Genomic DNA, 46843 nt, shown 5'->3' on the forward strand with positions numbered 1-46843 from the left:
GCAGCGAGGCTGGCAGCAGCATGAGCTGGTCGGGCGCGTAGGGGCGGTAGCTGGTGGCCATCAAGTCAAAGCGCGGGTCGTGCCTTCGATTGTCCGCGACCCCGTTCTGCCGCCCACGCTCCTAGGCTGACGCCGTTTCCCGCTCAACCATTCCGGCCATGACGCTCCAGCCCCTTGCCCGCCACGCCCTGATCGCCCTTGCCGCCGCCGGACTCGCCCTGCCCTGGTATTTCAACCTTGCCTTCTTCGCCTCGGGCGGCAGCGTGGCGCCGGGGGAGTTCTTCGGCGCCGCCTTCGCCAACGCTCTCACCACGGCCATCACACTCGACGTGTACCTGGCGGCATTCGCTTTCAGCGTGGGCGTCGCGGCGGACGCGTCGGGCGGCAGGCCGAGATGGCTCGCGGTCCCGCTGTGCTTCGGCATCGGCCTGGCGTTCGCGCTGCCGATGTACCTGTGGTGGCGCTCGCGCCCCTCGGCAGGCGTCAGGCCGGCAACCGGCCTTGCGCGGCGGCCGGGATGAGCGCCGGGCCTGCCGAGCGCAGCGCCCGCCCCGAGGCCAGCGGCCACCAGGGCGACTGCGCATGCGCATCGGCCAGCAGCGTGCGCAACGGCACGCCGGCCATCCTGCGCAGGTCCCGGGCGAAGTGCGACTGGTCGTAGTAACCCGCCTCCAGCGCCAGCACCGCGCCCGCGGGCCCGCCGGCCAGCGCCTGGCCGAGCGTCCTGTGCATCCGGACGAGGCCGTGGAACGCCTTGGGCGACAGCCCGAGCGCGGCCTTGAAGCGGCGTTCCAGCTGCCGCGGCCCGAGGTGCAGCGGTCCGGACGCCCCCGCGCCATGCGACGCCACGGCGGCGCAGAGCAGCGACACCCGCTCAGCCTCGGCCGAATGGACGGCGCGGTGCAGCACCCGGCGGAAGCTGCCCAGCAGGGCGTCCAGTGCCAGGGCTTGCGATGTGGCGGGCAGCGCCTGCTCCAGCAGGCGCGCCGCCTCCGCCTCGCCGGCCACCTCGGCCCAGGGCAGGACCTGGTCGATCAGCACGCCCGTCGAGGCGCCCAGCAGGCAGGCGCTCGCCTCGGCACGCACCAGGAGGCCCAGGGCATGGACGGCGCCGTGGTGCCGGAACAGCGCGGGGCCGGTGCTCAGCGTGTGGAAGGTCGCGGGCGGGAGCGGGCCTTCCGGACTGCGTGCCGAGCCGACCTGACCGCAGAGCCGGAGCGTGAGCATGGCGTGGGGCAAGGCGGGAAAGCGGGAGCAGGCCAGCCCGGCGTGGGTCCGCACCGTCACGACGCCTTCGACCCATGGCCGCAGGTCGTCGGGCGGCGGGATCACTTGCAGCATGGCGGCGATTCTGCCGACCCACGGCGCCGCGGCCTTCTTCCCTGCCGCATAAGGATCTACCTCTTCCTTCGTTCCCCGTCCCGGTCCGGCTCCCTGGCATCGAAACCATCGACACCGCTTCACGCCGTTGCGCGTGCATCGGCACGCCTCGAAGCGCCTGTCATGAGCGCCATTGCACCAACATCCCCGCTGCCCGACCCATGAAACGACGATCCCTCCTGCCATGCGCCGCGGCCCCTCGCCGCGGGCATGACGAGGGAATAGGAGTGAGCCCGGTACACCAGGCCGGGGCCTGAAGCCATTTCCCGCCCTTACACCTGCGCCTATGTTTTCCGTCAAGCAATCCGCGTTGCGCCTCCGTTAAACACTCGACATTTCCGGTGCTCGCCGAGTTTCGCGGCATGACTGCAAAACCGACCCGGAATGTTTGAAGAAACCAAGGAGGAACAACTCACATGCGCCAGATTTCCCTGATCGGCGGCGGCCAGGCCGGCCTGCTGCTGGGTTTTGCCCTGCTCGAAAAGGGCTATGACGTCAGCCTTTATACCGACCGCAGCGCGGAACAGGTTTCAAACAGCCGCCTGCCCAGCACCCCGTTCCTGTTCGACGGCAGCCTGCAATTCGAGCGCGAGCTGGGCCTGAATTTCTGGGAGGCGGCGGCGCCCTGGGGTGAAGGCATGCACGTGGATTTTCGCAATCCGGACGGCAGCATCGCCTTCACCGTACAGGGGCACCTGGGCGAATTGCGTGGCCAGACCATCGACCAGCGCCTGAAATTCTCGCGCTGGCTGGAAGAATTTCCGCGCCGCGGCGGCAAGCTGCAGGTCCGGCCCGTGACGGTGGCCAACCTCGAAGAGATTGCGGCGGACAGCGACCTCACGCTGGTGGCCGCCGGCAAGGGCGTGATCAGCGGCTTCTTCGAGCGCGACGACGAGCGCAGCGAGCACCGGATGCCGCCGCGCCATGTGTCGGCCATTGCGCTCACCGGCCCGAAGCTGCTGGGCGCGCGCCCCTGGCGGCGCATCCCGTTTCGGCCGCTGCGCTTCAATTTCGTGGCCGGCGTGGGCGAGTTCTTCTCGTTGCCCTTCCATACCCAGGCCACGGGCGAAGCGCGCAGCTTCCTGTTCGAGGCCATCCCGGGCGGCCCGATGGACCGCTTCCTGGAGGCGGAAAGCGGCGCGGACATGCTGCGCATCGCGCGCGAGGTGATCGCGGCATTCGCGCCCGACGATCTGCACCACCTGGACGGCGCGCAACTGACCGACGCCAACGCCTGGCTCAAGGGCAGTTTCGTGCCTACGGTGCGCAAGCCTGTGGGCCATTTGCCCTCGGGCCGGCTGCTGATGGCGCTGGGCGACACGGCGGTGCTCAACGACCCCATTGCCGGCCAGGGCGCCAACAACGCCACCCGCATGGCGCGCCATCTGGCCCGGGAAATCGTGGCCCGTGGCGGCGCGCCCTTTGACGCCGCCTGGATGCAAAGCACCTTCGAGGAGTTCTGGAATTCCTCCGCCCAATACGCCACGGCCTTCAGCAACGCGCTGCTGAAACCGCCCGGCGCCCCAGTGGCGGAAGTGCTGGCCGCCGCCACGGTGCACCCGCCGGTGGCCGACGCCTTCGTGCGCGGCTTCGACAATCCCCGCAATTTCTGGCCGTGGATCGCGGACCTGGAGGAGGCGCGAAGATTCATTGAGCAGAAAAGGCGGTCCGCATGATCGATCTTGATTTGAACTAAGGCCCGAGAAAAAGGGGCGGCCAGCCGCCCCTGCTCACGTGGACCAGAACCTGCCCAATCCCATCAAAACCAGTCCGCAGACCATGAAGCAACGCGTCGTCCTGGCAATCAGGACATTGGTGTGCGCGACCTTCATTTCCAGCGTCACCTTGTCCCGCGCCTTGGTCAGCTTGACATACCGGCGATGGAGTTCCTTTTGATTTTTCGTGACGAAGAAATTTGACGTGAGCCCCGCGCCAGCCGCGGCCACTCCAAAAACATACATTCCCACGATCAAAATCATCATGTACTCCGCGTGACGGCAGGTGCTCTACCCGTCAATTTCTTGTTGCTTTCCTTGGTACGCGCCTTGATGGAATCAGGCCGATGCCGGCCGGCATGAATGTCTTCAAAATCCCGCCTCCCGCCAGAACACCGCCACCGCCGAGCGCAGGTAGCGCCAGCCCGGCGCCTGCCAGTCGCCGGCAATGACGACCTTGCCGCGCCAGGCCTGGCCGGCCAGGGCGCCGACGTCGCCGGTGGGTTTCAGCGTCACGCGGTAGACGCCGTGCTCCGGGTAGAGCTGACCCTGCTTCTCGCGCACCAGCACCGTGCCGCCATGCGGGGCGCTCAGCTCGGCTTCGGGCAGCGTGCGCGCGGCGTCCTTTTCCACCTCCACCACCTCCAGCGGCAGGAACGGGCCTTCCAGCCCGTCGGCATAGAAACGCGCGCCATGGCCCGGGGCGATGCGCGCTACCTCTTCACCGTCCAAGTAGGCCACCACCATCTGGCCCTGGCCTGACACCAGCCGCGCCAGCGGCTCGCGCGCGCGCAGCCAGTCGCCGGGCCGCAGCTCCGGGTCCAGGTCGCGCAGCACGCCGTCGAAGGGTGCCAGCGGCGTGAAGCGCGCGGCCTCGGCCTCGATCGCCGCCCACTCGGCCTCGGCCGTGGCCAGCTGCTCCTGCAGCAGCTGCCACTGCGCGCGCTGCTCGGCGTCGAAGACGCCGGCCGAGGCCTGCCAGCGCAGCCGCTCCAGCCGCGCCTGCACGCCGCGCCGGTGCCCGTCCAGGTCCGGCGACGCCAGCTCCAGCAGCGCCGTGCCGGCTGCCACGCGCTGGCCTTGCGCCACCGGCAGCGCCCGCAGCTGCGCGTGCTCCGGCGCGTACACCACGAACTGCTCCACCGGCCGCAGCAGCGCGCTCGCGCCAATGCGCGTGGGCAGCGGCACGGCCATGAGCAGCAGCAAGCCGGCCGCGGCGCCCAGGCTGCCCCAGGCGCGGCGGCGGGTCTTCAGACGCGGCCAGCGCTCGCGCCAGGCCTTGAATTCATTGAGGAAGGGCATGAGCACGAACCAGCCGATTTCGACGATGAACAGCAGGATGCCCACCGCCTTGATGAAGAAGGTGTAGACCAGCGCCGCGATGCCCAGGAACACCACCAGGCGGTAGATCCAGGTGGCCCAGGCGAACAGGACCAGCCCGGCGTGGCGACGGCGCTTGAAATGCTCCGGCACGGGCTCGCCCAGGCCGAAGAGGCGTTCGCGCAGGTCCCAGCGCGCCAGCGCGAAGGCGCGCGCGTGCAGGTTGGGCATCTCCAGCCAGTCCGCCAGCAGGAAGTAGCCGTCGAAGCGCATGAAGGGGCTGGCGTTGATGGCCAGCGTGCTGACCCAGGTCGTGGTCGCCAGCAGGAAGGCCAGGCCCTTGGCCGTGCCCTCCGGCAGCAGCCCCCAGGCCAGCGTGGCCCACGCCGCGATGGCCAGCTCGGTGAGCACACCCGCAGCGGCCACCTGCAGCCGCTCGCGCCGGCGCGTGAGCTTCCACACCTCGTTGGTGTCGGTGTAGGCCACCGGCCACATCACCAGGAAGGCCACGCCCATGGTCGGCACCCGGCAGCCCAGGCGCTTGGCCGTGAAGGCGTGGCCCAGCTCGTGCAGCACCTTCACCAGCGTCAGCGCCAGGCCGTAGCTGGCCAGGCCCGACCAGGTGAGCGTGTCCACCAGCGTGGCGGCGAAGCGCTCGCCTTCGCGCGCGGCCTGCGCCACGCCCAGCACCAGCGCCGCCAGCGTCAGCCACAGGAAACGCGCCGAGAAGAAGAAGCCCATGCGCGGCGCCCAGCGCGTGAGCCAGCGGTCAGGGTGTGCCAGCGGGATGCGGAAGAACAGGTAGCCGTGCAGCAGCCGCTGCCCCAGCGAGCCCCGGCGCGCCTTGAGCCGCGCCGCCAACTCGGCCGACTGGCCGGGCGGCACGTGCAGCAGCTGGTTCTCGTGCAGGAAGCGCAGCACGCCTTCCAGGTCCTGCACCTCCAGCGCCAGCGGCGTGTCGCGCCGCACGGCGGCCAGGATCGCGCCCGCATCGCCCAGGTGCCAGCGGCTGAGCACCTGGAAGGTGGCCCAGTCGAGCTGGAAGAACAGGTTGCGCACCGGGTCGTGCAGCGTGTGGCTGGGCTGGCCGTCGGCCAGCACCGGCCCGGGCAGCAGGTTCAGCTCCTCGCGCAGCGCCGGCAGCCCCGGCGGCGGCGCCGCCATCGCGGCCGGCCTCACAGCCCCAGCGCCTGGCGCACGGTGGCCAGCGGCCGGCGCAGCATCCAGTACGCCAGCGGCGCCCACTGCCCGCTGAGCTTGGCCGTGCCCTTGAGGCCCACGCGCTGGTCGCTGGGGCCGTCGAGCGTGGCGCGCAGCCGGTAGGCGTAGCTGCCGTCGGGCCGCGGCACGGCCTCGTGCGCGACGTAGCGCACCTGGGCTGACAGCGAGGACAGCGGGTTGGCCGCCAGGTACAGGCTCACCGGCGCGCCTTCGGGCAGCGGGATGGCGTCGCCCAGCGGCACCCAGGCCTCCACCTCCATGTCGCCGGGCGCGGCGATGCGCATGATGCGTTCGCCCGTCTGCACCGGCTTGCCGATCCACTCGGTGGGGTCGTCGAACAGCGCGATGCCGTCCTGCGGCGCCAGCACGCGCGCGCGCTCCAGCTGGCTGCCCAGGTACTCGGCCTCGGCGCGCTTCTCCTCGATCTTTCCCTGCAGCAGCGCCAGCTGCGTCTTGGACTTGGCGTCCGACACGGCCTGCTGCGCGAGCTGGCGGTACTCGGCCTCGGCCGTGGCCAGCGCCTGCGCCGCCACGTCGTAGCGCGCCTGCAGCGCCGCCTCGTCGAAGCCGAACAGCGGCTGCCCGGCCTTGACCGGCTCGTTGGGCCGCACGTGGAAGGGGCCGACCACGCCGTCGATGGGCGCGCGCACCACCACCGGGTGTGCCGGCACCAGCTCGGCCGGCGCCAGCACGGTCAGCCGCACCGGGACGAACAGCAGCGCCAGCAGCGCCGCGGCGAGCACCGTGCGGCGCTGGCACCACCAGGGCTTCCCCGGCTGCCGGGCCAGCCCGGCCGCGGCGCGGCGTCGCCAGGCCGCCCAGGACCAGGGCGACGGCCGGTGCCGCGCCAGCCAGGCATGGCGCCAGGTATCGACCCATTCCTCCAGCAGCGCGATGCCCTCACGCGTCCATGGCAGCTCGCCGGCCAGCAGCAGCCCGCCGCCGCCCTCGCCCTCCCGCCCGGGCTGCGTCGCGCCGGCGAAGGGCAGCCACAGGCCGTACTCGGGCAGCCACTCCGCCCACTCCGCGGCCAGCGCGGCATCCGCTCCGGGCAGGTGAGCGGCGCCGACGGGCGTGGCCGCGTCGCGCGGCAGGCCGCGGCACACCCGCTCCAGCCACTGCACGTAGGGCGCGTTGGCCTCGGGCTGCACCACGCCGGAGAGGCTGTGCACGCCCGAGTCGGCCAGCCACAGCGCCGCCTGCCGATAGGGCTGCAGCGCGTGGCTGTCGTTGACCAGCAGGAAGGCCAGCTCTTCCGGGCCCTGCGCGGCGCGGGCGCGCCGCGCCAGGTCCAGCAGCAGCCACAGCGGGTCCGCCGCCACGCCCGGGTCGGCCTGGTTCATGTCTTCATCCTTTTCATGGTGGCGGTCCCGGAGCCGGGCTGCGGGCTGGGGGGCACGACGCCGACCGGGATCGGCATCCACGCTCATCGTCGGCCGGGAGACGGTCCCGAAAGATCGGCAGCCGGCGGCCCGACTTGAGGCCGGCGCGGTTTCCGCCACTGTTGCTGCAACACACCGAGAAGCAGGCCGAAGAAAAAACGTAGGCTGCGCCCCCTACTTCGTCACTCCCGCGAAGCCGCCCACCTTTGGTGAGCGCCCAGGCAGTCCCACGTCGGAACGCGAGAGACAGCGCAGGCCTCACGACATCCAATCCCTCGGCGCGCCGCTCAAGCAGCTCACGGCAGCTTGGGGACCGCCTGGGTCCCCGCCTGCGCGGGGATGACGGAGCAGTAAGTGGACTGCGTCAGCTCCAGGCCAACACGTGACGGACTTCGCCGGACAGCACCCCACCCGTGCCGGCATGACGGGGCGCCTTCAGCGCCGGCCTGAAACCAGCCTCAAGCCCGCTGCCCCAGGCGCGCCAGGCGGTCCAGCCGCTCCAGCGGGGCATGCGGGCGCTGCGCCGCCAGGCGCAGCTGCGCCGACAGCCCCGGGCGGCCGGCGGGCTCCAGCAGCGCCGAGCGCTGGCCGCCGACCTGCAGCTTGAAGGTGGTGACGACGACACGGTCGAGGTGGTCGCGCGCCTCCACCCTCAGCTCCAGCGCCTTGCGCTCGCCGGGCGCGGCGCGCACGGTGAAGCGGCCGGTGGCCGGGTCGAAGCTCACCCAGGCCGGCAGGGCAGCGCCGTTGGCCTGCCGGGCGCTGAGCGTCACCACGGCGCCCGGGTCGGTGTGGGCGAAGGCATCGGCGGGGATGGTGAGCAGTCCCGTGCCGCCGGCCACTGCCACCACCTGGTCGCCGATACCGCGGTAGAGCATCAGCCCGGGGTCGCTGCCGGGCGCGATGCCGGCCAGCACCACCACCCGGAAGCCGCGGCCGTCGCCGCCCTGCGTCAGCCGCGGCTGGCCCGGGGCGAGGAAATCGACGTACGGCCGCCCGGCCGGGTCGGCCAGCGGGTCGCCGCCGCGCAGCAGCGTCTGCAGCGACGGGTTGTCCAGCGGCGAGCCCGGGGGCAGGAAGCCCCCGGTGGAGCGCTCGGGGAACGGGGCCGGCTCAGGCCCGGGCGCGGGAGCCGGCGCGGGCGTAGGCGCCGGTGCGGACGCGGAGGCCGGGGGCAGCAGCACGGGCACGGGGGCGACCTGGGCCGTGGGCGCGCTCGCCCGCGTCTGCACGTCGCCCTGGCTGTCGGTGTAGCTCAGCACCACGCGCACGTAGCGGCCGGCCAGCGCACCGCCGAGTGTCAGGCTCTGGCCCGTGGCGCCCTGGATGGTGCGCCAGGTCTTGCCGTCCTCCGAGACCTCCCACTGGTAGCGCACCGGCCCCACGCCGTCCGGGCGGGTGGCCTGCAACGTCTGGCCTTCCACGGCGTCACCGGACACCGCCACCCCGCCGCGCGGCGCATCGGTACCCTGGCTCACGCGCAGCGTGAACACCTCCGACGCGGTGGTGCCGCCCGGGTCGCGCGCCGTCACGCGGATACGCAGCGCGCCCAGGTCCTGGTCGCGCGGCGTGCCGGAAAAGGTGCGCGTGGCCGGGTCGAAGCGCAGCCACGCCGGCAACGGCGAGCCGTCGGCCAGCGTCACGGCGTAGCTCAGGGCCCGGCCTTCCGGGTCCCTGAAGCTGTCCCCGGGCAGGGTGAAGCGGAACGCGCTGCCCGCCTGCGCCTTCTGGTTCTCGATGGGCCGCGCCAGCACCGGGGCCTCGTCGATGTCGGTCACGGTCACGCTCACGTCCACGTCGCGCGTGTTGCCGGCCGCGTCGCTCAGGCGCACGCGCAGGGTGTGGCGGCCGGCGCTCTCGTGGTCGAGCAGGTCCGGGCGCGCCACCGTGACCCGGCCGGTCCTGGCGTCGATGGCAAAGCGCTTGCCGGCGTCGTCCAGCAGCTCGTAGCGCGCCGCGCCGGGCGCGGCCAGGCTGCCCACGACGCTGCCGCGCGCGGCGTTCTCGGCCACGCTCAGCGCGGTGGTGGCGGGCCGCGGCGCAGCCGTGTCCACGCTCAGGAGGGCATCGTCCACCACGGTGGTGGCGTTACCGGCGTCGTCGCGGGCCGTCACTGCCACTTGGCGGCCGGTGGCCTCCAGGCTGCCGGCCACGAGGGTGTAGCGGGCGACCCACACGCCATCAACGAGCGTCGCAGCCACGGCCCGGCTGCCGCCGAAGGCGCTGAAGTCCACTGTCACGCCGCTCATGGTGTCGGCATTGAGGTCCCCACCCGCTCCCGCCCGCCACTGCACCGTGACGGTGTCGCCGACGAGGAAGGTGCCCTCGCTGCCGGTAGCCCCGGAGACGCTGATGGCCGCCCCAGTCAGGACGGGCGCCGTGTTGTCCACCGGTGCCTGCGCGGCGCTGACCGCCGTGCTGACGGTACCGGAGTCGCTGAGGGCGATCACGCGCACTTGCGCGCCGCTGTAGTCCAGATCGCCGGCAGCGACGGTGTAGCGGGCCACCCACCGGCCGCCGACCAGCGCGGCCTCGACGAAGCCGCCGCCAAAGGCGGTGAAGTCGATGAACACGTAGGCGGGCACGGTGGCGGACGCCCCGCCGTCCCAGACGGCGGTGACCGTGTCGCCGATGCGGAAGGTGGCGTTGGGGCCGGTGGCGCCGGAGAGGCTGATCGCGCCAGGATCGATGCTCACCGGCACCGTGGTGTCCACCGCGAAGACCGGACCCACGATGCCGCTGGTCTGGTTGCCGGCATCGTCGGTGACCGTCATCGAAACCATGGCGCCGTACGTCACCAGCGAGCCGGCCGTCACGGTGTAGCGGGCGCTCCACACGCCATCTTCGAGCGTCGCGGCCACGGTGCCGCCGCCGAAGCCGCCGAAGTCCACCAGCACGCCGGTGATGTGGTCGGTGTTGGAAACGCTGGCATCCCAGCGCACCGTGACCACGTCGCCGATCCTGAGCACGGCACCGTCGCCGGCCGACACGGTCACGTCCAGGCCCATGCCATCGAGCGTGGGACTCTGGCTGTCCACCGCCACCCGCGTGGCGCCGGCCACGGTGGTGGCGTTGCCGGCGTCGTCCGCCACCGTCACTGTCACGCTGCCGCCCGTGGCATCGATGAAGCCTTGCCCAATGGTGTAGTGCGCGATCCACGCGCCGTGGTCGAGGACCGCCGCGACCTGGCCGCCGCCGAAGGCGCCGAAGTCCACCGTCACGCCGGTGATGTCCCCGGGATTGAGGTCGCCGATAGCCGAGACATCCCAGCGCACCGTGACGGTATCGCCGAGCTTGAAGACGCCGCCCGTGCCCGTGGCCCCGGACACTCCGATGTGCCCCGGGGTCAGGACGGGTGCCTCGTTGTCCACCGGCGCTTCCATGTCGCTGGCGCCGATGTGGACCTGGCCGCCCGCGTCGGTGGCCTGAACGCTCACGCGCACGCCGGCGAGGTCGAAATCGCCCGCGACGATGGTGTAGCGCGCCACCCACCGGCCCTCGCTGTACGTGGCCTGCACCTCGTCGCCCCCGAAGCCGCCGAAATGCACGACCACGCGGGACAGGCCGGCACTGGACGCCCCTCCGGCCCAGACCGCCGTGACAGTGTCGCCGACGCGGAAGATGCCGTTCGTGCCGGTGGCGCCGGAGAAGCTGATGTCCTCGCTCCTGACCAGCGGCGGCGGCGGCTCGGTGTTGTCGACCGGGATGCCGGTCTCGATGGTGGCGCTGGTGAGGTTGCCGGCATCGTCGGTGGCCGTCACCACGATGGTGGCGCTGAAGGTGTCGAGGTCACCGGGCTGGACCGTGTCGCTGACGATCCAGGCGCCGTCGACGAAGGCGGCCTGCACCCGGCCGCCGCCGAAGCCACCGAAGTCCACCCACACGCTGGCGAGGCGGTCGGCGTTCTCGTTGCCGGCCTCCCAGCGGAACTTGAGCAGGTCGCCGGCCCTGGTGACGTCGCCGGGCAGGGCCGAGGTCCAGACCAGCGCGGCGAGGTCAGGGATCACCGGCGCCTCGGTGTCCACCGCCACCAGCGCGGCGCTGGCGGCGCTGGCGGTGTTGCCGGCGGCGTCGGTCACCGTCAGTGTCACGCCGCGGCCGGTGGCGTCGATGTGGCCGGCCGCCAGGGTGTAGCCGGCGCTCCAGACGCCGTTGGCGAAGGTGGCCTGTACCTGATCGCCGCCGAAGGCGCTGAAGTCGAAGACCACGCGGCCGGCGTCGGCGCCGCCGCTCCAGGTGGCGGTGACGGTGTCGCCGGCCTTGAAGGTGCCGTTCGTGCCCGTGGCGCCGGACAGGCCGATGGCGCCAGCCGCCACCGCGGGCGCGACGTCATCGACCACCAGCGTGCGCACCGTATGGCTGAGGTTGCCCGCCGCATCGGTGGCGCTGACGGTAACGGTGTAGGTACCGGCGGCCAGGGTGCGGGTGTCGATGCTCCAGGCTGTGCCGTTGCGCGTGACGGCCGGCGCCGGGCCGCCGTCGCCCCAGTCCACGCTCACCGTGCTGCCGGCCTCGGCTGTGCCGCTCAGGCTCAGTACGGTGCTGCGCGTGACCCAGTCGGTGGCGGAGGCGCCGGTGTCGGAGGACAGCGCCACGGTCGGCGCGGCCGGCGCGATGGTGTCGAGCGTGAAGCTCGCCGAGCGGCTGGTGGTGTTGCCCACTTCGTCGGCGCTGGTGAGCGTGACGCTCTTGAGGCCATCGCCGCCCAGGCCGAACGCGCCCGCCATGGGCGGGACCGTCCCGGTGTCTAGCGACCAACGGCCGTCCGCGTCGGCCACCGTCTGGAAGCTCGCCCCACCCACCGTGATGGTCACGATGCTGAACGCGTCGGCCCTGCCGAGCAGGACCGGCGTGGGGTCGTTGGTGGACCCAGTGTCGAGGGTCGGCGCCGCGGGCGCGGTGGTGTCCAGGATGAGGTCGCCCTGGCCGCTGGCGATGTTGCCCGCGGCGTCGGTGCTGGTGACGAAGACAAGCTTGCCGCCGTCTGCGCCCAGGTCGAAGCTGCCTGAGCTGGGCGCGGCGCTGCCGGTGTCCACCGACCATCGCCCCTGCCCGTCGGCGACGACGGTGAACGTGGCACCGCCCACCTGTACCGCCACCGTGCTGCCTGGCTCGGCCGTACCCGTGATCACCGGCGTGCGGTCGGCGGTGTGCAGCAGGTCGGCGACTGGCGCCACCGGCGCGGTGGTGTCCAGCGTGAAGCGGCCGCCGCCCTGGGTGACGTTGCCCGCGGCGTCGAGGCTGTGCAGCAGCACGTCCTTGGCGCCGTCGCCGCCCAGGCCGAGCGTGCCCGACACTGGCGTGGCGCTGCCGGTGTCCAGCGTCCAGCGGCCGCTGCCGTTGGCCGTGACCTCGTAGGTCGCGCCACCCACGAACACGCGCACGGTGCTGCCCGCCTCTGCCGAGCCGCCGAGCACGGGCGTGGTGTCGCGCGTGGTGAGCGCGTCCAGCGTCGGCGCCGCCGGCGCCGTGTTGTCCAGGGTGTAGGCCAGCTCGGCGGCCCCGCCGGGCACGGTGTCCACCAGCAGGTTGCCCACCAGGTCGGCGATGCCGGTGGCCCCCGTGCTGCTGAAGTCCAGCGCCGCCTCGCCGTTGAACGAGGCCAGGTCGCCGCCGCTGGCCGTCACGTCGTACTCCGTGGCGCTCACGGCCACGACGCTGAGCGTCGCGCCGCTGGGGCCGGTGAGCCTGAAGTCGGCGGCGTCCACGCCGGCCACGGCCTCGCTGAAGGTGACGCGCCAGCTCAGCGTGTCGGCGTTGGTCAGGCCGCCGGCGCCGGCCGTCTGCCGCGTGATGGACGCGACCGTGGGCCGCGTGTGGTCCAGCGTGTAGGCGGCGTGGTTGGTGCCGGTGGGCGCGGTGTCCTGCAGCGCATTGCCCTGGCCGTCCACGATGTCCTGCGCGGCGGCGAAAGCCAGTGTCGCCGTGCCGTTGAACGAGGCGAGATCGCCGCCGCTGGCCGTGACCTCGTACGCCGTGGCGCTGACCGCCACGACGCTGAGCGTCGCGCCGGTGGGACCGGTGAGCCTGAAGTCGGCGGCGTCCAGGCCGCTCACGGCCTCGCTGAAGCTCACGCGCCAGCTGAGGCTGGAGGCACTGGTGGCACCGCCGACGTTGTCCGTCAGCCGCGTGATGGCCGCGACGCCCGGGCCCGCGTTGTCCAGCGTGTAGCTGTCGTCGGCGCTGCCCATGGGCGTGAGATTGCCCAGCGCGTTGCCCACCGCGTCCCGGATGTTCTGCGCGCCCGCGAAGCCCAGCGTCGCCGTGCCGTTGAACGAGGCCAGATCCCCGCCGCTGGCCGTGACCTCGTACTCGGTGGCGCTCACGGCCACGATGCTGAGCGTCGCGCCGCTGGGGCCGCTGAGCCTGAAGTCGGCCGGGTCCACGTTGGCCACGGCCTCGCTGAAGGTGACGCGCCAGGTGAGGCTGTCGGCGCTGGTGACGCCGCCGCTGTGGGCCGTCTGCCGCGTGATGGAGCCGATCCTCGGCCCGGTGTGGTCCAGCGTGTAGCCGGCCTCGTTGCTGCCCGCGGGCTCGGTGCCGCCCAGCGCGTTGCCGGCGGTGTCGGCGATGGACTTGCCCGCGGCGAAGCCCAGCGTCGCCGTGCCGTTGAACGAGGCCAAGTCGCCGCCGCTGGCCGTCACGTCGTACTGCGTGGCGCTCACGGCCACGACGCTGAGCGTCGCGCCGCTGGGGCCGCTGAGCGTGAAGTCGGCCGGGTCCACGCCGCTCACGGCCTCGTTGAAGGTGACGCGCCAGGTGAGGCTGTCGGCATTGGTCGCGCCGCCGCTGTGGGCGCTCTGCCGCGTGATGGAAGCAATGGTGGGCCCCGCGTGGTCCAGCGTGTAGCCGGCCTCGTTGCTGCCCGCGGGCGTGGTGGCGCCCAGCGCGTTGCCGGCGGTGTCGGCGATGGTCTTGCCCGCGGCGAAGCCCAGCGTCGCCGTGCCGTTGAACGAGGCCAGGTTGCCGCCGCTGGCCGTGACGTCGTACTCGGTGGCGCTCACCGCCACCACGCTCAGCGTCGCGCCGCTGGGGCCGCCGAGCGTGAAGTCGGCCGGGTCCACGCCGCTGACGGCCTCGCTGAAGGTGACGCGCCAGCTGAGGCTGTCGGCATTGGTGGCGCCGCCGGCGTTGCCCGTCTGCCGCGTGATGGCCACGACGCCCGGGCCGGCGTTGTCCAGCGTGTAGCCGTTGTCGGCGCTGCCCGTGGGCGTGAGGCTGCCCGGCGCGTTGCCCACCGTGTCCCGAATGTCGTGCGCGCCATTGAAACCCAGCGTCACCGTGCCGTTGAACGAGGCCAGGTTGCCGCCGCTGGCCGTGACCTCGTACTCGGTGGCGCTCACCGCCACCACGCTCAGCGCCGCGCCCGTGGGGCCGGTGAGCGTGAAGTCGCCCGCGCTCACGTTGGTCACGGCCTCATCGAAGGTGATGCGCCAGGTGAGGCTGTCGGCGTTGGTCGCGCCGCCGTTGTGGGCACTCTGCCGCGTGACGGACGTGACCGTGGGCGCGGTGTGGTCCAGCGTGTAGCTGTTGTCGGCGCTGCCCGTGGGCGTGTAGTTGCCCAGCGCGTTGCCGGCCTGGTCCCGGATGTCGTGCGCGCCGTTGAACAGCAGCGTCGCCGTGCCGTTGAACGAAGCCAGGTTGCCGCCGCTGGCCGTCACGTCGTACTCGGTGGCGCTGACGGCCACCACGCTCAGCGTCGCGCCGCTGGGGCCCATCAGCACGAAGTCGCCTGGGCTCACGTTGGACACGGCCTCGTTGAAGCTCACGCGCCAGCTCAGGCTGTCGGCATTGGTGGCGCCGCCGCTGTGGGTGCTCTGCCGCGTGATGGAGCCGATCCTCGGGCCGGCGTGGTCCAGCGTGTAGCCGGCCTCGTTGGCGCCCGCGGGTGTGGTGTCGCCCAGCGCGTTGCCCACGCTGTCGGCGATGGTCTTGCCCGCGGCGAAGCCCAGCGTGGCCGTGCCGTTGAACGAGGTGAGATCCCCGCCGCTGGCCGTCACCTCGTACTCGGTGGCGCTCACGGCCACCACGCTGAGCGCCGCGCCGCTGGGGCCGCTGAGCGTGAAGTCGGCAGCGTCCACGCCGCTGACGGCCTCGCTGAAGGTGACGCGCCAGCTGAGGCTGTCGGCATTGGTGGCGCCGCCGCTGTGGGCGCTCTGCCGCGTGATGGACACAACCGCGGGCTCGGTGTGGTCCAGCGTGTAGCCGACCTCGTTGGCGCCCGAGGGCGTGGTGCTGCCCAGCGCGTTGCCCACCGCGTCCCGGATGTCGTGCACGCCGCTGAAGAACAGCGTCGCCGTGCCGCTGTACGAGGCCAGGTCGCTGCCAATGGCCGTCACGTCGTACTCCGTGGCGCTCACCGCCACCACGCTCAGCGTCGCGCCGGTGGCACCGATGACCGTGAAGTCGGCCAGATCCACGTTGCTCATGGCCTCGCTGAAGCTCACGCGCCAGGTGAGGCTGTCGGCGTTGGTGACGCCGCCGGTGTGGGCGGTCTGCCGGGTGATGGAGACGACCGTGGGCGCGGCGTTGTCCAGCGTGTAGGTGTTGTCGGCAGCGCCGCCGGGCGTGTAGTTGCCCAGCAGGTTGCCCACCGTGTCCTGGATGTCGTGCGCGCCGTTGAACGTCAGCATCACCGTGCCGTTGAACGAGGCCAGGTTGCCGCCGCTGGCCGTCACGTCGTACTGCGTGGCGCTGACGGCCACCACGCCGAGCGTGGCGCCCGTGGGGCCGATGAGCCCGAAGTCGCCCGAGTTCACGTTGTCCACGGCATCGCTGAAGCTCACGCGCCAGGTCACGCTGTCGGCATGGGTCGCGCCGCCGCTGTGGGCCGTCTGCCGCGTGATGGACGTGATCGTGGGTCCCGTGTTGTCCAGCGTGTAGCCGGGCTCGTTGCTGCCTGCGGGCGTGGTGGCGACCAGCGCATTGCCGGCGGTGTCGGCGATGGCCTTGCCCGCGGCGAAGGCCAGCGTGGCCGTGCCGTCGTAGGTGGCGAGGTTGCCGCCGCTGGCCGTCACGTCGTACTCGGTGGCGCTCACCGCCACCACGCTCAGCGTCGCGCCGGTGGGGCCGCTGAGCGTGAAGTCGGCCGGGTCCACGCCGCTGACGGCCTCGCTGAAGGTGACGCGCCAGGTGAGGCTGTCGGCGTTGGTCACGCCGCCGAAGTGCAAGCTCTCCCGCACGATGGACGCGACGGTGGGCGCGGTGTTGTCCACGGTGTAGACGTTGCCGCCGCCGATGGCGGGGTTGAGCGCGTTGCCGGCCCGGTCCAGCAGGCTGGTGGACGCCGACAGCGTCACGTTGCCGTCGAGGTTGGCCAGGTTGCCGCCCGACACCGTCACGTCGTAGCTGTTGCCGCCGACGCTCGCCACGCTGGTGACGCTGGCCGTGGTGCCGCTGACGCTGAAGGCGCCGGTGGTCACGGTGGCCGGGGCCATGTCCTCGCTGAACGTGACCCGGTAGACCAGCGAATCGGCGTTGGTGGCGCCGCCGGTGTGGGGCGACCGCAGCGTGACGCCGGTGATGGTGGGCGCCGTGTTGTCCAGCGTGAAGGTGTTGTCGTTGGTGCCCGTGGGTACGGCGCTGCCCAGGGCGTTGCCGGCGCTGTCCCAGATCGTCTTGCTCGCGGCCAAGCCCAGCGTCAGGGTGCCGTTGTGGCTGGGCAGGTCCAGGCCGTAGGCCGTGACGTCGTACTGCGTGCCGCTGACGGTGCTGAGCGAGAGCATCACGTTGCCGAGCCCGCCGAGGACGAAGTCCGAGATGCCCACGCCCGTGACCGTCTCGTCGAAGGTCACGCGCCAGGTCACGCTGTCGGCGTTGGTGGTGGCGGCCGAGGGCGTGAGGCGGGTGATGGAGCTCACCGTGGGCGCGACGTTGTCGGTGACGGTGATGGTCAGCGCCTGGTTAACGTAGTAGCCGCCCTGGTCGGTGGAGCGCACCAGCACGCGGTAGGTGCCCGCGGCCAGGGGGCTGGGGCCGATGCACAGCGTGCTGCCCAGGATCTGGAACTTGCCGTTGTCGGCGTCGTTGGTGCCGTTGCCGACGGCCAGGGAGTAGCCGAAGGTGTTGCCGGCGTCGGGGTCCAGGGTGGTGAGCGTGCCCACGGCGGCGCCGGCCGTGGCCAGGGTCGCGCCCAGGCTGCCGCCGGCGAGGTTGACTTGCGTGGGCCCCTCGTTGACGTTGGTGAGGTTGATCGTCACGCTGGCCGTGCTGTCCGGCGTGGTGCCGGCGTCCTCGTCGTCCACCGCCACCGTCAGCGTGTAGCTGCTTTGGCCCTCGTAGTTGAGCAGGGCGCCGGCGGCCACCGTGATGGCGCCGGTGCTGCTGTCGATGCTGAAGTAGCCCAGGTCGTTGCCGGCGGTGATGGACCAGCCCAGGCCGTTGCCGTCGCCCGTCCGGCCCACCGTGCCCACCGCGGTGCCGGCGGGGGCGTTCTCGGGGACGTTGAAGACCTGCCCGGGCGTGAGCACCGGCTTCACGTCCGTGACGTCGATGGCGATGGTGTCGCTGTCGCTGAGGCTGCCGTCGCTGGTCTGCACCTGCAGGCTCGCCGCGCCCGTGAAATTGGCCGTGGGCGTGAACACCACGCTGGCCAGCGCCGCGTTGACCTGCGCCTGCGTGCCGGTGATGGTGACCAGGCCACTGCCGTTGTTGGACACGGTGGCCCCGCCCACCACCGACACCGTGCCGCCCGTGGCCGTGAGCGTGGTGCTGAGGCTGGCGCTGGCGTCGGTGACCTGGATCGCACTGGCGCCGCTGAAGTTCAGCGTGCCGTTCTCGGCCACCGCGTGCGGGCCGGCGGGCACGGTGTGGACCGGCGCGGCGTTGACGGCCACCGCCTGCACGGACAGCGAGATGTCGTCGAGCATGGCGATGAACGCGGTGCCGCTGCTCAGGGTGAAGCCCTTGATGCCGTCGAACCGGGTGTCGCTCGCCACCGTGCTGAAGGTCTGGTAGGCCATGGACGACACGGTTCTCTGCGTGCCGGTCGCCACTTCATTGCCCGCCAGGTTGATGAGGTTCAGGGTGTAGGTGGTCCCCGTGATGCTGAGCAGGTTCATCCCGTTCAGGTCGAGGCTGTAGCCGTCCTGCACAGTGAAGGTGATTTTTTTCTCGCCCGCGATGCCGCCCAGGTACAGGCTCTGGCTGCCATTGAGCGGGCTGCCGCCTTCGAGGGCCGGCGACAGCGGGTCATCCTGGGACGTGACCGTGAAGGTCACGGGCTGCCCGCCGATGGTCAGGGTCACGTCCAGCGTCGAGGGATGGCTGCCCAGGCTGCTGCCCAGGCCGCTCTCGAAATCGATGGTGACCGGCTCGCCCAGCAGGCCGCCATAGGCCGGCAGCGACAGCGCGGCGGTGCCGATCTCGCCGGCGCCGGCTTCCAGCGCCCAGTCGCCGCCCAGGACGGCCACGCCGGTGGGGTCGGTGGAGGCGGCCACGTCGGCGCCGGTGGCCTCGCGCAACCCGCTGATGAAGCGCTGGCCCCCGGGGCCGGCGGCGACGTCGCAGCCGTAGAGCAGCAGGTCGCCGCCGGCCTTGAGCGCGTGGCCGAGCTCGGCCAGCCCGGCGCGCACCGCGCCGGCGCCCAGGCTGGCCTCGGTCAGGGTGTCGGTGCCCAGGCGCAGCGCCTGGTCCGAGCCGTGGCTCAGGAGGTGGATGGCGTCGTAGCCCTGGTGCTCGCGGGCCCAGCGCGCGATCTGCGCCAGGCCGCTGGCGCCGCCGTCGATCCGCACCACCTCCACGCCGGCGCGGATGCCCGCCTCCAGCGCCTGGTACTGGCTCACCGCGGTGTCCACGAAGGCCACTTCCCGGCGCCCGCCGTTGAGCGCCGGGTCGGCCGCGCGCAGCTGCACCGGCGCGGGGGCCTCCGGGATCAGGGCGCGCGCCGCCGCGTCGGGCGGGGCATGCGCGGCATCGGCCGCCGCGGCGACGGCCGCGCCGTCGAACATGAAGCGCTGCTCCAGCGCCAGCGGGCGCAGCCCGTGGCGGGCCAGGCGCCGGCGCGCGGGCGTGGCAGCCACGTCCACCGCGTCCGCCGCGGTGGCCTCGCTGCCGCCGGCGCGCCGGCCGCGCCCGCGCACGATCTCGGCCACGGCGACGAAGCTGCGGGTGACTTCGTTCCAGACGGTGCGGTGGATCTTGTTCATGGTGCGGCGGTCTCCGGGACAGGGCGAGGCTGCGGGGTGAAGGCAAGAAGGCGCCGCCGGCTCGCTGGGGCCGGCGGTGGGTACTGCGGATGAATCAGGCGCGGCTCACGCCGCCGCCGTCACGGCCGGGGCGGGTAGATGCCGTTGACGGCGATGCAGAAGTTCATGCCCAGCCGCGGGTCGAGCACGCTGACGGGCTGGCTGCCGCCGGTGGCGCCGATGGAGCCGCTGAGCGTGGCCGGCACGGGCACGGCCTTGGCCGCGTTGTAGGCGTAGTAGGCGGGGCTGCCGGCGCCGATCTTGCCGATGGTGTTGGCACCGGCGGCCGGAGCGCCCGTGGCCCCGGCGGTTTCCGTGGTCAGCGCATTGACCGTGACCGAGCCGCCCATCGCGTGGGTGTGGTTGGGCAGCTGGTTGACGGTCAGGGTCGTGGTCTCCACGCCGCTGACCTGGCCCATGAGCACGGGGCTCAAGCCCGGGCCCTGGCCCTGGTTGACCGCGGCCCGGCCGCGCAGGTCGGGCAGCTTGAAGGTGGTGGTGCCGTTGCCGCCGAACTGGGTGCCCAGCAGCGAGAACAGCGCCGTGTTCTGCTGGATCAACAGCTCCTGGCCGTTGGCAGGCAGGAAGTTCGTCGGGCAGAAATTGAAGGCGAAGGTGCAGATCTGGCCGAGGAACGGCGTGTCGGCGCAGGCCTGCGCGCCCAGCGAGGCGCCGCCCAGCACCGCCGCGGCGGCCACCGCGCGCAGCGCGGACTTCATGGAATTCAGTTTGGGGGTCATCCCTGTTTCCTTGTCGTGAGTCAGATGGACAGGCCGGCATCCCAACCGCGATGCCGCCAAAAAATCTCCGTCCCAGGGGGTCGAAGGAGGGAGAAAGAAAAGGCGCGACACGCCGCGTGCATTCCAGGCCGACCGCGGCTGGAGCCCGAGGACAGGGCGCGCCCGCGGATTCACGGCTTGCCCGGCGGCGGTGCCATCAGCACCCGGCCGCTCATGCCGGCCACGAGCTCGCCGAAGCGCCCGTCGATGGCGGCGGCAAGCTTCACGGACTGGCTCACCGGGTCCACCCTGGCGCCGATGCGCTGCACCTTGGCCGGGTAGGTCCTGCCGGTCTCGTCGATGGCGACCTGGAAGCCCGTGCCCGGCGCCAGCCAGGCCAGCCAGCGCGAGGGCACGATGAACTCCAGCTCCAGCACCGAGTCGTCCAGGATCTCCAGCAGCGCCTGGCCGGCCTGCACGTACTGTTGCTCGCGCACCTTCTGCTCGGCCACGCGGCCGGCGAAGGGCGCGGCGGTGGAGCACTTGCCCAGCACCGCCTGGTTGGAGGCCACCTCGGCGCGCGCCTTGGCCACCTCGGCCTCCGACACGTCGAGCTCCACCTTGCCCACCGAGTTGAGCTCGTTGAGGCGCTGGTTGGCGTGCCAGGTCTTCTCGGCCGCCGACAGCGCGGCGCGGGCCTTGTTGAGCTGGGCCTGCTGCAGCGAGCAGTCGAAGCTCACCAGCACCTGCCCGGCGCCGAAGCGCCCGCCCTCGGCCACCGGCAGCCGGCTGACCTTGGCGCCGATCTCCGCGGCCAGCGTGGTGTAGCGCCGCGGCATGAGCTGCGCGCGGATCTCGCGCTTGTCCAGCGCCGGGGCGCTGCCCGCGGGAGGCGCGGCCGGCGCGGGGCGGGCCGCGGCGACGGCGGGCTGCACCGCCGCGGCCGGCACGGGCCTGGCGACGTCGGCCGCCGCCGCGGGCGCGGCGGCCAGCACCCACGCCAGGGCCGATGCCGATACCGCAGCGGCCACCAGGGAACTGCTCTTCATGGGTTGCTTCCTTGCTTCGTGATCGGGCTTCAGCGCACGGCCGGCGCGGCCTCGGCTCGGGCCGGGGCCGGCGGCGTGGCGCCGAGCAGGTCCGTGACCTGGGCCTCGTCCCACTGCCTGAGCGAGGCCGACACCGACTGCGTGAGCTGCGCCAGCGGCACGTCGGGCGCCTCCAGCTCGGGCTCCATGCCCAGCGAGGCCTGCAGCCGCCCGGCCGCGGCCTGCGCCTGCGACAGCGCCTGGTAGCGGCGCAGCTGGCTCAGGATCGCCGCGGTCTGCGCCGCCACCTGCTCCAGCTTGGTCTGGGTCTGCGCCTGCTCGCGCCGCGTGGCGTGGCTGGCCAGGTCGGTGTCCACCTTCCAGATGGTGTCGGCGCGCTCGAGCTGCGCCAGCGCGTTGGCGTACTGCTGGCGCGCCAGGTGCAGCTGCGTGAGCACCGCCATCTGCGTGGCCATGCGGCGCTGCAGCGCCACGGCCTCGCCGGTCTCGGCCAGGCGCTTCTGCGCCGGCGCCGACAGCAGCCCCAGCAGGTTGAATGACAGCTGCAGCCCGGCCTCGCGCCAGTGGTCGTTGATGAGGTAATCGTCGGTGCTGTAGTGCGGGCCGTAGCTGAAGGACAGGCCGGGGAACTGCCGCAGCAGCGCGCGGCGCGTCTCGTCGGCGGCGATGCGGGTGTTGTAGAAGGCCTCGCGCAGGTCCGCGTTGCGCGCGATGGCCAGCTCCTCCATCTTGTCCACCGGCAGCTCCAGCCAGCGCCGGTCCGGCATCTGCGCCGGCTCGACGACGCTGAGGTTGCGCGCCAGCGGCAGGTTCACCAGCGCGGCCAGCTCGATGCGCGCGGTGGAGAGCTCCTGCTCGATGGCTTCGAGCAGCCGCACGTTCTCCAGCAGCTGGCGCTGGTAGCGCAGCGCATCCACCGGGTTGCGCAGCCGCTCGGCCTCGGCCTTGCGCGAGTCGGCCAGCGCCGCCGAGGCCGCGGCCAGCGTGGCGCGCACCTCGCCGCGCAGCTTCTGCGCGCTGGCGGTGCGCCAGAAGGCGGTGCGCACGTCCTGCAGCAGGATGTGCAGCGCCTTGCGCTTGCGTTCCGCGGCAATGAGCACGCGGTCGGCGTTCTGCCGGGTGGCGTAGTAGCTCTGGCCGAAGTCCAGCAGGCTCCAGGTGAACGTCAGGTCGGTGGCCCAGGCCGTGCGCGCGGTGGAGATGAACGGGTCGGATTCGGAGAGCCGGCCGTTGACGGCGTTGCGGCTGCGGGTGATCAGCTCCTCGTCGCGGTGGCGGTAGCCGGCGTTGGCCATCAGCTTGGGCAGCTGCTCGTACCGACCCACGTCGAGCTGGCCCTGGGCCAGCGCCTGCTCCAGCACGCGGGTACGGCGCTCCAGGTTGTACTTGACGGCCCGCGCCATCGCCTCTTCCAGCGTCAGCGCGCCTTGCAGCGGCTCCACGGCGCGCTGCATCTGCTCACGGTCGGCGGCGCTGGTGGCGGTGATCTCGTCCGGCGTCAGGGGCTGGGGCACCAGGGACGCGCAGCCGCTGAGCAGCAGCGCGGCCACGAGGCCCGAGGACAGGGCGAACTTCGAGGAGGTGGTCAAGAAAAACTCCCGGGATACAAGCGGACTGGGCTCCCCGTTCCGTGTCCCGCGCACACCTCGACGCGCCACAGACCAGCCGGCACGACCGGCTCGACGCAGCCGAAACGGAGCAAGTTCTTACACTCCGTCCACAAGCATTGTGAAACTCAGGTAACAGAGAGCAACAAACCCGCTTAGTTTAGGGGTTTATTTCGCCGGTAAACGACCCACGTAAGCGCATGAAAGCAATCGACCACCCATCCGCGCCTGCCGGGGGGCGAGGCATCGTCCTACAGCCCGGCCCGGCGGCGCCTGACCGACGCGCCGCCGGCCCTTGCCGGAGACTGCGGCCCTTGTTGACTGCTGCCGGCCCGGGCCGCCCCGGGGGAACGGCGCCGACGGGCGTCCTCCGCCGCCGGGGCATCGGGCCAACCGATGCCATGAACGCTGCCCGACGCTTCCTCTACCGCTGCATCGCGCTGCTGCCGCTGGCCTGGTCGCTCGGGACCGGCACGGCCCATGGCAAGACCGCCGGGTTGGCCAAGGCGCCCGCGCAGGCCCAGGCCGCGCGCCATGCCGAGGCCGCGGGCCACCACGCCGCCGGCCGCAAGGCCCAGGCACCCGGCGCCGGCCGCGCCAAGGCGGGCGCCCGCAAGAGCTCGGCCGCCCAGCGCACCAAGGCCACGGCCGCCAAGGCACCGGCGGCACGCGCGGCCCAGGCCCGTATGGCATCGGCCAGCAAGGCCAGGGGCACGGCCGTCACACGCAAGGCGGCGTCGGCCAAGGGCGCCACCGTGGCGCGCAAGGCGGCGCCGGCCAGGAGCAGCCCGGTGCAGCGCAGGGCCGCGGCGTCTGGAGCGCGGCTGGACTTCTCGGGGCGCCGACGCGTGGGCGAGGCCTCCTACTACGCGCACAAGTTCGCCGGCCGCAAGATGGCCGACGGCACGCGCATGCGGCTCAACCACCACAACGCCGCGAGCAAGACGCTGCCGCTGGGCACCATCGCCAAGGTCACCAACCTCAAGACCGGCAAGAGCGCGGTGGTCAAGATCCAGGACCGGGGCCCCTTCGTGAAGGGCCGCATCGTGGACCTCTCCCCGGCCACGGCGCGCCAGATCGGCCTCACCGCCCGGGAAGGCGTGGGGCCGGTGGCGGTGACGCCCATCGCCGTGCCGCTGCCCGACGGCAGCGTCAAGCCCGGCGAGGCCGCGCGCGAGCCGATGGCGCGCACGCAGGTGGCGCAGGGGCGCGGCGACTGAAGCAAGAGCCGCCTCAGTCCGCCCGCAGCCGCTCCCGGTACAGCGCCAGCACGGCGTCCGCGTCCACCTCGCGGCACACGCTCTGCGCCGGGCGCGCCGCGGCTGCCTCGTCGAGCCAGGTGCGCCCGACCGTCTCGCCCCGCGTATCGACCCGCACCGGCCCACGCACCAGCCCGAACAGCGCCGGCGCCAGCAGGCAGGCCACCGCCGAGGCGTCGTGCACGTAGAAGCCGTCCTCAACGCCGGTGTCGCGGTGGAAGGCCTGGTAGACGCGGGACATCTCCCAGATCAGCGCCCCCAGCTCGCCGGCCTCCGCGGCCAGCGCGCGCAGGTAGTCGGTCGTCATGATCGTCTGGTGCGTGACGTCCAGCCCGACGATGGTCACCGGCCAGCGCGCCCCGAACACCTCGTCGGCGGCCACGGGGTCGGCGTGGATGTTGGCCTCGGCAAAGGGCGTGACGTTGCCGCCGTGGCCGCGGTGGCCGAAGGCGCCGCCCATCACCACCACCTCCCGCGCCAGGGCGGCGATGTCCGGCGCCTGGCGCAGCGCCAGCGCCAGGTTGGTGAGCGGGCCCACGGCCAGCAGGCTCACCTCGCCCGGATGGCGCCGCAGCGTGTCGATGAGGAACCCGTGCGCGCTCCGGCCGGACACCGCGCGGCCGATGTGGTTTGGCAGCGCGATGTCGCCCAGCGCGTTGTGCCCGTGCACCTGCACCGGCGGCGCGTGCTGCGCCCCGTCCAGCGCGGCCGCCGCGCCGCGATGCACCCCGGCGCGCAGCCCCAGCCGCTCGGCCAGGTAGAGCGCGTTGCGCGTGGTGGTGTCGATGGCGCCGTTGCCGAAGGTGGTGCACACGCCCAGCAGCTCCACCTCCGGGGAGCACGCCAGCAGCATCAGCGCCATGGCGTCGTCCACGCCGGGGTCGGTATCGAAGATGACTTTCTTGGCTTGCATGGCTTGCCCAAGAGTGGAGATGGGACGGCATCTTCCCCGTTGCGGGCGGCACGCGCTGCCACGGGCGGTTTGCTGGCTCGTGGCTCGAAGGTGTCGGTGCCGGCACAAGCCACGCCCGGCGCGGCGCCGGGGCGCCACCACGCCGGCCTGGGCCTGCACATCGCCCAGGACCTGGTGCGCCGCCGGGGCGGCACGCTGACGTTGGGCAACCGCGACGGCGGCGGCCTGCGCGCGCAGGTGAGGCTGCCGCTGGAGGGGCCAGGCGCCGCCTAGCAGCGACCGCGGCTCAGGCCGTGCTGGGCCTGCCCGCCAGCCCGGCCTTGGACATCAGCGCCAGCGCCGCTTCGGCATTGGCCGCGGTCACGGTGTCCGTACGCGTGTAGCCGCGCGACACCAGGTTTTTCTCAAGCCAAGCATTGCCGTTGAGGCCGAAGACGATGGTGAGGATGAAACCAGCCAGGTTGATGACCAAGCCTGCGGCGGGACCGGCGTCGACCAGGCCCAGCACGAAACCCAACGCGAAGGCGCCGCCCAGCACCGCGCCGCCCAACGCCCACTGCTTTTTCGCGAAGGCCCACATGAAGCCGAAGAAGAAAGCGGGCCAGGACCAGCCCTGCTTCACCGCCTCCGCCATGCCGGCCGGGTGGGTGTAGATGTTGAACTGTTTCATGCTTGCTCCATCGCTTGCTTGAAGTGCCAGCGGCGTGTGGCACCGACACGGGCTCGGCCCGGGTGGGCGGGCTTCGCCTTGGCTTGCATGGCTTCAAGGTAGCGGCCAGGCCGCCGACGAGAAAGCGACTGAAGTCATGCGGGCGCCAGGGGCGACGGCCGCTGCCGGCCCCGCAATCCCGCTGCCCCGTTGCAGGCGCAACCGCACCCCCGCCCTGGCCCAGGACCTGCGCACCGCCGTGCTGCGCCGCCGCGCGCTGCAGTGGCTCGCCGCCCCGGGCGGCAGCGCCGCCGGCTTTGCCGGCTGCGGCGGCGGGAGTGACGATGCATCCACCGCCGACGACGCCAGCACCACGGCCGGCGACGGCTCCAGTACCGGCAGCAGCGCCAGCACCTCCTGCACCGCCATTCCCGAGGAGAGCGCCGGCCCTTACCCCGTTGACAGCACTACGAGGCGGTGCTGCAGGTAGGGATGGCAGGCTGAAGCGGGCGTCGCGGCCGTCACACCGCGTTCAGCGCGGGTAGTACAGCATCCGGCCGCCCGGGAGGAACTGGCCCGTCGCCTGGTTCACCACATTCACGTCGCAGAGCACATAGCTGCCGTCCGGCACGTCGAAGTCCCGGTCCATCGTGAAGGTGAAGCTCATCCACTGCAGCAGCACGCGGCCCCGCAGCGTGGCCGCGTAGCTCCAGTGCAGGCCCCAGGGCAGGAGGTTCCCCGACTGCTTCACCCAGCGCGACTGCCGGCTGACGGTGCCGCTGCCCTCCGGGGATCGGGGGGCGAAGTAGGGTTGCTGGATCAAGGCCCGGGTGAAGTACTGCCCGTTGGGGTCCACGTTCCTGATCTCGTTGAAGCAGGTGGTGCGCCAGACCCGCGGCGCGACATTGTCGAATTTCAGCCAGCGCGTGTAGTCGTCACCTTCCGCGGCCCAGGCCAGGGGTGCGAGGGCGGACAGCATCAGCGCAAGAGCACTCTTCTTCATGATTCCTCCGCCATTGAGCGCCACGGGCGGAATGCCCATGACTTCTCAACCATAGGCGGCGGAATGGGGGCGTAAAGCTCCGCGCTTCAGCCGATCGGCGCGGCGGCGAGGTGGTCGGCGGCCGCGTCCTCGTCGCGCTCGTGGGCGCGGCGCATGTAGCCCGTCCACACCAGCGAGCCGTCGGGCTGCGGCACCGGCGCCGAGCAGCGCAGCAGGCACGGCATGGCCTCGACGGCGCCGGGCAGCCGCGCCTGCCAGCGCGCGGTCCAGGGGCTGCGCTCCGCGGCCGAGCGCTCGATGGAGCTGATCAGCGACGCCAGCCCGGCCGGGTCCACCGTCGAGAACCACAGGTTGATGTTGGCGCGCAGCGCCTCGGCGCCGCAGCCCAGCAGCTCCGCCACCTTCGGGCTCATGTACGGGAAGTCGTAGCGCCCCTGCGGCCCGCGCCGGAATTGGAACACCACGAACGGCAGCTGTGCCGAGAGCTGCTCCAGGATGTGGCCCTGGCGGATGGAGGCGCGGTCCTCCTGGCGGATCTGCTCGACCTTGCGCAGCAGCCGCGACACGTCGCGCACGAAGGTGACGGTGCAGGGCCGCCCCTCGTAGATCAGGCTGCTGAGGCTGATGGTGGCGCTGAAGACCTCGCCGTTGCGGCGCAGGCAGCTCAGCGCGCGCTCCTCCGTGCCCATCGGGCGCGTCTGCGGCGCGGCCTGGTGCAGGCTGCGCGCGCGCACATGGTGCTCGCGCAGGTTGTCCGGCATCAGCGCCTCCACCTGCAGCCCGGCCAGGTCGCCCGGCCCGTAGCCGAACATCACTTCCGCGCGCTGGTTGGCCTTGAGCACCCGGCCCTGGTGATCGACCACGAAGATGCCGTCGGGCGAGAGGTTGAAGAAGGCCTCGAACTGCGCCTTGGCCACCTCCAGCGCCCGCATCTGCGCCTGCTGCTCGCGGTTGACCTGCTCCAGCCGGTCATGGGCCTCGCGCAGCCGCGCGTTGGTCTGGGCCAGGTCCTCGCTGAGCTCCTGCACGCTGAAGCCCTGCCCATGGGCAGGCGCCGCCAGGAACACGCGCAGGATGCCGTAGCCCAGCACCGAGAAGCCCACCGCGAACAGCCCGTGCGCCAGCCACCACTGGTGGTTCCAGGGCCTGGCCAGCAGGAAGCCCAGCGACGAGGAGCCGAACCAGACGAAGGCCAGCGCGGCGTATTGCATCAGCGGCGAGCGCAGCCGCCGCCCCAGGTGCAGCGCCAGCGCCGCCACGTAGAGCGCGATGGAGCCGATCTCCATCGACATGCGCAGCCACGGCGCGCCGGCCACGGGGCTGTGGGCCACCACGCCCACGGCCACGTTGAGCGCCAGGAACAGCCCCAGCCAGCGCAGCCACGGCCCGGCCGTGCGCCACGCCGGTGCGTCGGGCGCGGCGTGGAAGCGCAGCAGCGCCGTCAGCAGGCAGGCGCTCAGCACCAGGCGCGACGCCGGGCCGTACAGGATGAACAGCCACAGGTTGTGCTGCGCCAGCGGCGTGAAGAAGCCGTGCAGCGAGTACACGACCGTGAAGCCGGTGAAGCCCAGCGTCACCCAGCGCAGCAGCGCCTGGCCCGAGCGCAGGTAGCAGCGCCAGGCGACGTAGGAGATGAAGGCGCCTTCAAGCGTGGCCAGCGCGATGGCGGCCTGGTGGAAGGCATGGTCCTCGAAGCGCAGCGCCGGGTCCTGGAAGCACTGCAGGTACGCGATGGCCAGGGCGGGCAGCAGGCACAGCGCCAGCTCGAAGGCACGGCGCACCGCGTCGGCCCAGAAGACCGTGCGGCGCAGCGCGGCATCGGCAGTCGTCATCTCAGCTCACCTCCCCCGTTGGTGTTCGTGTTTCTGCCGGTGCGCTCGCCTGCGGCCGCGGGCGGGTGGCCTCCAGGTCGGCCAGGCCGGCGCGGGCGCCGTCCAGCAGCGCCTCGGTGGCCTGCGCCAGCGCCTCCACCGGCCCTGCCTCCAGGCGGCCGGTGGTGCGCAGCTGCTGGTCCAGCCGCTCGGCGGCCTCGCGCGCGGGCGCGGCGAACACCGTGGCGCACAGCCCGCGCAGCCGGTGCGCCAGCCGGCCGGCCTCGGCCGGGTCCATGTCCGCCAGGCAGCGGCGCAGCCGCTGCGGCGTGGGCCCGTGCTCGGCCAGCAGCGTCTCCAGGATCATCCGTACCGAGGCCGGGCGGCGCAGCCGCTGCCACAGCGCGCCCCAGTCCAGCACCGGTGCCGCCTGCGGGTCCGCGGCCGGGGCGGCACGCACCGCCGGGGCCGGAGCGGGCGGCGATGGCGGCAGCCGCTGCGCCCGGCGGCCCAGCAGCGCCAGCAGCGCCGTGCACAGCGGGTCCACGTCCACCGGCTTGGTGATGTGCTCGTCCATGCCGGCGTCCAGGCAGCGCTGGCGCTCCTGGGGCAGCGCGTAGGCCGTGATGCCCACGATGGGCAGTTGCGGGCGCAGCGCGCGGCAGCGGCGCGCGGTGTCGTAGCCGTTGAGGCCGGGCATCTGCACGTCGGTGAGGAACAGGTCGAACTCCTCGCCCGCCTCCAGCAGCGCCAGCGCCGCCAGCCCGTTGTCGGCGATGCGGCAGCGCGCGCCCTCCTGCTCCAGCAGGTCCTTGAGCACCCACTGGTTCACCGCGTCGTCCTCCGCCGCCAGGATGCGCAGGCCGCGCAGCCGCTGCAGCCCCGGCATCGACGCGTCGGGCACGGGCGCGGCGCGCTCCTCCGGCGGCGGCGCCTCGTCGAAGGGAATGCGCAGCGTGAAGCACGAGCCGTGGCCGAGCTGGCTGGCGACCTCGATGCTGCCGCCCATGCGGTCCACGATGCGCTTGGCGATGGACAGCCCCAGCCCCGTGCCGCCGAAGCGCCGCGTGGTGGAGGCGTCGCCCTGCGTGAAGGGCTGGAACAGCTGCTCCAGCTGCACCGGGCTCATGCCGATGCCCGTGTCCTGGATGGCGAACAGCAGCCAGCGCCCATGGGGCAGCCTCGACACCGTCATGTGTACGCTGCCCTGCTCGGTGAACTTGATGGCGTTGCCCAGCAGGTTGACCAGCACCTGCGTCAGCCGCGTCTCGTCGGCCAGGATGCCCTGGGGCAGGTCCGCGCCGCAGCTCACGCCGAACTCCAGCCGCTGCTGCTGCGCCCGGTGCGCGGTGAGGCGCATGGCACGCTGGATCACGGCCGACAGCCGCACCGGGCGCGACTCCAGCTCCAGGCGCCCGGCCTCGATCTTGGCCATGTCCAGGATGTCGTTGACCAGCGCCAGCAGCAGCCGCCCGGAGTCGTGGATCTGGCGCAGGTAGGCCTGGGCCGGCACGGCCTGCGCGTCGCGCAGCGCAATCTGCGACACGCCCAGGATGGCGTTGAGCGGCGTGCGGATCTCGTGGCTCATGCTGGAGAGGAACTCGGTGCGCGCGCGCGCGGCCTGCTCGGTCTGCAGCATCGAGTGGCGCAGCGCCTCGGTGCGCTCCTCCACCAGCGCGGCGAGGTGGTCGCGGTGCTGCGCCAGCTCCAGCCCCACCAGCTGCTCCTCGGTGATGTCCTGGATGTGGCCGACCCAGCGGCAGCTGCCATCGGGCTCCACCACCGGCACGGAGGACTCGCCGCGATGCCAGCGCCGGCCCTGGTTGGGCAGCACCACCTGCCACTGCGCCTTCCAGGGCGTGAGGCTGGCGCAGGAGCGCTCCAGCGCGGCCATGAGCTGCTCATGGTCCTTGGGCACGATGCGCGCGAAGCCCAGCTGCGCGTCCTGCAGCAGCTCCGCGGCGGTGAGCTCGAAGATCTGCGCCGCGCCGCTGCTGGCGAAGGTGAAGCGGTACTGGCCCGCGGGCGTGCGCAGCAGTTGCCAGGCCAGTCCCGGCACCTGAGAGGTGACGTCTTCGAGCAGCTGCGTCTGGCGCCGCAGCAGCTGCCGCGGCTGCACCAGCAGGTGCTGGTTCACGATCCACAGCAGCAGCCAGTAGCTCCACGACTTGAGGATGTGGGCCGTGGCCTCCAGGAAGCCGCGCGTGGGCGGATGGGCCGCGAGCATCAGCTCACCCAGCATCAGCAGCGCGACGACCATGAGCAGCGACCGGCACAGCGCGGCGCCCAGCGCGGCACGGCGCTGGAACAGCAGCCAGGCCGCCCCGGCATACAGGATCAGCAGCAGCCATTCCCAGGCGATCCTGAAGACCGAGAAGGCCTCGCCCCCGGGCTGCAGCCGGGGCCACGCGTCCACGCGCACCAGCACGACCAGCAGCAGCGCGGCGGCGGGGAATCCCGGCGCCCCGAGGCGCCTGAAGGCGCCCCCGCCGGCGCACACGGGCGCCAGCAGCAGCGCGGTGGCCTGCAGCGTGCGCGCGCCCAGCGACAGCAGCAACGGCGCCTCGGCGGGAAAGCCGCCCAGGTCCAGCATGCGTTCCTGGAGCGCGGAATGCAGCACGTCGATGACCGCGGCCCAGAAGAAGCCCGTGGCCGCGCATCGCATGGAGGCGTGGCGTGCGCGGTCGAAGCCCTGGCGCGTGATCAGCAGCAGCGCCGCGCCCATGGTCAGCGGCAGCAGGTCGGCCATGCCGTGGAACCACGCCGGATCGAACAGGTGCAGGCCCGTCAGCAGCAGGCCCAGCAGCAACGGAGAAACCAGCTGGCCCCCGCTGGGCAGGGCCACGTCGTCCTCATCTCCTGGCAGCGGGGCGGCGACTGGTTTCATCCTGAACCGGCAGTTCAGCGCATACGCGGCGGCGGCGCGCTCGCGAGCCGTTGCCGGCCAAAACCGGCCCGCGATTCCCTGGACGGAAAATTCATCATAGGAGCCCGCTCCAAGGCCGGGCCGCGCGCGGGCGCGAAAAGCGTGAAATAGGTGGCAATTTCAAGGCCGTGCACCGCGACGCGGCCGGGACCGGAAACGAAACCGGCCCGCGCGCCGGCCGCGCCCGGGCTTAATCCTCGATGACACGCACGCCGGCGGCGCGGCGGTATTCGCTGGGCGTCATGCCGAAGCGTGCGCGAAAAGCATTGGTAAACGCCGCGGCCGACTGGTAGCCAATATGCTGGCCAATCTGGTTGAGCTGCTGGCTGGTGTGCAGCAGCCGGAAACAGGCTTCGCGGTGGCGCTCCTCGCGCAGCCAGGCATATACCGCCACGCCGACCTGGCGGCGGAATTCATGGCTCAAATGGCGCTGCGTGGTGCCCACGCGCTGCGCCAGTTCCGCCAGCGAAGGCGGATTGGCCATTTCGCGGATCAATATGGACTGCGTCTGGCCGACGAGCCGCTCCTCCCAGCGCGGGCCGCTGCCTTCCGCCACCCGCGCCTCGGGCGCCTCGGGCGCCTCGGGTAAGGTTTCCTCCTCGCCGCCGCGCGACGCGCCGGACTGGTGCAGGCGCAGATGCACCCGCGCCCGCGCCAGCACCTCCTCGGGATCGAAGGGTTTGACGATGTAATCCACCGCGCCGGCCTCGAAGGCGGTCAATTTGTCGTCGATATGGTTCGATACCGTGAGACAAATGACCGGAATGTGACTCAGCGTGGGATGCGCCTTGAAGAGACGAATCGTCGCCTGCCCGTCGATCTCCGGCATGTAGAGATCGACCAGGATCAGATCGGGCGGCTTGGCGACGGCCTTGGTCAGGCCGTCGCGGCCGTCGAGCGCTGCAAAAACCCGGTAATCGTGTTGGCGCAGGATGGCAGCCAAAAACTGGATTTGCTTCGGATCGTCGTCAATGAGCAGGATGGACGCACTGCTGACCATGGCCTTGAACGTAGAACTGCTTTTGATATAAAAAAATCTGCCAGCAATCGCAACCGCTAGCGATGGCCATTCGAAAGAAAATACGCCGGCCAGTATAAGCCTGGGTGGTCACGAATCTCGGCCGGCGCCTGGAATTTGTGGACCATGCCCTCCATGGCGATTCGAGGCGCATGCCGCGCCGGTGTGCGGCCGGCGCTGGCGGGGGCTTTCATGGCGCGCCGAGGTCCGAGCGCACCGGCGCGGTGGCGCCCGCGTCGTCGCGCACGCTGGTGTCGTGGCGCTCGTAGGTGCCGATGAGGCAGCCGCTGGCGATGGCGTGCTGCTCCAGCGCCTGCAGCACCGCCTCGCGCCCGGGCGTACCGCTCCACGCCACGCCCGGGCCCAGCGCGAAGAGCTGGAAGGCGTAACGGTGCACGCCGTGGGCCGGCGGCGGGTCGGGCGGAATCCAGGCCGTGCGCAGGTAGGAGTTGCGGCCGAGCTGCAAGCTGGCGTCCTCCTCGCCGTTGAGCGCGCCCTCGGGCAGGTAGACCTCCTGCGGCGGGATGTCGTAGGCGATGGCGTGCACCAGCGGGTGCGGCGTGGGCGAGTCGGCATCCTCGACCAGCAGCAGCAGCGACGCGGCGTTGGCGGGCACGCCCGACCACTGCAGCGGCGGCGAGTGGCCCTCGCCGTCGGCGGTGAAGCGCGGCGGCAGCGGCGCGTGGTCCGCGAAGGCCAGGCTCGTGACCTGGATCGCGCCCTGCCCCACGGGCAGCCGCACGCGCACGAAGGCGGTCTGGTCCAGCCCCGCGCGCTGCCCGCGCAGCGCGGCACCGACGAGATCAGGCAGTTTTTCCAGCATGAACGGGTCTCCGGTCGGAATCCTCGCTGCGGCAAGCGGCGGGCCGTGGTTCCCGCCGCCAAGACGCTGGCGCTGTGCGGCGGCGAGGCCGGGCTGCCCGGGCTGAAGCAGGTGGTGGCGACGCTGGTGCGCGAGGTGCTGGAGCGCAAGTCCGGCAGCCACGCCGAAGGCGCCATGCCGGTGCCGATCTTCGATCCGCTGGCGGCCATGGTCATGGTCGGCGACTTCCAGGCCTGCCAGGCGAGCGAGGCCTTCCTGGAAGTGCTCACCGAGGCGGGCGCCGAGTGCGGCCCCACCCGCGTCGCCGCCGCGGGCTCCCGGAAGATCCCGTTGCTGCAGGGCGTCTCGGCCAAGACTTTAGGCGACCGGTTTGCCGCGGTGATCAACGGCTGAGCGTGGGATCGGCAGCGCCGGCGCCTTGAGGCAGCAGGTGCGCGGCAAAGGGCGCGTCGGCAGGCAGCTGCAGTTGGCGGCGGCGCAGGCAGAAGGGCAGCACCCAGAGCCGCAGTTCCCGGCTCTCCGAGAACTGGAACACCGGCAGCGGCCGGTCGAAGCCCGGCGTGAGGGGATGGATCAGCACCACGTCGCCGCGCCCGCCCAGGTAGCCGTGCCCGTAGGCGTGCAGTTGGTAGAAGTCCGCCTGCGCCAGGCCGTACTTGCGCTTGGCATCGGCCCGGCCGGCATCGAGCAGCTTCCACTTGGTGTCGAGCACGATCCGGTCGGTGCCGCCTTCGCGGACCAGCAGGTCCGGCTGCAGCCGGAACCAGCGCTGCTCCCGGTGCTGGACCAGGTGGCGGCTGCGCGCCTGGGCTTTCAAGTGGCGCCGCGGCGCCAGCTGCCGCGCCAGGTGCTTGGCGACGAAGGCCTCGAACAGCGCTTCCATCGGGAACAGCAGCGAGGGCGCGTCGTGCGCTCCGGCGCCGGTCAGGGGCGAGGCCTCTTCCAGGATCAGGCGAGCCCAGGCCAGCGCGTCGGCGTAGTGGCCCATGCCGCGGTCCAGGCGCACGCGCTGGAAGTCGCGCGCCGGCTGCGCCGAGGGCGCGATGTCCGCGAACACGAAGCACAGCTCGCGCGCGAGCTTCTGGCTGGATTGCGTGGCCGACAGCGCCAGCACCCGGCGCAGCGCCGCATGGAGCAGGCGGTTCTCCGGCCGGTCGGGGGAGAACTCGTCGTGCGCGGTAAAGAAGCGGTCGGCCCGGCACAGGTTGTGGCGCAGCTGCTGCGCCATGAGCAGCTTGCCGCGCAGCGCCGGCAGGTTGTCCTCGCGCGTCACGTAGTCGCTGCGCAGGCCGCGCTTGACCACCCGCTCCACGGTCCCAAGGAACTCGGCGATGAACACCTCCAGCAGCGGCATGCGCCTGGCCGCGAGGTGCGCGCTGTCGGCGCGGATGTGCCTGAAGCCTTCCAGGCAGCGCAGCATGTCGATCAGCAGCTCGCGCGCCTCGCCGGCATTGCCGCCCGGCGCCTTGCCCAGCTTGGGCAGCACCTCGATCTGGAAGCCGCCCGGGGCACGGATGACGCCGACATGGCTCGTCACCTGGATCGCCTCGCGGCCCCGGCGCAGCGCCGGCCGCAGCCAGGCGGCCTCGCCCTCCTGCGAGGCCCGCAGGCAGCGGGACTTCAGCCAATTGAAAACCTCGGCGGGCACTTCGGGGCCGCCCTGGCCCTCGCCTTCGCGGCAGAGGGCGTCGAACTCGAAAACAGTCAGGAGGTTCATGGCCGCGTGCCGGGCGCTCAAGGGGCCGTGGGGGCGTAGATGCCGATGTAGGCACGCGGTTTTCCAAAGGCCTCTGGCTGCAACGCATAGCGCGGCTTGGCGGCATAGCTTTCGAGACCATGGTTGTGGCCGAACAGCCCATCAAGGTCGCCCTCAGTCTCCTCGCTCGCGGTCACGAAGCAGGTGGCCGGATCGCGCTTCTGGTTGTCGGCCAGCACAAGGCGAATCTTCTGCCAGTCCTCGAAGAAATATTCCTCCAGCAGAGGCAAGATTTTTGCCTTGAATATTTCGCCGAGCGCTTTGAACCGCTTTTCGTCGTCTCCAATGTCGTTCAGCGGCGTGAAATAGGCATGGCCGATGGTGTGGTCGCGGTCATACAGCGCCTCGATGCGCTGATTCATGCGCTCCAGCATGAGGCGCACGTCGATGACCAGCTCGCCATGCCTGATTTTCAAATTGCTGAGCGGGGCGTCCGGTTCGGTGCTGGTATCAGGCATGCACGGCACGAACTCGAAACGCCGCCGCAGCGCGGTATCTAGCAGCGCCAGCGAACGGTCGGCCGTGTTCATGGTGCCGATGATGTCCACGTTGGGTGGCACGGAAAATGGCTCACCTGAATATGGGAGCGTGACCGTCACGGCATGTTCGGCACCCTCACGCTTGTCAACCTCAATAAGCGTGATCAGCTCGCCAAAAATCTTGCTGATGTTGCCGCGGTTGATTTCGTCGATGACCATGGCGAAGCGTTGGTGCGGTGCTTTTCGAGCGTCGGCACACAGCTTCTTGAAAACACCACCTCGAATCTCGTAGCGGATTCCGTCTGCCTCGCTGCCGGTCTGAGCTTCCTCCTTGGTGCCCTCCTCATTCTGGTTCTTCAAGACCGGCCTGATGCCCTCAACGAATTCCTCGTAGCCATAGGACTGGTGGAAGGTGACGAAGCTGTAGCGCTTCTGGTCCGTGCCGGCATCGGTGTAAATGGCTCTCAGCAGCTCGGGAAGCCGCCAAGTTTTCCCAGTCCCTGGAGGACCGTAATAAATGCGATTGGTGGGCACCGTCAATTGCGGCATCTCGCCTGCCTTTTTAGCCCAATCCTGCTTCTCTCCCTCATCTGCCTTTTCCGAAAGATCCGCTTCGCTCCCTAAGGTAATCAGGAACCTTAATTGCTCAAGACTCATGTCAAAATAAGGCTGCAAAAAAGTTCTTTCGTACTCCCCAAGATCGCCATCAGGGACTCGCCAAAACGTAGAATTTCCACTGGGAGACCATTTTTTCCGATGTTCTTTATATGGCTTATTATGAGTCGCAAGTTTTAACACCCGATATTTTCTCTGAACCCAATTGCTACCCTTTTTGCTGACAGCAACATCGGACACAAACTGACCAATTAACTGCGGCCTATTGCCATAACAGAGATGAAAAAGCGTGCCCGGACCAGCATTCAAAAAATTGGACCCCTGGTTAAAACCAGTTTTTTACCCATCACCGCCAATTTTTTGACCAGGTATTCTCTTCGCTCCGCGGCAGTAAATCCGCTACCATGAGAAAGCTTCCAAATTTCGAGTTTATTTTCAGGTATTTCTTAGACTCCCTCCACATCCGTCCCATGCTCCGCCAGCCAATGCTTGCGGAGTAACAAATCCGGCATCGCCCGCTCCACCCGCAGCCAGAAATCCGGCGCCTGGTGCGGTTCGTGCCAATGCACCACCACGTATTCGGCACCGCGAGCCGCGAATCAAGCCCAGCGGAGGATTCCAGCGCCGACAGCGGCCACATCAACCCCGTTCCGGGTCGTCCTTCGGCTCGTCGATCGCTCCGGCCAGTTCCTGCTCGATCTGTTCGATGCTGGGCAGCCCGGTCTGCAGCGTTTCAGGCAGCGACGCCACCAGCTGGTATTCGGCGATGCCCATGGGCTGGCTGCTATCACGCAGCGCGTACTCGGCCACCACCTTGTTCCTGCTCTTGCACAGCAGCAGCCCGATGGTCGGCGCGTCGTGCTCGCTCTTGAGCTGGGCGTCCACGGCCGTAAGGTAGAAGCCGAGCTGCCCCACCTGCTCGGGTCTGAACTTGCCCGCCTTGAGCTCGATCACCACGTAGCGGCGCAGCTTCAGGTGATAGAAGAGCAGGTCGATGAAGAAGTCCTCGCCGCCGACCTCCAGCGGCACCTGCCGGCCGACGAAGGCAAAGCCGGCGCCCAGCTCCAGCAGGAAGCGGGTGACGTGCTTGATCAGCGCGTCCTCCACCTCGCGCTCCTGCGCTTCTTCGGTCAGGCCCAGGAAGTCAAGGCGGTAGGGGTCCTTCAGCGATTCGCGCGCCAGGTCGGAGTCGGGTTTAGGCAAGCGCTGCTCGAAGTTCGTGACCGCTTGGCCGGAACGGCCTCGCGCATCCAGTTCGATCTGGATGGCCAGCACGTTGCGCGACCAGGTGTGCTCAATGGCCTTGGCGGCGTACCAGCGGCGCTCTTCGTGGGTCTTCAGCTTGTCCAGCAATGTCAGCTGGTGATACCAAGGCAATTGTGCAAGCACCCCTTGCACAAATTCAGGCTCGGGCCAGGCCTGGGCGAAGGCGCGCATGTATTTCAAGTTGCGCGGTGAAAAGCCCTTCATGTCCGGAAAGGCTGTGCGCAGGTCGTGGGCCAGGCGCTCGATCACCTTGGCGCCCCAGCCCTCACGCGCCTGCCGCTGCAGGATGTCGCGGCCGATATGCCAGTACAGCAGCACCAGTTCCCGGTTCACCGCCAGCGCCGCACGCTGCTGTGCGGCGTGGATGCGGTTTTTCAGCTCCGCAAGCCATTCGGCATAGCCGCCGGGCGGTGGAGTGAGCGAAACGGGGGATCGATCAGCAGTCACGGGCAGCCGTCCGGCGTTCGGCAGGGAAGCCGCCATTGTTCCTCACTGACCCGCCCAACCCATGCCATCCCTGCGGCGCAGCAAGACGTCGCCCTACTCCCCCACCAGCCCCGCCTGCCGCACCACCTCGCCCCACTTGCGCTGCTCGGCGGCGATGAAGGTGCGGAAGGCGGCTTCGTTCATCTCCAGCAACGGGATCTCGCCCGTGGCGATGAAGGGGCTCATCACCTCGGGGTCGGTGAGCACCACGTGCAGGGCGGCGGCCAGCTTGCGCATCACCGCCTCGGGCGTGCCCGTGCGCACGCCGATGCCCGACCAGCTGGTCGCCTCGGCCCCGCGCCAGCCGGCCTCGGCGATGGCGGGCACCTCGGGCAGCAGCGCCAGGCGGCGGCGCCCCAACGTCACCAGCGGGCGCAGCCGCCCGGCGTCGAGGTGCGGCTTGAGCGGCAGCACGTAATCGAACACGGCATCGAGGCGTCCGCCCAGCAGGTCCTGCAGCGCCGCCGCCGAGCCCTTGTAGGGCACCTGCAGGAACTTCACGCCCGACTCGCGCGCCAGCAGCATGCCGGCCAGGTGCGTGCTCGTGCCCGGGGCGGAGGAGCCGACGTTGAGCTGGCCAGGGCGCCGGCGCGCCGCCTCCAGGAAGTCGGCCAGCGTGCGGTACGGGCTGGCAGCATCGACCACCAGCAGTGCGGAGGACTGCAGCAGCCCGTGCACGGGAATGAAGTCGCGCAGCGGGTCGTAGCGCAGCTGGCGGTACAGCGCCGGGTTCACCGCCATCGGGCCGGTGGAGATATAGAGCAGCGTGTAGCCGTCGGCCGGCAGCCGCGCGGCCAGCTCGGTGCCCAGCGAGCCGGCCACGCCGGGATGGTTCTCGACGATGACGGGCTGTCCAAGCTGCCGCCCCAGCGCCGCGGCCACCGCGCGCGACACCAGGTCCGTCACCCCGCCGGGCGGGAAGGGCACGATCCAGGTGATGGGTTTCATGGGCCACTCCTCTGCCATGGCGGGTGCTGCATGAAGCAGCGACATCACGAGCACCGCGGCAAGCCATCGACGCATTCCGGCCCTCTGCGCTTCCTGGCGACGGCGCATGGTAGTCCTCGGAACACCCCGGGCAGCGCGCCGAGGCCCTGCCCGGAGAGCGCCCGGGTAACCGCCGGTATCGCCTTGGCCGGGACCGCGACGGCGTGCCGCGCGGCCGCCCTGCCGACCCCCCTGGCTACACTCCCCCGATGCCCCCCCGCCACGACACCGAGAAGAAGACTCCGGGCATCGATCAGAGCTGTCTCCAGCACCTGCTGGGCTACCAGATCGCCCGGGCCGACATCACCACCCGCCGCGCCTTCAGCGAGCACATCGGCAAGCCGCTGGAGCTCAGTCCCGTGGAGTTCAGCTGCCTGGTGCTGCTGGCCTTCAACCCCGGCGCCACGCCCAAGCAGCTCGCCACCGCGCTGGCCATGGTCGCGCCGGCCGTGACGGTGCTGCTGGACCGGCTGGACAAGCGCGGGCTCATCGAGCGCGTGCGCAGCGACAGCGACCGCCGCGCCCAGCACGTGACGCTCACTCCCGCGGGCACCGAGCTCGCGCTCAAGGCGCATGCGCAGTCGCTGGACATGGAGCGCGAGGTGGTCACCGCGCTGAGCGCGGCCGAGCGCGCCATCCTGGTCGAGCTGCTGCAGAAGGTGGCCCGCGCGGCGCAGCCCTGAGGCCCGCGCCGGGCCGCGGCCGATGCGCGCCGGCTTGAGGCCGCTCAAGACACGCCGGGCGCCGGCTGCGCACCATCGGCGCCTGCGGCGCGCTGCGCCGTCGTCTCCCCGAAGAAGTACCCCATGCACTCCCCCTCCCGTGCCCTGCTCATGCACCGCCATCGCGACGACCTGATGGCGCTGCTGACCGGGGCCCTGTTCCTCTCGCTCGGCCTGGTGCTGTTCCGCAAGGTCGGGCTGCTCACCGGCGGCACCGCGGGCCTGGCTTTCCTTGGGCACTACGCCTCGGGCTGGTCCTTCGGCACCTGGTTCTTCGTCATCAACCTGCCCTTCTACGCGCTGGCCTGGCAGCGCAAGGGCGCGGAGTTCACGCTCAAGACGCTGGTGTCCGTCAGCGCCATCTCGGTGCTCAGCGACTGGCTGCCGCGCTGGATAGCCATCGCGCACGTCGAGCCGCTGTACGCCGCGGTGATGGGCGGCACGCTCATGGGCTGCGGCATGCTGGTGCTGTTCCGCCACCAGGCCAGCGTGGGCGGGCTGGGCATCCTGGCGCTGGTGCTGCAGGAGCGCGGCAAGGTCAACGCCGGCACCTTCCAGATGGCGGTGGACGCGCTCATCGTGCTGGCCGCGCTGGCGGTGGCCGACCTGCGGCAGGTGGCGCTGTCCATCCTGGGCGCCGTGATGTTGAACCTGGTGCTGGCGCTCAACCACCGGCCCGGGCGCTACATGGCGGCCTGAGGCGCGGCGCTTGCCCACGCGCCGGGCATGAAGTACCCGGTGACGCCCGACGGCCGCTACTTCGTGGTGCGCGGCCGGTTGTGGCGCTGCACGAACCCGAAGCTCGACGCGGCCGAGCGGCTGCGCCTCACCCGCGAGCTGATGCAGGCGCGCAGCGCCGTGCGCCGTGCCCTGCGCGACGCGGACCCGGCCGCGCTGGCGCAGGCCCGCGCGCGGGTGCACGCCGCCAAGGTGGCATTGGGCGAGCGCGGACCGGTGTGGTGGGACGACGGCGCGCCGGACTACAACCGGCGCCTGGCGCGGAACACGCCGTACCGCGACTGGTACGCGGCGCTGGACTCGGCGTAACGCCGCTGCCCCGCAACAGCGGCCTCAGCCCCCTCCGCTGGCCGCCAGCAGGTCATCACTGTGGCTGGACACCAGCGAGGGACGGCCGACGACGAGCGGGTCCACCGAGCCGATGGCGTCCACCGACTTCTGCGCGTAGGGCAGGCGGTGCAGCAGGTAGCGCATGGCGTTCAGGCGCGCGCGCTTCTTGCAGTCGGACTTGATGACGGTCCAGGGCGCGTCCGAGGTGTCGCAGTGCAGGAACATCGCCTCCTTGGCGCGGGTGTAGTCGTCCCACTTGTCCAGCGAGGCCATGTCGATGGGGCTGAGCTTCCACTGCTTGAGCGGGTGCGCCTGGCGCTCCTTGAAGCGCCGGCGCTGCTCGGCGCGGCTGACCGAGAACCAGAACTTGAACAGGTGCACGCCCGAGCGCACCAGGTGGCGCTCGAACTCGGGCGTCTGGCGCATGAACTCGTCGTACTCCTGGTCGGAACAGAAGCCCATCACGCGCTCGACGCCGGCGCGGTTGTACCAGCTGCGGTCGAACAGCACGATCTCGCCGCGCGTGGGCAGGTGCTGGATGTAGCGCTGGAAGTACCACTGGCCGCGCTCGAGATCGCTGGGCTTCTCCAGCGCCACCACGCGTGCGCCGCGCGGATTGAGGTGCTCCATGAAGCGCTTGATGGTGCCGCCCTTGCCCGCGGCGTCGCGGCCCTCGAACAGCACCACCACGCGCTGGCCCGTCTCCTTGACCCAGGCCTGCAGCTTGAGCAGCTCGACCTGCAGCCGGTACTTCTGCTTCTCGTAGCTCTTGCGCGAGAGCAGGTTCTTGTACGGGTACTTGCCCTCGCGCCAGCCGGAGGACAGCTCGGTGTCGGGATCGGTGTCCTCGTGCAGCGCGCCTCCGCGCGCCAGCAGCGCCTGGCGCAGCGCCTTCACCTCGTCGGGCGAGGCGCCGTCGAGGAAGGCGCGCAGTTGCTCATGCAACGAGGCGGGCGAGGCGCCCTCGGCGCCGCGCGCCAGCAGGTCCTGCAGCACCATGGCCTGCACCGTGCCGGCCGCGGAGCTGCCACGCTCGACCATGTCGTTCTCGATGCCGCGCGCCGTGAGCGCCGCGACCGTGTCGCCGGCCTCGACCGGGCGTGGCCGCGCCGTACCATTGCGGCGGCGACTTCCGTTGTGCGGGCTGGCCGGCGGGGCTTCGGCGACGTCGTGTTCGGTCATGGGCGGGAGTCCTTGTTGTTCGTCATGGACCTGACATCTTCGTCCCGCCCCCCGCACGCACCTTTGAGGCCAGTCAAGGCGGCCCGGCAGCAGCCCGTACAGGCCCAGGTGCGACAGGCCCTGGCGCACGCCCTTCCGGTTGAGGGAAGGCGACAGCCCGTTGCGCCGCCGTCGGAGAACACGTCCTGGAAGTCGTGGAGGGCGTAACGGGTGCCGGACTCCGGCATGGCCACCATGTCCAGCGGCCCGGGGTTCCCGGCCGGCGCGCCGCGGCAGCCCGTGAGCCTCCAGTGGCCCGCGGGGGACCGGCCGGCCGCGAAGTCCGGCAGGTCAGGGCTTGGCGCCGGGGTCGGCCGGCCTGCGCGGCTCAGCGCAGCCGGGGGCCGCGCGGACCGCGGGGGCGCTGGTGCGGCGGGGGTGGCAGCGGCGGCGCGGCCTGACGGCCCAGCACCCGGTGCAACTCGTGCACCGAGCGCCCGATGTGGCCGTGCCCGGTGTCCAGCACCAGATGGGCGCTGGCGCGGTAGAAGCCGTCGCGCTGGCTGAACAGCTCATGCAGGCGCTGCAGCGGGTCCTCCACCTGCAGCAGCGGCCGGCTGCGGTCATGGCGCAGCCGCTCGTGCAGCGACTGCGGCGTGGCGTGCAGGTACACCACCGTGCCGGCACCGCGCAGCGCCTGGCGGTTGGCCTCGCGCAGCACCGTGCCGCCTCCCGTGGCCAGCACGCCCGTGGCCTCGCGCGCCAGGTCGGTGATCACGGCGTGCTCCAGGTCGCGGAAGGCCGCCTCGCCCCGGAGCGCGAAGAACTCGCGGATCGAGCCGCCGATGCGGCGCTCGATCTCGTGATCGCTGTCGTGGAAGGGCACGCCGAGCTCGCGCGCCAGGCGGCGACCGATGGTGGTCTTGCCGGCACCGGGCATGCCCACCAGGCTGAGAAGGGAGGAAGTCATGGGAGAGGCAGCGGGACGGTCGCATGGGCGCGGGATGCGCCGTCCTCCGGCAGGAAACGGGCCGTGATTTTGCCTCCCCGACCCGGCCTCCGCTCTCGCCTCCGCCTCACACCAGCCCGGTCACCGGCACGCAGGCGCCGTGCACCGCCCGCGCCGCGTCCGAGGCCAGGAAGGCGATCACTTGCGCCAGGTCGCGCGGCGCCACCCACTGCGCCGGGTCGGCCTCGGGCATGGCGTGGCGGTTGTCGGGCGTGTCGATGATGCTGGGCAGCACGCAGTTGACGTTGATGCCGCGCGCGCGCAGCTCGCCGGCCATGGCCTCGGTCAGCCGCATCACCACGTCCTTGGACGCCGTGTAGGCGCCCATCCGCGCCACGCCGCGCAGCGCGCTGAAGGCCGCCACGTTGACCACCTTGCCGCCGCCGCGCGCGAGCATGTGCGGCACCACCGCGCGCACCGCGTGCAGCACGGTGCGGGCATTGAGATCGAACAGGAAGTCCCAGTTGGCGTCGCTGGTCTCGTGCACCGCCTCGCCCATGCGGAAGCCGCCGGCCAGGTTGCACAGCACGTCGATGCGCCCGAAACGCTCCAGCGCCCGCGCCGCCACGGCCTCGGCCGCGCCGGGCTGCAGCAGGTCCGCCGCCAGCGCCAGCCGGTCCGCGCCTGCGCCCGCGCCGAAGGTGTCTTCGAGCGCCTGGGCGTGCAGGTCCACCAGCACCAGCCGGTCGCCCTCCTCGGCAAAGCGCTGCACCACGGCGCGCCCCAGGTGGCCGGCCGCGCCGGTGATCAGGACGACCCGCCGTTCCGGGCTCATGGGTTGATGGCTCATTTCAAGGCTCCCTTGGCGCGGCCGGCGTGGTAGGTGCCGTCGCCGCGATGCAGGACGGTGTCGCCGGGCAGCACGTCGCCCGGCTCCAACTCCGGCGCCTGGTCCAGCCGCGCGTACAGCGGCGCGAAGTCGATGCGCGAGAGCTCCAGCAGCTGGTCCAGGTCGTCGATCACGAAGTAGCTCTCCTGGAAGTCGTCGATGCGGTAGCGCGTGCGCATCACCCGCTCCAAATCGAAGCGCAGGCGGTTGGGCGAGGCGCTGTCCAGCGCGAACACGCTCTCGGTGTAGGAGGAGGCAATTCCCGCGCCGTAGAGGCGCAGGCCCTCGCGCTGGCGCAGCAGCCCGAACTCGACCGTGTACCAGTACACCCGCGCCAGGTTGGTGAGCCGGCCCAGCCGCTGCGCGCGCAGCCCACCCTCGCCGTAGGCCTGGATGTAGTCGGCGATGGCCGGGTTCATCAGCATGGGCACATGGCCGAACACGTCGTGGAAGACGTCGGGCTCCTGCAGGTAGTCCAGCTCCTGCGGCTGGCGGATGAAATGCCCCGCCGGGAAGCGCCGGTGCGCCAGGTGCTCGAAGAACACCTCGTCCGGCACCAGGCCCGGCACCGCCACCACCTGCCAGCCGGTGCGCCTCATCAGCACCTCCGACAGGCGGCGGAAATCCGGAATCCGGTCCGCCCCGATGGGCAGCGCGCGCATGCCCTGCACGAACTCGTCGCAGGCGCGGCCCGGCAGCAGCTTCATCTGTCGCTCGTACAGCGTCTTCCAGACGGCGTGCTCCTGCGCGGTGTAGCGCTCCCAGCCCTGGTCGATGGTCCAATCCGCGCGCTCGGGCCGCCCGGCCTCGCCGGCGGCCAAGCCGTGCCTGGCGCCGGCCGCGGCCTCGGCCGCAAGGTCCATGGTGATCTGCATGGCTGCTCCTTGAACGGCGCTTCAGCGCACGCAGGCCGCATGGGCCCGCTCGGCCACGCGGGCCAGTGTCAGGTCCAGCTCGGTCAGGCCCTGGGCGTCATGCGTAGTCAGCGTGACGCTGACGCGGTTGTAGACGTTGGACCATTCCGGGTGGTGGTTGAGCCGCTCCGCCGCCAGCGCCACCTGCGCCATGAAGCCGAAGGCCTGGGCGAAATCCTCGAACAGGAACTCGCGGCTGAGCGTGCCGCCGCGCTGCGCCTCGAAGCGCCAGGCCGGCAGCGTGCGCGCCAGCGCGGCCACGGCCTCGGGGGAAAGTCTTTGCATGTGCTTGTCTCCGGGTTGCGCCTTGTGTCCGGCGCGATGGGGAGACTGTAAAAACGGCTCGGCGCAGTGTTTCTGCATCTTCCAGCCAAGATTGCGCTAGCCACGCAGGATTCCTGCAGGATCGAAGCCATGACCAACAACCTGAAGCTCGATGCGCTGGACCGCCGCATCCTGGCCGCCCTGCAGGCCGACGGCCGCATCACCTACGACGACCTGGCCGCGCGCGTGGGCCTGTCGGCCTCGGCCACGCTGCGGCGCGTGAAGCGGCTGGAGGATGCCGGTGTGATCACGGGCTACGTCGCGCTGGTTTCGGCCGCGCGCGTCGGCCTGGGGTTGACCGCCTATATCAACGTGCACATGGAAAAACGCAGCGATACCGGCAAGCGCAGCCCCATGGACGATTTCAGCGCCGCGGTGCAAACCTGGCCCGAGGTCGCGGAATGCGTGTCGCTGACCGGAGAGATGGATTACCTGCTGCGCGTGGTGGTATCGGACATGGACCATTACTCGCGCTTCGTGATGGACACGCTGCTGCGCCATCCCAGCGTCAAGGACGTGCGCACCAGCTTCGTGCTCAACCACGTCAAGGCCACCACGGTACTGCCGGTGTGAATCAGCCGGCCCCAGCGGCCGTTACCTTTTGCGCCACGGCCACCTCAAGCCGGAAAATAGGGGTGAAAACCGGCCCATTTCTCGGGAAGTTCCCCAGCCGAATGTTTCAGAACGTCAATACCAGTATCGCTTCATTTTTTCCAGTCCCGAGGCCTTTATGCGTTTTCCGTTGATGCAAGCCCATTTCAATGATTTGACAACAGTAGGACGCTAAATATTCACGGCCGGAGCCCGGTATTTTTCGAGGACTATTTCACAGCCCCATGCGCCGCGGGGAGGGAATCAAAGCCTGGTGCGGTGTCAGCCATGGCTGGCTGGGCGAACCGCGGTTGCGGCCACATCCCGAAACAAGTGGATTTCACGACCCCGCGGCGCTGCCGAAACAGCGGGGGTCACGCTTGAAAACTGGCTCGTTCAGTTTCGGGCGGACCCGAAGTGTTGAAGCGATGCCCCACGCACCCAGCGTCCTACCGATCCTGTCGGTCGCTCGCCAGCACTGACCAATCGCAGCCGTGCCGGTGTTTCATCAAAAACCGGTGCTGGGGATTTTTTGTCCACTTTTTATTGACATCATGCTGCTCAACGTTCAGCAACAACGACTCGCTCTGCTCTCGTCCCTGATGGCGACGGTTTTCCTGGCCGCCTGCGGCGGCGGTGAGGAATCCGAATCCCAGGCTGCGGCCCATATGGGCGCGAATTCCGCCATGGAAAGCGCTGCCGAAGTGACCCCGGTTTCCGAAGGCACCTGGACCAAGATTGCCAACGAGTGGAGCTATTTCACGCTGAGCAGCAGCCAATATGTGCGCTACGGCTCCGGCTCCAAATGGGTCGGCAAATATGTCAGCGGCAAGGCGCAGTGCGCCAACGACTTCTTCGGCTCCGACCCCGCCCCGGGCGTGACCAAGCAGTGCGAGGTCTACACCGCCGCTCCCGCGCCGGCACCCGCTCCCGCTCCGGCCCCGGCACCCGCTCCCGCGCCGGCACCCGCCCCGGCGCCCGTGCCCGCGGGCTCGGCGCTGCTGAGCTGGAGCGCGCCCTCGGGCTCCGTGGCCGGCTACCGCGTGTACTACGGCACCGCCTCGGGCAGCTACGTGCAGGCCAAGGGCAGCGGGCTCTACGTCACCAACACCACCTACACCGTGCCGTCGCTCTCCAGCGGCAAGACCTACTACTTCGCGGTCACGGCCGTCGATGCCTCCGGCAAGGAAAGCGCGTACTCCAGCGAGGCCACCAAGGCGATCCCCTGAGGCCCCAGCGTTCCAAGCGAGACCCCACGCCCACCCTTACCGAAGCTCCTGAGGATACGAAGATGACCACGAAACGAATCGTCCTGACGCTGGCTGTCGCCGCGTCCATGCTCCCCGCCTTCGCCAGCGCCGCCAACGTCTACGTGCGCCCCGGCGCCACCGGCGCCAACAACGGCTCCGACTGGGCCAACGCCTACACCGCGCTGCCCTCCACGCTGGTGCGCGGCAACGTCTACTACATCGCCGCGGGCAGCTACGCCGGGCGCACCTTCTCCACCGCCGCCAGCGGCACCACGCCCGTCACCATCAAGAAGGCCACCGTCGCCGACCACGGCACCTCCACCGGCTGGAGCGACGCCTACGGCACCGGCCAGGCCAGCTTCACCGGCGGCATCAGCTTCACCACGCCGTACTGGGTCTTCGACGG

36 protein-coding genes are annotated in these 46843 nt (G+C 71.0%); 12 read left to right on the forward strand and 24 right to left on the reverse strand.

Annotation, left to right across the window (positions count from 1 at the left end; all coding sequences use genetic code 11):
* Positions 1–158 precede the first annotated feature (158 nt).
* Complete coding sequence (locus tag HHL10_RS27200) at positions 159–521, forward strand: DUF2834 domain-containing protein (RefSeq protein ID WP_169163560.1); 363 nt, start codon at positions 159–161, stop codon at positions 519–521.
* Here the strand turns inward: HHL10_RS27200 and HHL10_RS27205 are convergent.
* Positions 484–1341 (reverse strand): AraC family transcriptional regulator, encoded by an 858-nt coding sequence (locus HHL10_RS27205; RefSeq protein ID WP_169163561.1) that lies wholly within the window; start codon positions 1339–1341, stop codon positions 484–486. The genes HHL10_RS27200 and HHL10_RS27205 overlap by 38 nt on opposite strands.
* A gap of 455 nt (positions 1342–1796) precedes the next feature.
* Between HHL10_RS27205 and HHL10_RS27210 the strand changes: the two genes are divergently transcribed.
* The gene (locus HHL10_RS27210; RefSeq protein ID WP_169163562.1) at positions 1797–3056 is read left to right on the forward strand and encodes a styrene monooxygenase/indole monooxygenase family protein; all 1260 of its coding nucleotides are present in this window, start codon (positions 1797–1799) and stop codon (positions 3054–3056) included.
* Between the two features lie 54 nt (positions 3057–3110).
* Here HHL10_RS27210 and HHL10_RS27215 read toward each other — a convergent pair whose 3' ends face one another.
* The 7 genes from HHL10_RS27215 to HHL10_RS27245 all read right to left on the reverse strand — a co-directional run bounded on the left by HHL10_RS27215 (position 3111) and on the right by HHL10_RS27245 (position 22560).
* Positions 3111–3359, reverse strand: a complete 249-nt coding sequence (locus tag HHL10_RS27215) for a hypothetical protein (protein ID WP_169163563.1) — start codon at positions 3357–3359, stop codon at positions 3111–3113.
* 105 nt (positions 3360–3464) lie between these two features.
* Positions 3465–5594: a site-2 protease family protein gene (locus HHL10_RS27220; protein WP_310734687.1), complete on the reverse strand. Its 2130-nt coding sequence runs from the start codon at positions 5592–5594 to the stop codon at positions 3465–3467.
* The gene (locus tag HHL10_RS27225) at positions 5591–6979 is read right to left on the reverse strand and encodes an efflux RND transporter periplasmic adaptor subunit (RefSeq protein ID WP_205833244.1); all 1389 of its coding nucleotides are present in this window, start codon (positions 6977–6979) and stop codon (positions 5591–5593) included. Before HHL10_RS27225 ends, HHL10_RS27220 begins: the two co-directional genes overlap by 4 nt.
* Before the next feature lie 497 nt (positions 6980–7476).
* Positions 7477–19164 (reverse strand): DUF4347 domain-containing protein, encoded by an 11688-nt coding sequence (locus HHL10_RS27230; RefSeq protein ID WP_169163564.1) that lies wholly within the window; start codon positions 19162–19164, stop codon positions 7477–7479.
* A 119-nt stretch (positions 19165–19283) separates the two neighbouring features.
* The gene (locus HHL10_RS27235; protein ID WP_235971828.1) at positions 19284–19943 is read right to left on the reverse strand and encodes a phage tail protein; all 660 of its coding nucleotides are present in this window, start codon (positions 19941–19943) and stop codon (positions 19284–19286) included.
* Between the two features lie 170 nt (positions 19944–20113).
* Positions 20114–20971 carry an efflux RND transporter periplasmic adaptor subunit gene (locus tag HHL10_RS27240; protein ID WP_169163565.1) on the reverse strand — a complete coding sequence of 286 codons (858 nt, stop codon included), beginning with the start codon at positions 20969–20971 and terminating at the stop codon, positions 20114–20116.
* Positions 20972–21000: 29 nt separating this feature from the next.
* The gene (locus HHL10_RS27245) at positions 21001–22560 is read right to left on the reverse strand and encodes a TolC family protein (protein ID WP_205833245.1); all 1560 of its coding nucleotides are present in this window, start codon (positions 22558–22560) and stop codon (positions 21001–21003) included.
* Positions 22561–22979: 419 nt separating this feature from the next.
* Here HHL10_RS27245 and HHL10_RS27250 point away from each other — a divergent pair, with 419 nt between their 5' ends.
* Positions 22980–23798, forward strand: coding sequence for a septal ring lytic transglycosylase RlpA family protein (locus tag HHL10_RS27250; protein ID WP_235971829.1), 819 nt, complete (start codon positions 22980–22982; stop codon positions 23796–23798).
* A 13-nt stretch (positions 23799–23811) separates the two neighbouring features.
* On the opposite strand, the gene HHL10_RS27255 is transcribed toward HHL10_RS27250, so the two are convergent.
* Positions 23812–24750: a nucleoside hydrolase gene (locus HHL10_RS27255; RefSeq protein WP_169163566.1), complete on the reverse strand. Its 939-nt coding sequence runs from the start codon at positions 24748–24750 to the stop codon at positions 23812–23814.
* Between the two features lie 96 nt (positions 24751–24846).
* On the opposite strand from HHL10_RS27255, the gene HHL10_RS27260 reads away from it, so the two are divergent.
* Positions 24847–25023, forward strand: coding sequence for a hypothetical protein (locus tag HHL10_RS27260; protein WP_169163559.1), 177 nt, complete (start codon positions 24847–24849; stop codon positions 25021–25023).
* Positions 25024–25036: 13 nt separating this feature from the next.
* Here the strand turns inward: HHL10_RS27260 and HHL10_RS27265 are convergent, their stop codons facing one another.
* The gene (locus HHL10_RS27265; protein WP_169163567.1) at positions 25037–25420 is read right to left on the reverse strand and encodes a DUF2628 domain-containing protein; all 384 of its coding nucleotides are present in this window, start codon (positions 25418–25420) and stop codon (positions 25037–25039) included.
* Between the two features lie 238 nt (positions 25421–25658).
* Here HHL10_RS27265 and HHL10_RS27270 point away from each other — a divergent pair, with 238 nt between their 5' ends.
* Entirely contained in the window at positions 25659–25889 is a 231-nt protein-coding gene (locus tag HHL10_RS27270; RefSeq protein WP_169163568.1) for a hypothetical protein, read from the forward strand.
* Between the two features lie 42 nt (positions 25890–25931).
* Here the strand turns inward: HHL10_RS27270 and HHL10_RS27275 are convergent, their stop codons facing one another.
* The 5 genes from HHL10_RS27275 to HHL10_RS27295 all read right to left on the reverse strand — a co-directional run bounded on the left by HHL10_RS27275 (position 25932) and on the right by HHL10_RS27295 (position 32980).
* The gene (locus tag HHL10_RS27275; protein WP_169163569.1) at positions 25932–26402 is read right to left on the reverse strand and encodes a hypothetical protein; all 471 of its coding nucleotides are present in this window, start codon (positions 26400–26402) and stop codon (positions 25932–25934) included.
* 86 nt (positions 26403–26488) lie between these two features.
* Positions 26489–28234 carry a PAS domain S-box protein gene (locus HHL10_RS27280; RefSeq protein ID WP_169163570.1) on the reverse strand — a complete coding sequence of 582 codons (1746 nt, stop codon included), beginning with the start codon at positions 28232–28234 and terminating at the stop codon, positions 26489–26491.
* A gap of 1 nt (position 28235) precedes the next feature.
* A complete protein-coding gene (locus HHL10_RS27285) occupies positions 28236–31058 on the reverse strand; it encodes an ATP-binding protein (protein WP_169163571.1) in 2823 nt (940 codons plus the stop codon).
* A 271-nt stretch (positions 31059–31329) separates the two neighbouring features.
* Complete coding sequence (locus HHL10_RS27290) at positions 31330–32139, reverse strand: response regulator transcription factor (RefSeq protein ID WP_169163572.1); 810 nt, start codon at positions 32137–32139, stop codon at positions 31330–31332.
* A gap of 208 nt (positions 32140–32347) precedes the next feature.
* The gene (locus HHL10_RS27295; protein WP_169163573.1) at positions 32348–32980 is read right to left on the reverse strand and encodes a YbhB/YbcL family Raf kinase inhibitor-like protein; all 633 of its coding nucleotides are present in this window, start codon (positions 32978–32980) and stop codon (positions 32348–32350) included.
* Positions 32981–33025: 45 nt separating this feature from the next.
* Here HHL10_RS27295 and HHL10_RS30310 point away from each other — a divergent pair, with 45 nt between their 5' ends.
* Positions 33026–33373 carry a hypothetical protein gene (locus HHL10_RS30310; RefSeq protein ID WP_205833246.1) on the forward strand — a complete coding sequence of 116 codons (348 nt, stop codon included), beginning with the start codon at positions 33026–33028 and terminating at the stop codon, positions 33371–33373.
* Here the strand turns inward: HHL10_RS30310 and HHL10_RS27305 are convergent.
* The 4 genes from HHL10_RS27305 to HHL10_RS27320 all read right to left on the reverse strand — a co-directional run bounded on the left by HHL10_RS27305 (position 33363) and on the right by HHL10_RS27320 (position 38530).
* On the reverse strand, positions 33363–34697 hold the full coding sequence (locus HHL10_RS27305; protein WP_169163574.1) for an McrC family protein: 1335 nt from the start codon (positions 34695–34697) through the stop codon (positions 33363–33365). The two genes, HHL10_RS30310 and HHL10_RS27305, sit on opposite strands and share 11 nt — an antisense overlap.
* Before the next feature lie 17 nt (positions 34698–34714).
* The gene (locus HHL10_RS27310; RefSeq protein WP_169163575.1) at positions 34715–35872 is read right to left on the reverse strand and encodes an McrB family protein; all 1158 of its coding nucleotides are present in this window, start codon (positions 35870–35872) and stop codon (positions 34715–34717) included.
* Between the two features lie 597 nt (positions 35873–36469).
* A complete protein-coding gene (locus tag HHL10_RS27315; RefSeq protein ID WP_169163576.1) occupies positions 36470–37579 on the reverse strand; it encodes a PDDEXK nuclease domain-containing protein in 1110 nt (369 codons plus the stop codon).
* A gap of 57 nt (positions 37580–37636) precedes the next feature.
* Positions 37637–38530, reverse strand: a complete 894-nt coding sequence (locus tag HHL10_RS27320) for a Bug family tripartite tricarboxylate transporter substrate binding protein (protein ID WP_169163577.1) — start codon at positions 38528–38530, stop codon at positions 37637–37639.
* A 248-nt stretch (positions 38531–38778) separates the two neighbouring features.
* Here HHL10_RS27320 and HHL10_RS27325 point away from each other — a divergent pair, with 248 nt between their 5' ends.
* The 3 genes from HHL10_RS27325 to HHL10_RS30810 all read left to right on the forward strand — a co-directional run bounded on the left by HHL10_RS27325 (position 38779) and on the right by HHL10_RS30810 (position 40338).
* Complete coding sequence (locus tag HHL10_RS27325; protein ID WP_169163578.1) at positions 38779–39252, forward strand: MarR family winged helix-turn-helix transcriptional regulator; 474 nt, start codon at positions 38779–38781, stop codon at positions 39250–39252.
* A 123-nt stretch (positions 39253–39375) separates the two neighbouring features.
* Positions 39376–39990, forward strand: coding sequence for a YitT family protein (locus HHL10_RS27330; protein WP_169163579.1), 615 nt, complete (start codon positions 39376–39378; stop codon positions 39988–39990).
* A gap of 27 nt (positions 39991–40017) precedes the next feature.
* Positions 40018–40338 (forward strand): hypothetical protein, encoded by a 321-nt coding sequence (locus HHL10_RS30810; RefSeq protein ID WP_169163580.1) that lies wholly within the window; start codon positions 40018–40020, stop codon positions 40336–40338.
* Between the two features lie 24 nt (positions 40339–40362).
* On the opposite strand, the gene ppk2 is transcribed toward HHL10_RS30810, so the two are convergent.
* The 5 genes from ppk2 to HHL10_RS27360 all read right to left on the reverse strand — a co-directional run bounded on the left by ppk2 (position 40363) and on the right by HHL10_RS27360 (position 44557).
* Positions 40363–41541, reverse strand: a complete 1179-nt coding sequence (gene ppk2 / locus HHL10_RS27340; protein ID WP_169163581.1) for a polyphosphate kinase 2 — start codon at positions 41539–41541, stop codon at positions 40363–40365.
* Between the two features lie 367 nt (positions 41542–41908).
* A complete protein-coding gene (locus HHL10_RS27345; RefSeq protein ID WP_235971830.1) occupies positions 41909–42490 on the reverse strand; it encodes a shikimate kinase in 582 nt (193 codons plus the stop codon).
* 106 nt (positions 42491–42596) lie between these two features.
* On the reverse strand, positions 42597–43319 hold the full coding sequence (locus tag HHL10_RS27350) for an SDR family NAD(P)-dependent oxidoreductase (RefSeq protein ID WP_375138990.1): 723 nt from the start codon (positions 43317–43319) through the stop codon (positions 42597–42599).
* On the reverse strand, positions 43316–44233 hold the full coding sequence (gene phhA / locus HHL10_RS27355; protein ID WP_205833247.1) for a phenylalanine 4-monooxygenase: 918 nt from the start codon (positions 44231–44233) through the stop codon (positions 43316–43318). Before phhA ends, HHL10_RS27350 begins: the two co-directional genes overlap by 4 nt.
* A gap of 21 nt (positions 44234–44254) precedes the next feature.
* Positions 44255–44557 carry a 4a-hydroxytetrahydrobiopterin dehydratase gene (locus HHL10_RS27360; protein WP_169163582.1) on the reverse strand — a complete coding sequence of 101 codons (303 nt, stop codon included), beginning with the start codon at positions 44555–44557 and terminating at the stop codon, positions 44255–44257.
* A 129-nt stretch (positions 44558–44686) separates the two neighbouring features.
* Here HHL10_RS27360 and HHL10_RS27365 point away from each other — a divergent pair, with 129 nt between their 5' ends.
* The 3 genes from HHL10_RS27365 to HHL10_RS27375 all read left to right on the forward strand — a co-directional run.
* Entirely contained in the window at positions 44687–45169 is a 483-nt protein-coding gene (locus HHL10_RS27365; protein ID WP_169163583.1) for an Lrp/AsnC family transcriptional regulator, read from the forward strand.
* Between the two features lie 704 nt (positions 45170–45873).
* Positions 45874–46416 (forward strand): fibronectin type III domain-containing protein, encoded by a 543-nt coding sequence (locus HHL10_RS27370; protein ID WP_169163584.1) that lies wholly within the window; start codon positions 45874–45876, stop codon positions 46414–46416.
* A gap of 62 nt (positions 46417–46478) precedes the next feature.
* Positions 46479–46843 (forward strand): hypothetical protein (locus HHL10_RS27375; protein ID WP_375138991.1); only part of this gene is annotated, 365 nt, incomplete at its 3' end.

Source organism: Azohydromonas caseinilytica (genome assembly GCF_012927045.1).
Classification (GTDB): domain Bacteria; phylum Pseudomonadota; class Gammaproteobacteria; order Burkholderiales; family Burkholderiaceae_C; genus Azohydromonas; species Azohydromonas caseinilytica.

Coding starts and splice junctions, on each gene's coding strand:
- HHL10_RS27240 (WP_169163565.1), bottom strand. CDS start 20,971: ATGAAGAGCAGTTCCCTGGTGGCCGCTGCGGTATCGGCATCGGCCCTG.
- ppk2 (WP_169163581.1), bottom strand. CDS start 41,541: ATGACCGAACACGACGTCGCCGAAGCCCCGCCGGCCAGCCCGCACAAC.
- HHL10_RS27230 (WP_169163564.1), bottom strand. CDS start 19,164: ATGAACAAGATCCACCGCACCGTCTGGAACGAAGTCACCCGCAGCTTC.
- HHL10_RS27265 (WP_169163567.1), bottom strand. CDS start 25,420: ATGAAACAGTTCAACATCTACACCCACCCGGCCGGCATGGCGGAGGCG.
- HHL10_RS27345 (WP_235971830.1), bottom strand. CDS start 42,490: ATGACTTCCTCCCTTCTCAGCCTGGTGGGCATGCCCGGTGCCGGCAAG.
- HHL10_RS27215 (WP_169163563.1), bottom strand. CDS start 3,359: ATGATTTTGATCGTGGGAATGTATGTTTTTGGAGTGGCCGCGGCTGGC.
- phhA (WP_205833247.1), bottom strand. CDS start 44,233: ATGCAGATCACCATGGACCTTGCGGCCGAGGCCGCGGCCGGCGCCAGG.
- HHL10_RS27365 (WP_169163583.1), top strand. CDS start 44,687: ATGACCAACAACCTGAAGCTCGATGCGCTGGACCGCCGCATCCTGGCC.
- HHL10_RS27235 (WP_235971828.1), bottom strand. CDS start 19,943: ATGACCCCCAAACTGAATTCCATGAAGTCCGCGCTGCGCGCGGTGGCC.
- HHL10_RS27225 (WP_205833244.1), bottom strand. CDS start 6,979: ATGAACCAGGCCGACCCGGGCGTGGCGGCGGACCCGCTGTGGCTGCTG.
- HHL10_RS27310 (WP_169163575.1), bottom strand. CDS start 35,872: ATGAGTCTTGAGCAATTAAGGTTCCTGATTACCTTAGGGAGCGAAGCG.
- HHL10_RS27210 (WP_169163562.1), top strand. CDS start 1,797: ATGCGCCAGATTTCCCTGATCGGCGGCGGCCAGGCCGGCCTGCTGCTG.
- HHL10_RS27325 (WP_169163578.1), top strand. CDS start 38,779: ATGCCCCCCCGCCACGACACCGAGAAGAAGACTCCGGGCATCGATCAG.
- HHL10_RS27200 (WP_169163560.1), top strand. CDS start 159: ATGACGCTCCAGCCCCTTGCCCGCCACGCCCTGATCGCCCTTGCCGCC.
- HHL10_RS27315 (WP_169163576.1), bottom strand. CDS start 37,579: ATGGCGGCTTCCCTGCCGAACGCCGGACGGCTGCCCGTGACTGCTGAT.
- HHL10_RS27330 (WP_169163579.1), top strand. CDS start 39,376: ATGCACTCCCCCTCCCGTGCCCTGCTCATGCACCGCCATCGCGACGAC.
- HHL10_RS27255 (WP_169163566.1), bottom strand. CDS start 24,750: ATGCAAGCCAAGAAAGTCATCTTCGATACCGACCCCGGCGTGGACGAC.
- HHL10_RS27250 (WP_235971829.1), top strand. CDS start 22,980: ATGAACGCTGCCCGACGCTTCCTCTACCGCTGCATCGCGCTGCTGCCG.
- HHL10_RS30810 (WP_169163580.1), top strand. CDS start 40,018: ATGAAGTACCCGGTGACGCCCGACGGCCGCTACTTCGTGGTGCGCGGC.
- HHL10_RS27320 (WP_169163577.1), bottom strand. CDS start 38,530: ATGAAACCCATCACCTGGATCGTGCCCTTCCCGCCCGGCGGGGTGACG.
- HHL10_RS27275 (WP_169163569.1), bottom strand. CDS start 26,402: ATGAAGAAGAGTGCTCTTGCGCTGATGCTGTCCGCCCTCGCACCCCTG.
- HHL10_RS27205 (WP_169163561.1), bottom strand. CDS start 1,341: ATGCTGCAAGTGATCCCGCCGCCCGACGACCTGCGGCCATGGGTCGAA.
- HHL10_RS27290 (WP_169163572.1), bottom strand. CDS start 32,139: ATGGTCAGCAGTGCGTCCATCCTGCTCATTGACGACGATCCGAAGCAA.
- HHL10_RS27305 (WP_169163574.1), bottom strand. CDS start 34,697: ATGAACCTCCTGACTGTTTTCGAGTTCGACGCCCTCTGCCGCGAAGGC.
- HHL10_RS27360 (WP_169163582.1), bottom strand. CDS start 44,557: ATGCAAAGACTTTCCCCCGAGGCCGTGGCCGCGCTGGCGCGCACGCTG.
- HHL10_RS27295 (WP_169163573.1), bottom strand. CDS start 32,980: ATGCTGGAAAAACTGCCTGATCTCGTCGGTGCCGCGCTGCGCGGGCAG.
- HHL10_RS27370 (WP_169163584.1), top strand. CDS start 45,874: ATGGAAAGCGCTGCCGAAGTGACCCCGGTTTCCGAAGGCACCTGGACC.
- HHL10_RS27350 (WP_375138990.1), bottom strand. CDS start 43,319: ATGAGCCATCAACCCATGAGCCCGGAACGGCGGGTCGTCCTGATCACC.
- HHL10_RS27280 (WP_169163570.1), bottom strand. CDS start 28,234: ATGACGACTGCCGATGCCGCGCTGCGCCGCACGGTCTTCTGGGCCGAC.